Below are 57,671 nucleotides of genomic sequence, written 5' to 3'. Positions count from 1 at the left end.
AGTTAGAATGGGAGAACGGAAAAACTACACTAAACTATCAGCTTGTTTCACTACAATCAGTAAACTAAAAGGAGAAGGGTAATATGAAGTTTTTTCATACAGCGGATTGGCATTTAGGTAAGCTTGTTCATGGTGTATATATGACTGAAGATCAAAAAATTGTGTTAGATCAGTTTGTACAAGCTGTTGAAGAGGAAAAACCGGATGCTGTAATTATTGCAGGAGATTTATATGACCGAGCAATTCCACCTACAGAAGCAGTAGACTTATTAAATGATGTATTACAAAAGATAGTTATTGATTTACAAACACCAATAATTGCAGTTGCAGGAAACCACGATAGTCCGGACCGCATACATTTTGGTAGTAATTTAATGAAAAAACAAGGATTACATATTGTTGGACAATTCCAGTTTCCATACAATCCTGTTGTTTTAAATGATGAATACGGAGAGGTTCATTTCCATCTCGTTCCGTATGCAGATCCAAGTATTGTTAGACACATATTGAAAAATGAAGATGTTCGTTCTCATGATGATGCGATGCGTATTTTTATGAACGAACTCTCTGAAACGATGGATAAAGAAGCGAGACACATATTTGTAGGACATGCATTTGTAACTTCTTCAGGAGAGGCAGAGGAAAATACGAGTGATGCGGAACGACCACTTTCAATTGGTGGTGCTGAATATGTAAATAGCCATTATTTTGATAAGTTTCATTACACGGCGCTTGGCCATTTACATCAAGCGCATTTTGTACGTAATGAGACAATTCGTTATTCAGGTTCACCACTTGCATATTCTATTTCTGAAGAAAAGCATAAAAAAGGATATTATATTGTGGAACTGGATGAAAAAGGTGAAACAACAATTGAAAAACGTTTACTTACACCACGTCGTAAAATGCGTACAGTAGAAGCGAAAATAGACGATTTATTGCTTCATCCAGTGAGTGAAGATTATGTATTTGTGAAATTATTAGATGAAAATCCTGTCTTGCAGCCAATGGAAAAAATACGTTCTGTATACCCAAATGCAATGCATGTTGAAAGATCTATTCAAAGACGAGAGTTCACAGATGAAAATGAAGTAACTGTTTCAAGACATAAAACGGATGATTTATCTCTTTTAAAAGCATTTTATAAAGAAATGAAAGGGCTAGATTTATCAGAAGAGAAAGAATGTCTATTTTTAGATGTTTTGCAAACAGTGCAAGAACGGGAAGGTGAGCGAGGATGAGACCGATTCAGCTTATAATGACCGCGTTTGGTCCATATAAACAGAAAGAAGTAATCGATTTTAAAGATCTTGGTGAGCATCGTATTTTCGCTATTTCTGGAAATACAGGAGCTGGAAAGACAACGATTTTTGATGCGATTTGTTATGTATTATATGGAGAGGCTAGTGGAGAAGAGCGCAGTGATACAAACATGCTTCGTAGCCAATTTGCTGATGATGATGTTTATACAAGTGTGGAATTAACTTTTCAATTAAAAGGAAAAAGTTATGAAATTAAACGACAACTGGGCCATAAAAAACAAGGAAATAAAACAATTACAGGACATGCAGTCGAATTATATGAAGTAATTGATGAGGAAAAAGTTCCATGTGTCGATCGTTTTCATGTAACGGATGTAAATAAAAAAGTTGAAGATTTAATTGGATTAAGTAAACATCAATTTAGCCAAATTGTCATGTTACCGCAAGGAGAGTTCCGAAAATTATTAACATCTGAAACGGAAAATAAAGAAGAAATACTACGCCGCATTTTTAAAACAGATCGTTATAAATTAATGCGTGAGATATTAGATCAAAAGCGTAAACAATGGAAAGACGTCTTACAAGAAAAACAAAAAGAACGTGAGTTATATTTCCGTAATGTATTTAAATTACCAATACGTGATGGAGCATTATTAGAGACATTAGTGGAGCAAGAGCATGTAAATACACATCAAGTAGTAGAGGCATTAGAACAAGAAACAATTTGGTACAATGCAGAGGTTGAGCAATTACACTTAGAACAAAATGACAAAACGAAACAATTAAAAGAAGCAGAGGCACGTTTTCATGCAGCAAAAGCTGTAAATGAGAAATTCAAATATTTAGAACAAAAGAATGAGAAGTACAGTATTTTACAAGAAAACCGTGCCGTAATCGAAATGAAAGAAAAATCTTTTAAACATGCGGAACAGGCGAAGCGATTATTACCATTTGAGCAATGGTATGAGGAAGCGATGCAATATGAACAGCAGTCTGAAAGTTTGTTAAAACAGATAATCGCAAAAAAAGAGCATATAATGAACAGTTTTGCACTTGCTCAGGAGAAATATGAAGCATTAAAGAATAAGGCATCCGAGCGAGAAAATGCTAAAAAACAAGTTCAAAGACTAGAAGAGTTACAGCCAATTATTGCATCATTAGCTGAGAAAAAGTTAAATTTGCAAAATGCTGAAATTCAAATAGGAAAATTAAAAGAAGGTATGCAAAAGTTAGATGAACAACTAGAAGCGCATAAAAATGAAAAACAAAGAATGTCTGGCGAATTACAGCAATTAGAAGCAGCGCTTGAACAATATGTAGCTAAAGTAGAAGAACTAACGAATATGCGAGAAGATGCAAAAGTATTAAAGCAGGCATATGATGTATGGCAAGAAAAACAAAAATACGAGCTAGAAAAAGAAAGTGCGTTTCATAAGATGCAACAGGCAGTTAGTACATATGAAAATATTGAACGCCGCTGGTTAAGTGAACAAGCTGGTATATTAGCTCTTCATTTACATGATGGTGAATCTTGTCCAGTATGTGGTAGTATGGACCACCCGAAAAAAGCTACAGAGCAAAGTAATGCAATTGATGAAAAAGAGTTAAATGAGCTAAGAGAAAAGAAAAATATTGCGGAAAAATTACATGTTCAATTAGAAGAAAAGTGGAATTTCTATCGAGTTCAATATGAACAAGTGATAGAAGAAGTGCTAAAGCGAGGCTATCGCTCAGAAGAATTAGTAGAAACATATAGTGCGCTCGTTCAAAAAGGAAAGCAATTAGCAGCAGAAGTTAATGCGTTAAAAGCAAGTGAAGAAACGCGTAAGCAAATTGCTGTGAATATAAAAAGCGTAGAAGAAAAAGTAGAAGAACTCCAGAAACAAAAGCGTGAAGTAGAAACTGTGCAGCACCGTACTGAAATGGAGTGTATGCAGCTTCGTACGTCATATGAACATGATAAGCAAAATATTCCGGAAAGCTTGCAAACGGTACAAGCTTGGAAAGTACAGTTTGACCAAGCTCTGCAAGAACTTAGGTTAATGGAAGATGAATGGGAGAAAGTACAAGAGGCGTATCAACATTGGCAAAATGAAAATATACGTATTCAAGCAGAACATGATAATGCTTCTAATCAATTTAATAGTGCAAAAGAGAAGAAAGAAGAGACGTTTACACGCTTTATGAAAGAGCTAGAACAAAGCGGATTTACAGATCAATTAACATATAAAGAATCCAAATTAAATGATGCTGAGATGGATAAGTTACAACAAGAAATCCAAAGTTATTACTCATCTCTAGAAGTACTTACAAAACAAATTGACGAATTAAAAGCAGACTTAAAAGATAAAGAGTATATGGACATTTCTTCATTAGATGAGCAAGTGAGAGAATTGGAAATTAGCCTTGATATTATTAAAGAAAAACGACAACGTGCTCAAAACGCCGTATCATATATTACGGATTTACATGAAAATATTAAACGAATTGATGAACAAATTCATGAGGAAGAAAAAGCATTCCAAGAACTTGTTGATTTATATGAAGTAATGAAAGGGGATAACGATAGTCGTATATCCTTTGAACGTTACATCTTAATTGAGTATTTAGAACAAATTGTTCAAATTGCGAACGAACGACTACGTAAATTATCAAATGGACAATTTTATTTAAAACGAAGCGAACGAGTTGAAAAGAGGAATCGACAAAGTGGATTAGGATTAGATGTATATGATGCATATACAGGTCAAACCCGAGATGTAAAAACATTATCTGGCGGTGAGAAATTTAACGCATCACTTTGCTTAGCACTTGGAATGGCAGATGTAATTCAAGCGTATGAGGGTGGTATTTCCATCGAAACGATGTTTATCGATGAAGGATTCGGCTCATTAGATGAAGAGTCATTAACGAAAGCAGTTGACGCCCTAATCGACTTGCAAAAATCAGGTCGCTTTATCGGTGTAATTTCACACGTTCAAGAACTGAAAAACGCAATGCCAGCTGTATTAGAAGTAACGAAGCAGAAAGATGGGTGTAGTCAGACGAGGTTTGTGGTGAAATAAGCTTGTCAAATTGAAAGTATCTATCCTTACTTTGAACATTGTATCAAATTGTTATAACGTTTTTTCAATTAAGTTCAAATGAATTTAATAATGTTTTTATATAAAGCCGTCTCTATAGTAGAGGCGGCATCTTTATTATTTAAAGGAATGAATGATGCAATTATGAATCATTTGAAGAAGGTGGCGTATTTGCCAAACGGTTATAACTTTTAAAGGCTGAAATTGCAGATATAACACCACCTGTTAAAAATAAAGCTGAACCACCAACTAAAATAATACGACTGACATACGTTTCACGCGCTTCTTCAACTTGTTCTTGTAACGGTGTTGGCATATAAATTCCCCCTCAATAAGAATGTGTTTTGCAATAGTATATACAAATGCCTAAAATATGTTAAAATCACTGGATAGTATTATGAGGAAGTATATAGTTAGATGTGAATTGTTTGAAAAATCTTCATTATAAATTTATGCTAACTTCACATAGAGCACAAATTGAAATTGTATTATGTATATGTACCAAATAGATGAAATTGTATAGTATTGCTGTTTTTAAATAATCAAAATCCTATTATTTCTATATAAGGGTCTTAATTGTATATTAGAGATAATATTTTATTTAGAAGCAGATTTTAATAAAAAGGAATTCAAATAAAAGGGGAATGTCTTATGACAACATATACGAGCGAGATAAAAAAAAGTTTAGTAACTGAAGAAGATGTGGATATTTTAAAAATAATGGCGCATCCAATACGATTACAAATTGTAAATGAATTAAGTGCACGCAAAACTTGTAATGTAACACAATTAACAGAAATATTGAATATTCCTCAATCGACTGTTTCGCAGCATTTATCAAAAATGAAAGGTAAAGTGCTAAGAGCTGAGAGAAGAGGGTTAGAAATTTATTATTATATTAATAATTTAAAAGCAAGCAAGATTGTTAGTGTTTTAGGATATGTAAATTAATGAATTGTTATTATACAAAATAGCCTCCGCTGTTAAGCAGGGGCTATTTTGTATTGTATTGTTTTATTTATTTGCATTTAAAATTTTATAGTTTTTATGATTTACAATTGTTCGGTCAAATTCAAAAGTACCACCGCTTACATCTGTGACTTCAACTAAGACCGATTCAGTGTATAGTTTTAGTACAGATGCTGTGATCTTTAAGTTATTTCGTTGAAATAGTATAGTATCGCCTACGTTTGCTTTCATAGTACCTCCTTATAAAAGTCAGAAATGTTTGTTTATTATATATATTAAACCACGTATAGATATATTAGTGAATGTTTAGTTTTATTTATCAATAAAATATTTGTTGTTTAATAAAAATTAAAGTGCAAAGTTATGTAAATGAATTATATATTTTCTGTTTTTATGTAGAAAATTGTAAAAAACGTTGTAATTTTGTATGTTTCGTTAGAAAAACAAGATATACGGAAGTGGAAATGGTGGGATTTTTGATTACAAGCATTGTAATGAGAAGCCAGATTACAAGAATATTAAATTATTTGTATTAAGAAATATAGAAGCAACATGTTATAAAGCTGGGGAGTTAAAAAGAATATGGTGTTTTTTTATTTGTATAGGATAATCAAAATTTTGAAGTCCAGCCATGGTGTAACAGGGCGCATAACTTTGTATAAAAGGGGATATGAAAACACACATAAGTCGTATTGATGTAAAACATTATAAAAACTACTACGTATTTAACAAGTAGTTTTTTGTATTTCACCCTTCGTTTTCTGTAACTGATTCCATATTTTTGACGCTCCATCTTGTAAGTGCTTACATAAACGGAAACATCCTATACAATGAAGTTGTTAAATCAAATGAGGTGGCGAAAATAAAAATAAAAAAAGCATATTTAGCGAATAGCATTGAAATAGAAAGAGGAGGAGAGATGGTATGAAAAAATCATCGGTTAATCCATGGCTTGTTGTCCTTGGAACAGTCATAGTACAAATGGGGCTTGGTACGATATATACATGGAGCTTATTCAATCAGCCCTTAGTGAGTAAATACGGTTGGAGTCTTAACGCTGTTGCTATAACATTCTCAATTACTAGCCTGTCTTTAGCGTTTTCAACTTTGTTTGCGAGTAAATTGCAAGAAAAATGGGGACTTCGTAAACTTATTATGATAGCTGGACTAGCATTAGGACTAGGATTAATACTTAGTTCACAAGCTTCCTCATTAATATTGCTTTATGTACTAGCAGGGGTTGTTGTAGGTTATGCAGATGGTACAGCATATATCACTTCATTATCCAATTTAATAAAGTGGTTTCCAAAGCGTAAAGGTTTAATTGCTGGTATTTCTGTCTCTGCATATGGTTCGGGTAGCTTAATTTTTAAATATATTAACGCACAGTTAATTGAATCAGTTGGTGTATCACAAGCGTTTATATACTGGGGTTTAATTGTTACAGCTATGATTGTCCTTGGCGCTTGTTTAATCCATCAAGCTGCAGATCAAGGAGCAGTTCATGAAACAAAAACTCAGGAATATACAACGAAAGAAATGTTAGGCACAAAACAAGTATACTTATTATTTATTATGTTATTTACATCATGTATGAGTGGCTTATACTTAATTGGTATGGTAAAAGACATTGGTGTTCAACTTGTAGGGCTTAGCGCAGCGACAGCAGCTAATGCGGTGGCTATGGTTGCAATCTTCAATACATTAGGTCGTATTATTTTAGGACCGTTATCAGATAAAATCGGCCGTTTAAAAATCGTTACTGGTACATTTGTTGTTATGGCAGCTTCAGTCTTGGTTTTAAGTTTCGTAGATTTAAATTATGGTATCTACTTCGTATGTGTAGCAAGTGTAGCGTTTTGCTTTGGTGGAAATATCACTATTTTCCCAGCTATCGTTGGTGATTTCTACGGTATGAAAAACCATAGTAAGAACTACGGAATTGTGTATCAAGGATTTGGATTTGGAGCGCTCGCTGGTTCCTTTATCGGTGCAGTTCTAGGTGGATTCAAACCAACTTTCATGGTGATCGGCGTATTATGTGTCGTATCATTTATTATCGCACTTTTAATCCAAGTGCCTAAGCAGAAAAAAGAAAAAGAAGAAGAGTATCGCAGTGTAGCGTAAGTATATAAATCTTCTTTAACACTATGTTTACTAAAAAGCACCCTATTTAATAGGGTGCTTTTTTATGAATTACAACATGTGGAATTTTCTAGAGGCAAAAAAATGAGTAAAGTATCCGTTTGGATTATATTGGAATATCATAAATTGATATATTATATTCGAAATACTTATTAAATCTTAAATTATAAACACGACATGTATCGGTAATTGCAAGATATACTTTCTCGATATTTTCAGAAAAATGTTGAGAAAATATATACTTGAGTTTTTGGTAAGGCTTTGTAAATGAAGGTATCTACAGTTTATCTTCTTCAATTTTAAAAAGAGGAGTACGAATTAAATTTTTTTAATGTAAGTACTTATTAATGCTTTTAGATGTAATTGTATTGAGAAGTACTAAAATATTTTATCTGAAAAATAAAAATAGGTTGACAAGTTTATTGAGAAAGATTATCATTTCGATGTAAGAATATTAAATGAAAAACATTATCAATGAATAATATTTTGATGAAAAGTACACTTGACCAATTAGTTTAGTAAGTGTATTATTTTTTACATTGATAGTGATAATCGTTATCATTATTACTATTTGTTTAATTAGATCAATTTTCAAATGAAAGGATAGAGGAAATGAACTTAGGGGAATTTGATGGAAAAACGGTTTTAGTAACAGGTGCAGCTCAAGGTATAGGCAGTGTTGTTGCCAAAATGTTTTTAGAAAGAGGAGCTACAGTTATTGCGGTTGATCAAAATGAAGAGGGGTTAAACGTACTCTTAAATGAAAATGAATTAAATGAAACACGTATGAAAACATTTCATTTAGATGTGAGTGATAGTACCGCTGTTGAAGATATGGTAAACGGTATTGAAAATGATATAGCACCAATAGATATATTAATAAATGTTGCAGGGGTATTACGTATGGGACCAATTCACTCTTTAAGTGATGAAGATTGGAATAAAACCTTCTCTGTAAATTCTACAGGAGTTTTCTATATGTCTCGAGCAGTAAGTAAACATATGATGCAAAGAAGGTCAGGGGCAATTGTTACAGTTGGTTCAAATGCGGCAAATACTCCGAGAATGGAAATGGCTGCGTACGCTGCATCAAAAGCCGCAACCACAATGTTTATGAAGTGTTTAGGATTAGAGCTTGCAGCATACAATATTCGCTGCAACTTAGTTTCTCCTGGTTCTACTGAAACTGAAATGCAAAGATTACTATGGGCTGATGAGAATGGAGCTGAAAATATAATTGCTGGTTCTCAAAATACATATAGACTCGGTATTCCGTTACAAAAAATTGCACAACCTTCAGAAATTGCTGAAGCAGTATTGTTTTTAGCTTCTGATAAAGCGAGTCATATTACAATGCACAATTTATGTGTCGATGGCGGAGCTACATTAGGAGTTTAATAAAAAATTCAGGAGGTTTTAATATTATGAATGAACTTATAGCCATAAAGGAACTGTCAGAAAAATTATTAGAAGATTATAAAACTGAATCTTCGTTCTTTTTCGCTTCACCAACTCGAACGATATTGACAGAAGGAGAGTTTACTACAGTAAAACATCATGAAATTGAAAGTTTTCCAGAACTTGTACAAGCGGTATTAAGTAATGCAAAACAAGCCGGAAATCCGAATCCTATCGTTGTTGGTGCTTTGCCTTTTGATCGTAGAAAAGAAGTTCAACTTATCGTACCAGAACATAGTAGAATTGCTGAGCGTTTACAGTTAGAGACAACAAATGAGATAAAACGAAATGAGAAACTGACATTTGAAATGACACCGGTTCCAGCTCCTGAAGTTTATATGGATGGTGTGAAGCAAGGAATAGCAAAAATTCAGGACGGAGATTTAAGAAAAATCGTTCTATCCAGATCATTGGATGTTAAGTCTTCCGAGAAAATTGATCAACAAAAACTACTCCGTGAATTAGCGGAACATAATAAGCACGGCTACACATTTGCTGTTAATTTGCCGAAAGATGAAAACGAGTACAGTAAGACGTTAATTGGAGCAAGTCCTGAATTACTTGTTTCACGTCATGGTATGCAAGTAATTTCTAATCCGTTGGCTGGCTCAAGACCACGAAGTGAGGATCCAGTAGAAGATAAAAGAAGGGCAGAAGAATTACTTTCTTCTCCAAAAGATTTACATGAACATGCGGTAGTAGTTGAATCGGTTGCCGCTGCGCTTCGCCCTTACTGTCATATATTACATGTTCCAGAAAAACCCTCAGTTATTCATAGTGAAGCAATGTGGCATTTGTCTACGGAAGTGAAAGGTGAACTAAAGGACCCAAATACGTCTTCTTTAGAATTAGCAATTGCCCTTCATCCAACGCCAGCAGTTTGCGGAACTCCAATGGAAGAAGCGAGAGAGGCTATTCAAAAAATTGAGCCATTTGACCGTGAATTCTTTACAGGAATGTTAGGGTGGAGCGATTTAAATGGAGATGGCGAATGGATTGTTACAATTCGTTGTGCTGAAGTGCAAGAGAATACACTTCGCTTATATGCAGGTGCTGGAGTTGTTGCTGAATCAAAGCCAGAAGATGAGTTAGCAGAAACATCAGCTAAGTTCCAAACAATGTTGAAGGCTTTAGGGTTAAGAGATAATTCGCTGAATGAAAAATAGGGGGAAGAAAGAATGTTAATAGGTTATACGGAATGGCCAAAAGAATTTGCCAATCGCTATCGAGAAGAAGGGTGTTGGCTTGGAGAAACATTTGGTTCGATGTTAAAAGAGCGCGCTGAAAAATATGGGGATCAAATTGCGGTTGTAAGTAGTAATACGCATATAACGTATAGTGAACTTGATAAAAAGGTAGATCGCTTAGCTTCAGGTTTACTGAATTTAGGAATAAAGAAAGAAGATCGAGTTGTAATCCAGTTACCTAATATTATAGAGTTTTTCGAAATATGCTTTGCGCTATTTCGCATTGGAGCATTCCCTGTTTTTGCACTACCTTCTCATCGCAGTAGTGAAATTAGTTATTTTTGCGAGTTTGGTGAAGCGAGTGCTTACGTTATTTCAGATAAGGCTCTCGGCTTTGATTATCGAAAACTAGCAAGAGAAGTGAAAGAGAAAGTTCCCGCTTTACAACATGTAATCGTAGTGGGGGAAGAAGAAGAATTCGTGAACATAACTGATCTTTATATGGATCCGATTCCGTTACCAGAAGTTCAGCCAAGTGATGTTGCGTTTCTCCAATTATCAGGAGGGACGACAGGACTTTCTAAATTAATTCCTAGAACACATGATGACTATATTTATAGTTTACGTGTTAGCGCTGACATTTGTAATTTAAATGCAGAAAGTGTCTATATGGCAGTTCTTCCAGTAGCACACAATTACCCGATGAGTTCTCCAGGGACATTTGGAACTTTCTATGCGGGTGGAAAAGTAGTATTGGCAACTGGAGGTAGTCCAGATGAGGCATTTACTCTTATAGAAAAAGAAAAAGTTACGATTACAGCGCTCGTTCCACCATTAGCAATGATTTGGCTTGATGCGGTATCTTCCCGTAATAACGATTTATCAAGCCTGCAAGTTATTCAAGTAGGCGGTGCGAAATTTAGTGCCGAAGTTGCGAAGCGTATACGCCCTACATTCGGATGTACGTTACAGCAAGTGTTCGGTATGGCGGAAGGGTTAGTAAATTACACAAGACTAGATGATCCAGAAGAAATCATTATTCATACGCAAGGTAGACCGATGTCTACATTCGATGAAGTAAGGGTTGTTGATGAAAATGATAACGATGTAAAACCCGGTGAAGTAGGAAGTTTATTAACAAGAGGGCCATATACAATTCGTGGTTATTATAAAGCGGAAGAGCATAATGCACGATCATTTACAAAGGATGGATTTTATCGTACAGGAGATCTTGTGAAAGTAAATGAACAAGGTTACATCATTGTAGAAGGAAGAGATAAAGATCAAATTAATCGTGGCGGTGAGAAGGTTGCTGCGGAAGAAGTTGAAAATCATCTATTAGCACATGATGCAGTACATGATGTAGCAATTGTATCTATGCCTGACGATTATTTAGGAGAACGCACTTGCGCTTTTGTTATCGCTCGTGGACAAGTCCTAACTGCAAACGAGTTAAAAATGTTCTTAAGAGAACGTGGTATAGCAGCTTATAAGATTCCAGATCGAATTGAATTTATTGAATCCTTCCCACAAACAGGTGTTGGAAAAGTAAGCAAAAAAGAATTACGTAAAGTCATTGCTGAAAAACTTATTACAGTAAAACAATAATAAAAATCGGAAGGAAGTGATTAGATGGCTATCCCATCTATTTCAGTATATAAAATGCCAATTGAATCAGAACTACCAAAAAATAAAGTGAATTGGACGCCAGATCCGAAACGTGCGGTTCTTCTAATCCATGACATGCAAGAATATTTTCTTGATGCATATAGCGATACAGAATCGCCAAAAGTAGAACTAATTTCAAATATTAAGGTGATAAGAGAAAGATGTAAGGAACTTGGTATACCAGTTGTTTATACAGCACAACCTGGTGGACAAACGTTAGAACAACGAGGGTTATTACAAGATTTTTGGGGTGACGGTATTCCTGCTGGACCAGACAAAAAGAAAATTGTGGATGAACTTACTCCAGATGAGGATGATATATTCCTAACAAAATGGAGATATAGTGCATTTAAAAAGACGAATCTATTAGAAATTTTAAATGAACAGGGAAGAGATCAACTTATTATTTGCGGTATTTATGCGCATATTGGTTGCCTTTTAACAGCTTGTGAAGCTTTTATGGATGGTATAGAGCCATTTTTTGTAGCAGATGCAGTTGCTGATTTTTCACTAGAGCATCATAAACAAGCATTGGAGTATGCATCTAATAGATGTGCAGTAACGACGTCAACAAACTTACTATTAAAAGATTTACAAAGTGTAAAAAGCGATGACAGTGAAGGAATCACTTTACAGGAAGTACATGAACTAGTTGCACAACTACTCCGTGAGCCAGTAGAGAGTATTGAAGTTGATGAAGACTTATTAAATAGAGGACTTGATTCGGTCAGAATTATGAGTTTAGTAGAGAAGTGGCGCCGCGAAGGGAAAGAAATCACTTTTGCAGATTTAGCAGAACGTCCAACTGTTGATGATTGGTACCGTTTACTATCTTCACAAGTAGCACAAGTGCTGTAACAAATAGACTACATAATAAAGGGGTAGTAAAGAATGCCTAAAAGTCAAAAGATTCGTCATTCGTTATCATCTGCGCAGTTTGGTATGTGGTTTGCGCAGCAATTAGATCCGCTTAATCCGATTTATAATACTGGGGAATATATAGAAATAAACGGAAATATTAATCAAGAAATTTTCGAGTTAGCTGTATGTAAAGTTATAACAGAAGCAGAAGCACTTCATGTTCGTTTCGAAGAGGATGAAATTGGCCCATGGCAAGTTATTGAGGAATCGTCAAAGTTTCATATGCATTTTATTGACGTTCGTAAAGAGGAAAATCCTGAAGAAGCTGCTAAGGAATGGATGAAAAATGATTTATCTGTACCGATAGATTTAAAAGAAGATAAATTTTTTACTGAAGCACTTATTCAAGTTGAAAATAATCGTTTCTTTTGGTATCAGCGCATCCATCACATTGTGATGGATGGCTATGGATTTTCACTTCTTAGCCAAAAGGTAGCGAATGAGTATACATCACTTATAGAAGAAACAAATAAGAATGAAAAGCCATTTGGTTCTCTTGCAAAAATTGTACAAGAAGATAATGAGTATCGTGAATCTAAACAATTTCAGGAAGATCGTACTTTTTGGTTAGAAAAGTTTGCAGATGAACCGGAAGTTATAAGTTTAGCAGAACGAGCGCCGAGAACATCAAATGGATTTTTACGAGAAACTGCTTATTTATCAAATGCTAGTACGAAAACTTTACTAGAAGATATTAATATTTCGTTAACGAGTTGGCCCGAATTTGTTGTAGCTGTAACAAGTATTTATATGCATAAAGTAACAGGTGCAAATGATATTGTTTTAGGTTTACCGATGATGGGGCGTCTTGGTTCTGTATCTATTCATACACCAAGCATGGTAATGAATTTAGTTCCACTTCGTCTCACTGTAACTCCAAATATAACTCTTGCGGAATTAATACAGCAAGTTTCTAAAGAAATTCGAGACGTACGTCGTCATCATAAATACCGTCATGAGGAGTTAAGAAGAGACTTAAAGCTACTAGGTGAAAATCAAAGGTTGTTTGGGCCGTTAGTGAATGTTATGCCTTTTGATTATGGGCTTAATTTTGCTGGAAATCGTGGCATTACACATAATTTATCAGCAGGACCTGTCGATGATTTATCGATAAATGTATATAAGCGCTTCGATGAAAATGAGCTAATGATTCATTTTGATGCGAATCCGGAAGTATATAACGGTGCGGAACTAGCATTGCATAAAGAAAGATTTATGAATCTATTAGAATTAGTGATAAATAATGATCACAAAGACGAGCCGATTGGAAAAATAAACATTACTCTTCCTGAAGAAAATCATAAAGTTTTATTGGAATGGAATGAAACTAAGAGAGCTGAAGAGCTAATTAATCTACCTATATTATTTGAAAAACAAGTACAAAAAAATCCAAATAATATAGCAGTTACTTGTAACGGGATAAAACTTACGTATAAAGAGCTAAATGAACGAGCAAATGAACTTGCAAACTATTTAGTAGAAGAAGGAATACAAGCAAATCAATTTGTAGCCTTAGTATTTCCAAGATCAATAGAAATGGTAGTTAGTATGTTAGCAGTTCTAAAGGCAGGTGCAGCGTATTTACCGATAGATCCAGTATACCCAGCCGAGCGAATTCATTATATAGTAAATGATGCAAATCCGGTTTGTATCATAACACATTCAGCTGTTTTATCTACTTTAGTTATAGAAAATGATATTAAAAAAATCATATTAGATAACGAAGAAACGAAAATAACGTTAAAAACATATTCTCCTATGAATATATCATTTAAAAATAATGAATCACTTTTAAATCCAGCGTATACAATTTACACTTCAGGATCAACAGGAAATCCAAAAGGTGTAATTGTTTCTATGAAAGGTTTAAGTAACTTCTTATTGGCTATGCAACATACGTTTTCATTAAATGAAAACGATCATTTATTAGCGGTTACAACGTTTGCGTTTGATATTTCTGCTCTAGAAATATATTTACCTCTTATTAGTGGTGCAAGTATAACAATTGCTCAAAAAGAAGTAATCCAAGAGCCTTCTGCATTAACGACACTTTTACAAGAAGAAAGAGTGACAATTATGCAAGCTACACCGACGCTCTGGCAGGCGTTAGTAACTGAATATCCAGAGCGGCTACAAGAGCTAAACGTACTCGTTGGTGGTGAAGCTCTACCAGCACATTTAGCAAATAAATTAAAAGAATTAGGTTGCTCTATAAGTAACTTATATGGACCAACTGAAACGACAATTTGGTCTACTTACATGAACATTGATGAAAGTGAAAGTGGTATACCTCCTATTGGAAAGCCAATTTGGAATACAGAAGTATATGTATTGGATGCAGGGTTACAACCAGTTCCACCTGGAGTTATAGGTGAATTATATATTGCAGGGGAAGGGCTTGCAAACGGATATTTAGGAAAACCTGAGTTAACAGCTGAACGGTTTGTTGCAAATCCTTATGGGAAAGCTGGAGCGCGTATGTATCGCACAGGTGATCTTGTGAAGTGGCGTAACGATGGTGTGTTAGAGTACATTAGTCGCGCAGATCATCAAATTAAAATTCGCGGTTTCCGAATTGAATTAGCTGAAATTGAAACGGTATTACAACGACATGAAAATATTCAACAAGCGGTAGTAATGGTACGAGAAGATCGCCCAAATGATAAACGAATCATCGCGTATATCGTTGCCGAAGAGAAGGAACCAATTAATCTTTCAGAAATTCGTTCTTATGTTTCAGAAAGTTTAGCGAATTATATGGTACCATCGGCATTTGTTGTGCTAGAAGAATTACCATTAACGCCAAATGGTAAGATTGATAGAAAGAAATTACCTGCTCCTGATTTTAATGGAATGAACAATGAGAGAGTTGCTAGAAATCCGAAAGAAGAAATATTATGTGATTTATTTGCTGAGGTACTTGGTGTTTCACGAATTAGTATAGATGATAATTTCTTTGAAATGGGTGGCCATTCGCTTCTTGCATCTCGTTTAATGGCAAGAATTCGTGAAACGTTAAGTGTAGAATTAGGAATCGGAAAGCTATTTGAATTACCAACTGTTGCTGAATTAGCGAAACAATTGGATCATGCAAAAAGCGCAAGACCAGCTATTAAGAAAGTAAGTAGGCCAAATGAAGTTCCACTTTCATTTGCACAGCGCAGGTTATGGTTCTTAAATTGTTTAGAAGGTCCAAGTCCTACTTATAATATTCCGTTAGTCATTCGTATGTCTGGAAAATTGAATGAGGAAGCACTGCAAGGTGCCTTTTATGATGGAGTTGAGAAACATGAAACACTTAGAACGATTTTCCCGAATTCACTTGGCAGTTCATATCAAAGAATTCTAGAAATGGATAAATTGAATTTAAAAATGATTATAACAAATACATGTAAGGATGAATTAGAAAGTACACTGTCTGAAGCTGTAAGATATAGCTTTAATCTTGATATCGAACCAGCAATTCGTTTGCAACTTTTTAAAGTGAGTGAAAACGAACATGTTTTACTAATTCTTTTGCATCATATTGTAGGAGATGGATGGTCATTACAAGCGTTAACGAGAGACTTTACAGCGGCTTATAAAGCACGATGTCAAGGTGATAGTGTTCAACTAGAAACCCTTCCAGTTCAATACGCAGATTATTCACTATGGCAACAACAGCTATTAGGTGATGAAACAAAACCAGACAGTATTATTTCAACACAATTAGATTTTTGGAAAGAAGAGTTAAAAGGTTTACCAGATCAAATAGAGTTACCTACAGATTACCAGCGCCCAATTGAAACTAGTTATCGCGGGGAAACAATTCATTTTCATTTAGATGAAGGTATGCATAGTAGATTAGTGGAGCTCGCTCGTAAAAATGGAGTTAGTTTGTTTATGGTGTTGCAAGCAGGACTAAGTGCCTTATTTACAAGATTAGGTGCTGGAACTGATATACCATTAGGTAGTCCGATTGCTGGAAGAAACGACGATGTACTCACGGATATAGTTGGTTTATTTGTAAATACATTAGTGTTACGCACAAATACATCAGGAGATCCAAGTTTTAAAGAATTATTAAATAGAGTGAAACAGGTAAACCTTGCAGCTTATGAAAATCAAGATGTTCCATTTGAACGACTTGTTGAAGTGTTAAACCCAGTACGAACTCGAAATAGTCATCCGCTGTTTCAAGTTATGTTAGCTTTTCAAAATACGCCAGAAGCAACGTTTAATGTACCGGATTTAGAAGCGAGCCTTGAAATTCAAAGTGTTGGTTCTGCAAAATTTGATTTAACATTTGAAATTAGCGAGAGTAACAGAGTTGATGGTACTCCAAACGGCTTACACGGATTGTTAGAGTTTAGTACCGATTTATATAAACGTGAAACGGTTCAAAAACTAATAGAACGATTCATTCTATTATTAGATGATGCAGAGAAACATCCGGATCAATCAATTGGTAGATTAGAAATATTAACTTTAGCAGAGCGAAATACAGTTTTAGAAAAGTGGAATGGTGGTTTTCAAATTGTACCTGAAATGACATTGCCACAATTATTTGAAAAGCAGGCTCATGTAAATCAAAATTCTATTGCTGTCGTCTTTGAAGATGAAAAGCTAACTTATGAAGAGTTAAATAGAAAAGCGAATAAAATAGCTCGTTTGTTAATAGCGAAAGGAATCGGTCCTGATCAACTTGTTGCTTTAGCGATGCCGAGATCTTTAAATATGGTTGTAAGCTTACTTGCTGTTCTTAAAGCTGGTGCGGGATACCTTCCGTTAGATCCGGATTATCCGTCAGATCGTATCTCATTTATGCTACACGATGCGAAACCATCATGTGTTTTAACAAATTCAGATGTGGAAATTGAATGTGATGAGACACTAAAGATTTTAGTTGATGATGTGAACGTAATAGAAGAAATTGAGAAATATAGTGAAGACAATATAGATGAAATGGAGCGCATGAAGCCGTTATCTCCTTCACATATTGCTTACGTTATTTATACGTCAGGCTCAACAGGTAGACCGAAAGGGGTTATGATACCTCATCAAAATGTAGTAAGACTTTTAGGAGCAACTGATCATTGGTTCCAATTTGACGCAGACGATGTGTGGACGATGTTCCATTCATACGCTTTTGATTTCTCGGTTTGGGAAATTTGGGGACCTTTATTATATGGAGGGCGTTTAGTTGTAGTACCACATACTGTAAGTCGCTCGCCGAAAGAATTTTTACAACTGCTTGTTAAGGAAAAGGTGACTGTTTTAAACCAAACTCCATCAGCGTTCTATCAATTGATGCAAGCCGATCGTGAAAATGAAGAGATTGGTCAAAAATTATCTTTACGATATGTTGTTTTTGGAGGAGAAGCACTTGAACTAAGTCGATTAGAAGATTGGTATAGTCGTCATCCTCATAACTCACCGAAGCTTATTAATATGTACGGTATAACGGAGACGACGGTACATGTTAGTTATATTGAATTAGATGAGAGCATCGTCTCTTTACGAGCAAATAGTTTAATCGGGTGCAGTATACCGGATCTTAAAGTATACGTATTAGATAACTATTTACAACCGATGCCACCTGGAGTAGTTGGAGAAATGTATGTTGTAGGTGCAGGACTGGCTCGTGGATATTTAGGAAGAGCAGGATTAACTGCTGAACGTTTTATCGCAGATCCATTTGGGAAGCCAGGTACAAGAATGTATCGTACAGGGGACCTAGCGCGCTGGCGTCAAGATGGGACGTTAGATTATATAGGACGTGCAGATCATCAAATTAAAATTCGTGGATTCCGAATTGAATTAGGGGAAATAGAAGCGGTAATAATGAAACATCCTAAAGTTGAACAAGTAGCAGTTATTGTACGGGAAGATCAACCAGGGGATAAACGATTAGTTTCTTATATCATCGCATCAAATAATGAAACGATTGATACGAATGAAATGCGTCAGCATGCAGGAGGTAGTTTACCAGATTACATGGTTCCGTACGCTTTTGTAGTAGTAAATGAGTTACCTTTAACTCCAAACGGTAAATTAGATAGAAAGGCATTGCCAGCTCCAGAATTTATTGCATCATCTTCTAGCCGCGGACCGAGAACACCGCAAGAAGAAATGTTATGTGACTTGTTTACAGAAGTTTTAAGTGTGTCTCAAATTGGAATTGATGATGGATTCTTTGATCTTGGTGGTCATTCACTTCTTGCAGTGCAGCTGATGAGTCGCATTAAAGAGGCACTTGGAGTTGAACTAAATATCGGAACTTTATTTGCAGCACCTACTGTTGCAGGGCTTGCTGAAAGACTTGAAATGGGGAATGGTCAAAGTGCACTTGATGTGTTGCTTCCATTACGAGCAAGCGGAGATCAATTACCATTATTTTGTGTACATCCAGCAGGTGGATTAAGTTGGTGCTATGCAGGACTTATGAAATCTTTAGGAACAGATTATCCAATCTATGGTGTACAAGCACGTGGTATCGCTGAAAATGAAGAACTTCCAAAAAGCTTAGAGGAGATGGCGGCGGATTATTTAAAACAGGTTCGTGGAATACAGCCTCACGGACCATATCGTTTACTCGGATGGTCGCTTGGAGGAAATGTTGTTCATGCAATGGCGGCGCAACTTCAAAATGAAGGGGAAGAAGTAGAATTACTCGTTATGCTGGATTCGTATCCTGGTCACTTCTTACCGAATACGGAAGCACCTACTGAAGAAGAAGCGTTAATCGCATTACTTGCTTTAGGTGGATATGATCCAGATAACATGGATGGTAAACCACTTACTATGGAAAGTGCGGTTGCAATACTTCGCAAAGATGGAAGTGCATTAGCAAGTCTTGAGGAAGAGACTATTTTAAACTTGAAAGAAACATATGTAAATTCAGTAGGGCTGTTAGGGAAATACGTGCCAAAAGTTTATAACGGGGATATTTTATTCTTTAGATCTACTGTTATACCAGACTGGTTTGATCCTATTTCTCCAAATACGTGGCTAAATTATTTAGACGGGGAAATCGTGCAGCATGACATTGATTGTAGACATAAAGATTTATGTCAGCCAGGTCCACTTACAGAAATTGGACAAGTGCTAGCGAAATATTTGCAGAATAAGAAAGGGGTAAGTAAAGTATGACGAATCCATTTGAAAATGATAATTACACATATAAAGTATTAATGAATGAGGAGGGCCAGTATTCTCTCTGGCCTGCCTTTCTCGATGTACCAATTGGATGGAATGTCGTACATGAAGAAGCTAGCAGACAAGTTTGCTTAGAATACGTTGAAGTTAACTGGAATGATTTAGAGCCGAAAAAAAATCAAATTAGCGAAAAAATATTAGTAGGAAAACAATAATGAAAGTAAAAATAAATCCAAAAGTAGTTGTAAGCATCGTTTATATAACAGCGATGTTTATGGCTGCGATGGATGCAACGATTGTGAATGTAGCATTGCAAACGATAAGCAAAGAACTGCAAGTGCCCCCATCTGCAATGGGGACTGTAAATGTTGGGTATTTAGTTAGCTTAGCTATTTTCCTTCCGATTTCTGGTTGGTTAGGAGATCGCTTTGGTACGAAAAAAGTATTTTTAACTGCCCTTTTCGTTTTTACAATTGCATCTGCACTATGTGGAATTGCTAATGATATTACTTCATTAAACATTTTTCGTATCATTCAAGGTGCTGGTGGCGGACTTTTAACACCAGTCGGGATGGCGATGTTATTCCGAACATTTTCACCAGAGGAAAGACCAAAAATTTCTCGATTTATTGTACTTCCAATTGCTGTAGCACCAGCGATCGGACCAATTATTGGTGGTTTCTTTGTAGATCAAATGTCTTGGCGCTGGGCATTTTATATTAATCTGCCGTTTGGTATCATTGCGTTGCTATTTGGACTTCTATTTTTAGCAGAGCATATTGAAAAATCGGCGGGTCGTTTTGATTCTCTCGGTTTTGTTCTTTCAGCACCAGGTTTTGCGATGCTCATCTATGCACTCAGTCAAGGCCCGTCAAAAGGTTGGGTTTCTCCAGAAATAATTAGTATTGGGATAGCTGGGATTGTATTACTTACATTGTTTATTATTGTAGAACTTAAAGTAAAGCAACCGATGTTAGATTTACACTTATTAAAAGAACCGGTCTTTAGAAAAATGAGTCTTATTTCGTTGTTTTCATCAGCTGGTTTACTAGGAATGTTATTTATTTTTCCGCTTATGTATCAAAATGTAATAGGAGTTTCCGCGCTGGAATCGGGTCTTACTACATTCCCAGAGGCGATTGGATTAATGATTTCTTCGCAGATTGTACCATGGTCATATAAGAAATTAGGAGCTCGAAAGGTAATCTCTATTGGATTAGTAAGTACGGCGGTTATCTTTATTTTATTAAGTTTTGTAAATCATGATACGAATCCATGGCAAATTCGGGCACTATTGTTTGGCATTGGTATTTTCTTAGGTCAATCTGTCGGTGCGGTTCAATTTTCTGCTTTAAACAATATTGCACCACCTTCTATGGGGAGAGCAACTACTATATTCAATGTGCAAAACCGATTAGGATCTGCAATAGGAGTTGCTGTTTTAGCTAGTATACTATCTGGTTTTGGAAGTAATAACGTACAGAATAATGCACAGTCAGATTTTTCACCATATCAAGCAGCATTAATTGGATCAGCAATATTTTTACTCATAGCATTACTATTTTCTTTACGTATTTCCGATAAAGAGGTAATGTCAAAGAAGAATAAAAAGCCGTTATCTGTATTACAAAAAGAGAAAGAAGTTGTAAATGAATGAGTTGCAGCATGCTAATACTCTTTTAAAATAAAGTAATATTGGCATTTAAAAGGAGAGAGTTTACATGATAGAGAGTAAAGTTGTAGATTCTGTACCAACCCTTAATGAGAATAGTTGTCAAATATGGTGGGCAAGAATTTCAGATTTACAATCATGGCATTACAATTTACTAAATGATGTAGAGCGAGAGAAAGCAAATTCATATCATCATTCGGCAGACCGTGCGCGTTTTATAATAGGTTGTGTAATTAGTAGATTAGTACTTGGAAAGGTACTTTCTATGTCGCCAGTTCAAGTGCCAATTGATCGAATGTGCCCAGTATGTAAATTACAACATGGCAGACCACAGTTACCAGAAGGGATGCCGCAAATATCAGTCTCACATTCGGGTGAGTGGGTTGTTGTGGCATTTACTAAATCTGCACCTGTGGGTGTTGATGTTGAGCAAATGAATCCAAATATAGATGTTATGAAAATGGCAGAGGGCGTATTAACAGACATTGAAATAGCACAAGTTATGAAATTACCTGATGAGCAGCGACTAGAAGGGTTTTTAACATATTGGACTCGAAAAGAAGCAGTGCTGAAAGCGACAGGTGAAGGACTATTGATTCCACCAGTAGAAATTACAGTATCAGCTCCAAATGACCCTCCAAAATTGTTGATTTTTAAAGATAGACAAGAGTTAGCAGAAAATACAATGATGGAAGATGTAAGACCTAGTTTAGATTATATGGCTTCCATTGCAATATTTAGTAAAGAAGTAACTGAAATTACGCAGTTAGACGCGGGATTGCTATTAAATCATCGTTAATTTTTAATAAAATTTCTTATAGAAGAGGTGTTCCTCATGTTAGTAGCGGAAAATAGAAAAACTGAATTAACTTATAATGTACAGGCAATTAAAGATATGTTGTTTTCTAGAAATACGTCATCTATTCTAGCTTTAGAAAAACTTGTAAAAGATACAGTTCAGTTTGATGTACTTGAACAGGAAGCGCTCGATAGACAATACATTCCGAAAGAAGCAAAGAATTTCTTTGATAAAAACGGAACATTTCTTTATCGCGTATCTAATGTTAGTTATAAAGGTAAGGTGTTATCTGAAAATCTAATTTTTGCAGACACTTCGTTTTTACCGGATACAATAAAGAGTGAATTAGAGAGTGGAAATATTCCTGTTGAAAACCTTATAGAAAAGATGGAAGTAAGAAGAAACGTATTATATGAAGGATATCAGCCATCTGGAAATATTATCGAATTGTTTGATGGATGTTCTGTTGCGGCGAATGTTTATCCAACTAGAAAATATCAAATTGTAAGTAACTGCAAATGTGTATTTTATATTTGTGAAGTGTATCATGCAGAGAATATAAAGGAACTGCTTAAATAAGAAATAAACAATAAACAAGAAACCAGCCTATAAAATGGCTGGTTTCTTGTTTATTTAACAGCTTCTTTTAATTCTTTTCCTGCTTTAAATGCTGGAACTTTACCAGCAGCAATCTGAATTTCTTCTCCAGTTTGCGGATTACGCCCTGTACGAGCAGATCTTTCACGCACTTCAAAAGTTCCAAAGCCGATTAGTTGCACTTTATCGCCAGATTGTAATGCATTAGCAATTGTGTCAAATACGGATTGTACAGCTGCAGAAGCATCCTTTTGAGAAATATCAGCTGATTGTGCTACATTTTTAACTAATTCTGTTTTGTTCATGTTTTCACCTCATAAAAAATTTTTTAGAATGAATGTTTTAGTATAATGGTTAGTAAAGATAAAGCTAACTTTGTGATTAGAAAGAATGCTGTATATTTATGTTAATTTCGTTGAAAGAAACTGAATCCCTGCTAATATTTAGGGATTAATTAAGAATTGATGCATACAACAAGCTGTAATATGAGGATGAGGGGGAATATACGGATGATTTTTCGTGAAAAGAATGAGAAAGAAAGTATATTAATTCGTCAACATGATCATGGTTTTTTAGCTGGTGAAATTGCAAGACATATAATAGAAGATTTTTTTGAAGATAAAATATACTTAAAAGAGACAATTGATGCTATATATGAGCATGATAGAGGATGGATAGAGCTTGATAAAGTACCAATTTTGAATGATGCTAAAAATATTCCATATACATTTATGGATTGTCCAAGTTCATTACGCTTTGTTTTTTATACGATTGGTTTGAATGCAGTTGAAGAGTCAAATCCATACGGGGCGCTACTTTGTAGTAAGCACTTTTTATCATTTTCATTAAATGAGGAAGATGAAGAGATGATGTCTTTTTATAAAAATGAATTGGAACGACAAAAAAGAATTTTGAAAACGTTAACAAAAGAACAATATGCGATGTTTGATAAACATTATAGATTATTAAAGTTTTGTGATGAACTTTCTTTATATGTATGTATGAATAAACCTGGTGTAAAAAAGAAAGATGAAATTGATTTATTTAAAGAGGGTTTTGAAGGAACAGAAATGTTTAATAGTAAGGGGGAGAAGCCTATTCAAGCTGAATGGGTGGATGAAGAAACAATTCAAATAACATCGTTTCCATTTAAAACGGAATTTCATACGTATGTAAAATATAAAACTATAAATAAACATGAAGTTAAAGAAAAAGGGATTGTAAAAGCTGATAGAGAATCGGAAATGAAGAAGCAAAACATTCGTTTCATACAATAAGGAGGCGATTTAGATTGAAAGATTACATGTTAAAACAGTTTGATTACCATGCTTGGGCTAATACACGATTATTCAACCGACTAAAAGAGTTACCAAACTATGAGACAATTTTTAATGAACAGATACAGAGTGTATTCCCATCAATTAAGGATACTTTTGTACATATTTATATTACAGATCAAGTGTGGTTACACATATTGCATGGTAAAAGTATGAGTGAAGTAATACAAGACCGAGAAAAATTACGAAAACAAATCGAAACTAAATCGTTACATGAATTAGAAAAAATGTTTGAAAACATGGCAAATCAATATAAAGAATTTTTAAGTAGAATACAAGACGTAAATACTGTATTTGTTATTGAGAACCCATATGCAGGTGCATTAGACACTTCCATTTTAGAGTTAGTGCAACACGTCGTAAATCATGGTACATATCATAGAGGGAATATAACAGCAATGATCCGTCAACTTGGTTATTCATCTACAATGATGGATTTTGTACTTTATTTACATATGGTTCAGGAGGGAAAGGAATTGAAATAGAGAAAAAAGGAATGGCTTATTATAAATGAGCCATTCCTTTTTTAGTGATTAACTTGCCTGTTTTTTATTGCTTTCTTTCAATTTCTCTGCTTGTAAAAAGCGATTCGTTTCAGCGACAACAATACCACTTAATCCGATTAGACCAATTAAGTTTGGAATCGCCATAAGTCCATTTGCAATATCGGCAAATGTCCATACGACACCTAGCTTTAAATTAGCACCTATTGCAATCATAACGATAAAGATTGCTTTATAATATCGTACAGCACCTTGTCCGAATAAATAAGCTACACACTTCTCTCCATAATACGACCAACCTAAAATAGTAGAGTAGGCGAATAATATAATGGCGATACCGAGAATCATACTACCAGCAGTACCGAATACGGATTGGAATGCTAATGTTGTAGCTTCAACACCAGTTTTACCTGATTTCCATGCGCCTGTAGTAATTAATACTAGCCCCGTAATTGTACATACAATAAATGTATCTAGAAAAGTACCAGTCATAGAAACTAAAGCTTGTTTTGCAGGTGAATCTGTTTTGGCAGCAGCCGCAGCAATAGGAGCACTTCCTAAACCAGCCTCGTTAGCAAATACACCACGTGCCATTCCTATTTGAATTGCAGATGCAACTGTTGCTCCGATAAAACCACCAGCGGCTGCAGTACCTTGAAATGCACCAGAAAAAATAAGTGAAAATGCTTCTGGAATTTGATCAAAGTGATAGAAAATAATAATAAGGCCAGCGATTATATAAAAGAATGCTTTAATAGGAACGATATATCCAGTAACTCTACCAATCTTTTTTACACCGCCCAAAATAACGATAGCGATTAAGAATGACATGAGTATACCAGTTAATGCAGGAGGGAAAGAAAAATTGATTCGCATTGCCTCTGCAACGGAATTAGATTGAACCATATTACCGATACCGAAAGAAGCAGCTGTGCCGAATATAGCGAATAAAACAGCCAGCCATTTTTTCCCTAAACCACGTTCTAAATAATACATTGGTCCACCGGAGTATTCACCATTTTCATTACTAACACGGTATTTCACCGCAAGGATTGCTTCGGCATACTTTGTTGCCATTCCAAATAAAGCAGTAATCCACATCCAAAAGATTGCGCCGGGTCCACCGATTGTCACAGCAGTTGCGACACCTGCTATATTTCCCATACCAATCGTTGCAGCCATAGCTGTCATCAGTGCTTGGAAGTGACTAATATCTCCAGAAGATGATGTATCCTCTGATTTTTTAAAAGCTAGTTTGTGAGCGTATATTAGTTTACTAAACTGTAAACCTTTTAAGCGCACTGTGAGAATGATACCAGTTCCAACGAGTAGCAACAAAGTTGGTAACCCCCACACATATTGATTAATTTGTTCTAATACTTTACTTACTGTTTCCATCTGTATTCTCCTTTTTTAGAAAAAATAAAAACCACTTCAAGGAAATGAAATGGTCTCTGGAGAAACAAGGGATAGAAAAATAAACCGATACAAATCGGCATTTTCTTTCGCTTGTCTCTGTCCTTTTACCTGAGAGATTATCCGCTAGATTAGCGGATTTGCTCCTTCGGTGCTCGTTTTCCTCCGCGCTATATTAAGCGAGAGGGAGTCTCTCCAGAGATTCGTCCCCATGCAGTTCTACTTGTAAACAAGACCTGAGAGTTTCAAAGTTGGTTCAGCAACTTTTTGCCCCGTCGGTAGATCAATAGACCTTCTCCTGAATGGTTCATCCGAATTATAAAATTAAAAACTTAAACGCATTGATTCTGTATAGAATCAATAAAAACATTATAGATATACAATTAGTGAAATGCAATCATTTTTTATTTTGAAATAGTAAATGAGTTAATAGTGAGATGTAATCTGTATAGGATTACATTCCTTTTAAATTCCGAATTATTTGAAATAAAATCAATTTGGTGGTTTGATAGATTTAGAGTAACTAAAAATGGTTATTTGTGTATGGAGTATAACAGCAGATATAATTTGTTTGCATAATTTTATTATGTAAACAAATTATTACAAGAGGGAAATGGGTCTTATCATAAGGGGGATTAGAAATGCTATTAAAAACAATATTTTGTAAGGTGGAAGAAGAGAAAAGGGAATTGTTTTCTGATGCACAAGAAAAATGGCGTGATTTACAGTATTTAGACGGATTCTATGGACAATTTGGTGGGTGGAATGAAGCTGAAGCGTGTGTGTATACTTTATGGAAGGATAGAAATGCATATCAATCATTCATGAATGATGCTCATGATACAATTTTTTTAAATAGTAATCAAGAAGGCACATATACTTCCTGTAATATTGAAATGTTTCAAACGTTGTATGATATAACAGAAACTCCTTTGAAAGACGTAACTGCACAAGGGTCATTTGTAAGAGTTGCAATTTGCGATGTGAAAGAAGGAAAAGAAAAGTATTTTTTACATACGCAAGAAACAATTTGGAATAAAGGAATGGAAAATGCAAAAGGAATGTTAGGTGGAGTTGTTGGGAAGTCTTTAAAGACTGAAAATCGTTACATAGTATTAACGTATTGGCAAGATGAAATAGCACATGAACTCTATATGAAAGAAATTTTCCCAGAGTTATATCAGTTAGCAAATGTAAATGAGTATGTTGAAAATATAAATGGGAAGAGAGTTATTCGGAAGGAAGAATGGTCTGTTGCCGCTTCTAAATAAAGTTAGAACTTATTAAAGTAGCTAATTTCGAAAAATTTGATACAGAACATTAGTTCTTGTATAATTACTTTGCACAAGAATAAGAGGGGAGATATTTAAATGAGTAAAGTTTTAAGATTTGAATTGCAAGTCCCAAACCCTGAAGAAGCTATTCAATTTTATACAAATAGTTTTGGATGGAAGTTTGAAAAAATGCCTGGGCCACATGACTATTGGTTCATAATTACAGGTGAGAGTGATAGACCTGGTATCGATGGTGGATTAATGAAATCACCTGATGGTGCTACTAGGACAACTAATTCGATTGAAGTACCTTCAGTAGATGAGTACATAAATAAAGTTATTGAAAATGGTGGACAAGTAGTTGTACCTAAAACTGCTATTCCTAATATGGGTTACTTTGCTTATTGTATAGATAATCAAGGGCTTCTTTTTGGAGTATGTGAAGAAAATAGTGAAGCGTAAAAAATTAGGGGAGTTCGAGATTATTTTGTTTGTTGAACGATGTTTTCTATCAAAGATTATAATTATTGAACACTTTTGTATAAAAACTAGTATTCGTTTAGTTGAAGAAGGATCCATTTTGATTATTTTCAAAAGGGTTCTTTTTTATTTTTCACATATTGTGAGTTATTTAGGCATGATTAATCAAACTTATATCGGTATATTATCTATGAAAAAAGTAAATAAATGATGTTATATTCAAGGGTTGATCTATTGACTGCTAAACAGTTTGAGGTGAAAAGGAAAAGAGGACCAATTATTTTCGTGTAAACATGTAATTAAGTGAAGACGTCATATACCCTTTCATGTTAATATATTTAAGTTATAATAGGAGGCTTACCCTTTTGTATTGTACGGTAGAAGCAGTGTGAGCTTGAAATTTTTTATGAAAAGGATGTGCCTAACTTGCGTATCAATAAATTTATTAGTGAAGCTGGAAAAGCGTCTCGACGTGGAGCAGATAAGTTAATTAACGAGAGAAAAGTAATTATTAACGGTAAGGTTGCAAAAATTGGTGACCAAGTAAATCCAGGTGATGACGTACGAGTAAATGGAGAGCAACTTCGTATTGCTCGAGACCATGTGTATATCGCTTTAAATAAACCAGTAGGTATTACATGTACAAGTGAAAAAGCAGTAAAAGGTAATATTATCGATTTAGTGAATCATCCTTTACGAATTAATCACATCGGACGTCTCGATAAAGACTCAGACGGTTTAATTTTGTTAACGAATGATGGCGATATCGTTAATGAGATTTTACGTGCTGAAAACAAACATGAGAAAGAATATATCGTTTCAGTAGATAAGCCGATTACACCGGAGTTTTTAGAGAAAATGGCAGCAGGTGTTAAAATTTTAGATACAAAAACTCTTCCTTGTGAGATTACACAGTTATCAAAATATGAGTTCCAAATTATTTTAACACAAGGATTGAATCGTCAAATTCGCCGTATGTGTGAAGCTTTAGGTTATCAAGTATACACGTTAAAACGTACGAGAATTATGAATATTGAGTTGAATAATTTACCAGTCGGACAGTGGAGAGATTTATCGAAAAAAGAGAAAAAACGACTATTTTCAGACTTAAATTACGAACCACAAGATTGGTAAAATAGAGAAAAAGAAACCAAAAAATGTTTTTGGTTTCTTTTTTATTCAACCAAAAATATATTTTTAACACTTGTAAAAACGAATTGAATAGGATATATTAAGTAACAATAAATGGATTTATTATAAAAGCAAAGAAAAGGACACGAGTTATTTTAAACGGTTATACAGAGAAGGAAGTAAAGCTGAGAACTTCCTAACGCAGAAAAATAACTTACCACCTTAGAGCTGCACTGGGGAAATCAAGTATCTAGTGCCGTGTAAGCGACGTTACCCGCAAAAGAAGCCATTATGTTTTTTTGTGATGGGAATCTGGGTGGAACCACGAATATAAGCATATTCGTCCCTATTTACTAGGGATGAATATGCTTTTTTATATTTTATTTCATAATAAGCGAAGAAAAGGACACGAGTTATTTTAAACGGTTATACAGAGAAGGAAGAAAAGCTGAGAACTTCCTAACGCAGTAAAATAACTTACCACCTTAGAGCTGCACTGGGGAAATCAAGTATCTAGTGCCGTGTAAACGACGTTACCGTAAAAGAAGCCATTGTATATTTGCGATGGGAATCTGGGTGGAACCACGGGTAAAAGCACACTCGTCCCTATTTTAGGGATGAGTGTGCTTTTTATTATGAAATGGAGAGATGAAAAATGAAAAAACAGATGATCGAAATTAAATTTCCAGATGGTAGCGTTAAAGAATTTGTGAAAGGCATTACTTTAGAAGAAATTGCTGGGGCAATTAGTAGTAGCTTGAAAAAGAAAGCAGTCGCAGGAAAAGTTAATGATAAGTCTTTTGATTTACGAAGAAACATTGAAGAAAGTGCGAAAGTTGAAATCATTACTATGGATTCAGATGAAGGGGTAAAAATTGCAAGACACTCTGCGGCACATATATTAGCGCAAGCTGTAAAAAGAATTTATGGTGATGTAAACCTTGGTGTAGGGCCAGTCATTGAAAATGGATTTTATTATGACATGGATCTTCCGAGTAGTGTAAACGTAGAAGATTTACCGAAAATAGAAAAAGAAATGAAAAATATTATAAATGAAAATGTAAAGATAGAACGAGTTGAAATCTCTCGAGAAGAAGCAAAAAAACTGTTTCAAGAAATGAATGATAGTTTGAAATTAGAGCTTTTAGAAGCAATTCCTAATGGGGAGAGTGTAACACTTTATAAACAAGGTGAATTTGTAGATTTATGTAGAGGACCACATTTGCCATCTACTGGTTATTTGAAAGCATTTCAATTAACTCATGTTTCTGGTGCATATTGGCGAGGCGATAGTAACAATCAAGTGCTTCAGCGTATATATGGTGTTGCTTTCTCTTCTCAACAAAAATTAGAAGAGTATTTACATTTTGTTGAGGAGGCCGCAAAGAGAAATCATCGGAAATTAGGTAGTGAACTTGAATTGTTTATGTTTTCGGAAGAGGCTCCGGGAATGCCCTTTTACTTGCCAAAAGGACAGATTATTCGCAATGAATTAGAAGCATTTTTAAGAGAAATTCAAAATGAGTACAATTATCAAGAAGTGCGTACTCCATTTATGATGAATCAAGAATTATGGGAGAAGTCAGGACACTGGGGACATTACAAAGACAATATGTATTTCTCAGAAGTAGATCATAAAAGTTTTGCGTTAAAACCGATGAATTGCCCAGGCCATATGCTTATGTTTAAAAATAAATTACATTCTTATCGTGAATTACCGATTCGTATGTGTGAGTTCGGTCAAGTGCATCGACATGAATTTAGTGGCGCTTTAAACGGATTATTAAGAGTTCGTACTTTCTGCCAAGATGATGCTCATTTATTTGTAACACCAGAACAAATTGAAGATGAAATCAAATCAGTGTTGGCGCAAATTGACTATGTGTATAAAACTTTTGGTTTCGAGTATGAAGTAGAGCTTTCTACTCGTCCAGAAGATTCAATGGGTGATGATAAATTATGGGAGCAAGCAGAATTGGCATTAGAAAATGTATTACAGTCATTAGATTATAAATATAGATTAAATGAAGGTGACGGTGCATTTTACGGTCCGAAAATTGATTTCCATATTAAAGATGCTTTAAATAGAAGTCATCAGTGCGGAACAGTCCAACTTGATTTCCAAATGCCAGAAAAATTTGATTTAAATTATATAGATGAAAATAATGAAAAAAGAAGACCGGTTGTAATCCACCGCGCTGTATTAGGATCCTTAGATCGCTTTTTAGCGATATTAATTGAACACTTTGGAGGCGCGTTCCCGGCATGGGTGGCACCGGTTCAAGTGAAAGTAATTCCAGTTTCAAATGCAGTGCATGAAAAATATGCAAATAGGATTGCAGATAAATTAGCACAAGCCGGAATTCGTGTCGAACGAGATATACGAGATGAAAAGTTAGGATATAAAATTAGAGAAGCGCAAATGCAAAAAGTTCCGTATGTTCTTGTTATTGGGGATAAGGAAATGGAAAGCGAAGCTGTAAATGTACGGAAATATGGTGAAGAGAAGTCAGAAGTTGTTGAACTAGATGCGTTTGTGGAAAGTATGAAAGAGGAAATTAAAAATAGGAAATAGAGATTGATAATAAAACACACCATTAATATGTAATACTGAATTTAAAGTAATTAAAGATATATTAAATAACAATAACAAACGCAGAGAAGGGATAGCTTAATTGCTATCCCTTCATTTTAATTTCACTATTTAATCCCATTGGTTGAAGAAAGTTGTTGTCTGTATTTATTGAGTGAATTCGTCGCTTTTGTACTCCAAAATATCACCTGGTTGACAATCTAAAGTCTTACATATCGCTTCTAATGTTGAAAAACGAACCGCTTTTGCTTTCCCATTTTTCAGAATGGAAAGATTCGCCATCGTAATCCCAACCCTCTCCGAAAGCTCCGTTACGCTCATTTTTCGTTTTGCTAACATCACATCAATATTAATAATAATTGCCATATTCTCCACCTCAGACCGTTAAATCATTTTCTGATTTTATATTAATAGCTTCTTGTAAAAGCCTTTGGAGAACAGCAGCAAAAACGGCGATCACCATAGAGGCGAAAATGATGGTCAATCCGATTGGTATGAAACTTGGAGGATCAATTTTTTTTGCCATGAGATAGTAGAGTGGCATACCTAGCAAGTACAAGGTACTGATCGTGATGGCACAGTATTTTATATTCTTTAAAGCCTTTACCGATAATTCCGAGAACGCTTGGTTCTTATCAATATAGCTTAAAAGTTTAAAAGCTTGATACAGAGCAAAGTAAAAAGGTATCACTGCCGCGTACATATCGATTAAAACGAGAGATTTCATATAAGCAATATCTGGATACAATTCTCCAGCAAAATTCCCAATCTTAGGCACCAAAAATATGCACAATGCAAGAACTGGGAATCCTATAAAAGTAATAGCTAGCTTTAAAAAGAGTGTCGTAACTTGTTTCATAAAAAGCACCTCACTTATGTAATAACAACATGATTTTATCATGTTATTTATCGTTTAGCAATAAAAATATATTGTTTTTTATTTCATTATTATTGTTATTGAAATATCTTTTAAATTTTGATAACAATAAAAAGCATTTCTCATTCCAAAGAAATGCTCTTATGAAGTGGTTTGTTTTTTTAACCTTACAAAAATGTAAGGTAAATGTAAGGGAAATCGAATGAAGGGATTTTAGAAAAGTGAGAATATTAAGCAGAGAAATCGTTTGTATTTCTTATGTATCTCAATCTGCATTTGGAAAATTTAAAAATTCTTAAGAATTTTTATGAGAAAAATATAAGAAATATATGGGAAATTTATACTATACAAAAGGGATGGAGTGAAAGAGATGTCAACAAATGTAGTTACTGTAGAAAGTGTAGAAAAAACGTATGGGAAAAGAAATGAGAATCAGTCAAAAGCATTAAGGGGTGTTTCATTAAGTATTAAAGAAGGAGAGTTTGTAGGGATTATGGGTCCATCTGGATCTGGTAAAACGACATTACTAAATGTGATCAGTACACTTGATCAAGCGACAGGTGGTAGTGTAACAATAGCTGGCACAAATATTACTTCTATGAAAGGGAATGCATTATCAGATTTTCGTTCTCAAAAATTAGGATTTATTTTTCAAGATTTTAATCTACTAGAAAATTTATCAATTTATGAAAATATCGCTTTACCACTTTCCTTGCAAGGCGTACCGTCAAGTGAGATTACTGGAAAAGTAAATGAAGTAGCAAAGAAATTAGGGATTACTGAAATTTTAACTAAATATCCGACTGCTGTTTCTGGTGGACAAAAACAAAGAACAGCGGCAGCACGAGCTTTAGTACATAATCCGGCAATCGTATTAGCAGATGAACCAACAGGAGCACTTGATAGTAAAAATGCAAAAAGTTTATTAGAAGCGATGCAAGATTTACATGAAAATCACAATGTAAGTATTTTAATGGTTACACACGATGCATTTAGTGCAAGTTACTGTGAGCGTATTTTATTCATTCAAGATGGTCTTCTTTATAAAGAGTTAAAGCGTCAAGGGACTCGAGAAAATTTCTATCAAGACATTTTAGGTGTGCTTGCTCATATGGGCTCAGCTGCTGAGTCGAAGTAGGGGGGCGAGACTATGTTATTCAAATTATCACGTCATAGTATGAAAAAAATGTTAAAGGATTATATGGTTTTACTTATTGGTCTAGTCATTAGTATTAGCATTTTCTACATGTTCCAAACGATGGCGATGAATAGTGAATTTACAAAAGATAATAGTCTCATTAGTAGTATTAGGCTCGTCTTTTGGGTTGGTGCAATATTGCTTTCTTTCATTACAGTTTTTTACATCATATATGCCAATTCTTTTTTACTTACATTAAGAAGAAAAGAACTCGGTATGTACATGATGCTTGGAGCGAAAAAGAAAAAAGTAGCGCAATTATTATTTATTGAGACTTTTGGTATGGGGATTGTCAGTATTATTATCGGTATTTTAGTAGGAATAGTACTTGCTAGTGTAGCAGGAAATTTTTTAATGAATGGAATGGAAATTTCAGCAAAAGGTAATTACGCATCTGTGTACACACCAGCTATATTAGTTACATCTATTTTCTTCTTAATATTATTTTTCATTACTGGTTTAATGAATAGTTTCCGATTATTACGTAAAACAGAATTAGAGTTAATACGTGAAGATGAAACGCAAGATGAGGTGAAGAAAAGTAAGACTCGCACTGTTATTATGACAGTACTAGGTGTATTGCTAGTAAGTACAGGATACTATTTTATGGTGAATATAAAAATGTTTGCTGAACTAGGATTTATAATAGCGACAATTGTTACGACAGTAGGAACGTATTTCATTTTTAGCTCGTTGCTCCCACTTTTTGTAATGAAAATTAAGGGAAATAAAAAACGAAATGAAACGGGATTAAATAGTTTTACTTATGCACAGTTACGTTTTCGAGTAACTAGTTTATCGAGGGTACTAGGCACTGTAGCGATGTTAATTGCATTAGGTGCAGGTGCAATGACAGCAGGTATGGCGTTTCAAAAGAATGTAGGCATTATGACAGACTTCTCACGTGTATATGATGTCGTAATTCATGATCCAAATGAACAAGATAAAGCGGCATTAAAAGAAATGGAAATTGTTGAAGAAAGCAAGTATAAGTATAAAGTAGATGGAGAAGCGGTTTATTATTTACGTAACGACTTAACTGAAAAACCACCACTTATTTCAGATCATTTTGATACAAAGACTTTAAAAGAACCTGCTCGTAAACGTGTGGCTACACCTTTAACTGAACCTGTCTATTCTGCTTTGGAAGCTCCTGAAGTAGCGAATAAGCTTCCTCGTATGCCAAAAGATTGGGAAGATGCGGTTGTAAGAGAGATACAAATTACACATAATCAGTTTAACGGAAAACCGGTAAGAATTGCAGATGAAGAGCATTACAAAGGAATTCAAGGAACAGAGCATACTGTAACATTAGCAAAAGTAGATGATATGAAAAAATATAAACCGTTATTGACAGAAATTGATAAGAGGCAAAAAGAACAAATTGAAAAAACAACAGGTACAAAAGTAGAATTATATACGAAAATGACAATTTATCAGTTCGTGAACAGTTTCATGAGCGGAACAATGTTTATGGGATTTTTCCTTGGAATTGCGTTTTTAGCAATGATGGCGAGTTCTCTTATGTTCAAAATATTAACAGGCGCTTCTCGTGATGTACGCCGTTATGAAATGCTACGAAAAATCGGTGTGAGACGTATTATGTTAACAAAAAGTATATATAAAGAAATCTCATATTTATTTATCTTCCCGGCGATCATTGGCATTTCCCATGTTTTAGTAGGGCTTAATTTATTCAGCTTTATATTAGTTGACCCGTTTGTAAAAGTATGGATGCCAATAGGAATCTTTTTAGTCATTTATTTCATCTATTACTGGATAACTGTTCAATTGTATAAAGGTATGGTAATGCCGAAAGAGGAAGTAGCGAAATAAAATAGTTTAATGGAAAAGTCCTTGTATGAAAACAAGGGCTTTTTCAATAGGATGTTCTTTATAAAGAAGGAAAAGATTGGATAATGGTCGAAAAAAATATAATAAGACTTCCGAGAAATGACTGAAATAATAATATTTTGTCGAGAGAAAGGATATTACGTATGAAAGAAATGCTACAGTTATTTCGAAACAAAGTTTATGCACGCTTTTTTCTAGCGAATATTTTAGAACGCCTTGGTTCTATGATTGCTGGAATTTCTTTAATGTTTTACTTGTTAGATCAATACGGAAAACAACCAGTTTACGCAACGATGACGCAAATTATGATTGCATTACCTGCACTAATCTTTTTTTTATTAGTAGGGACAGTAGTGGATCGATTTGATAGACAACGTATTTGTACGGTAAGTAATATATGTTGTTCAATTTGTAATATCGGAATTCTAATTTCGCTTTATTACGGGATGATCATACTAGTCTTTATATTTTTATTTTTGGAAAATGCATGTATCCAATTTTTCTCTCCATCAGAACAGGCAATGATACAGGGAGTAGTAGAATCAGACCAATACGGTGCAGCGGCAGGTATTAATCAAATGGTAAATAGTTTATATGCTTTATTTGGTGTAGGAATTGCAACGATGGTGTATTGGACTTTTGGAATTTACGGGAGCATTTTAGTAAATACGCTCACCTTTATTGCGAGTGGTATTTTGATACAAACGATCTCGATTCCAGAAAAAGTTCGTTTGCCAAATGGTAGAACAAAATGGAAAGAAGTTAATTTGAAGATGTTAATAACAGAGTTTAAAGGAGGGATTAAGTATATATACCAAAATGAAACTTTAAAAAAATTACTTTTAGGATTTATCGTATTTGGATTATTAAATGGTATTTTAAGCGTATCCACTACTTACATATTAAAATACAAATTAGCGCCAGCAACATATGAAAGCTTAGCAATGGTTGGTGGAGTAGTTGGAGGAATCTCATTACTAATTGGAAGTATAGTAGCAACGAGTATAGGTAAGAAATATGCACCAAAATCTATTATTGTATTTGGGATGGCGGGCTCTGGGGTCTTCTTCGGTATGTGTTACTTTGTAAATCACGTATGGTCTTTTTATCTATGTATCGCTTTTGCGACTTTCTTTTTACCATTTATTAATGTTGCAATATCGGGCTGGATGTATGAAATTGTAGAAGAGTCATTCATGGGACGTGTTCAAAGTTTACTTAGTCCATTAACGACAGGATTCCAGCTGTTATCTCTCGGTGCGATAGCGATGTTATTCCCAAAATGGATTGGTGCAGATACATTGTATATTATTTTATTTGGTTTATTATTTTTAGTTACGTGTTTATATCAAGCTATTTTACCTAGTGGGAAGAAGCAAGTGCAATGTATAGCTGAAGAGATGTAACATATGTAGGTTTTTGGTTTCTGAATATTCTATCGAATGACAAGGGGGATAGAGTAATGTTGATGCGAGTTGCTAAATGGTGTGGGGTTACTTGTTTACAATTATTTGCGGCGCTTATTTGTATTCTATTTTTAGGGGCACTACCGCGTTTATTTAAGGGATTACAAATTGATTTAATCGGTTTTTGGAACACAGTTGTGTTTCTTGGAGAGAAGTTACTTCAACCAGGTGAAATTACGTATGGATTTCGGAATTCAAGAAAGTTATTTCCACAAATATGGATTCATTATGTAGAAACAATGTTTGTATTTATTTCGGCATTTATACTATCTTTACTCATTGCGTATCTTATCGTTGTGTGGGTATTACAGCGCTCTCAATCAAAGCAACGTGTGTGGAATGGTATTTTCGTCGCACTTGAAAGTATTCCGGACATTTTATTAATTTTATTATCTCAACTTCTAGTAGTAATAATCTTTCAAAAGACAGGTTTTATGCCAGTGAAATTTGCAGGACTTGGAGAGGAAAGGGCTCGCCTGTTACCAATAATATGTCTTACTTTACCTACAACATTATTATTTATTAAGTTACTACTATTACGTTTCAGAGAAGAATTAGAGAAAGATTATAGTATATTTGCTAAGAGTAAAGGGCTAAGTTTAAGACATATTTTGACGCACCATATTTCAAGAAATGTCCTGTTAACAACAGTCTATTATGCAAAAACGAATATTTTATTTATGTTATCAAACTTATATATTATTGAATGGCTGTTTAATACGTACGGTATGTTCGTTTTCGTGAAAGAAAATTCGAAATTAGAAATATTTACAGTGAGTTTAGTTTTATTATACGTACCGCTTTTTATACTATTTCGTTTATTACATACGCTTTTACAAAATGTTATAAAGGAGCGTGTGTAACATGTGGCAAGTTGTAAAAAGAGATGTGAGATTTTGGCTAGGTGTTACTTTTTGAGTGTACTAATGATTGTTAGTATTGGAAATACGCTGTTTTTCGATGGGAATATTCGTGAACTAACGATGATGTATAACGAAAAAGGAGAATTAGAGGCTGCTCCGTTTTCACCGTCGAGTAAATTTTGGTTTGGAACTGATGAGAAAGGCCGTGACCTGTTCCAGTTAATAATAGAAGGAGCGAAATGGACAGTTGGTGCAAGTGTCGTTATCGCAGTTTTACGTGTAGTAATTGGAGGAGCTATTGGTTTATTACTTGGTATGTACAGTAAACGCTCATTTCCAGTAATCTCATCTTTTTTTGATCCGTTTAGTATTGTACCAATGATTATGATTTCCTATTTTATGTTAAATGCAGTTTTAATGTTCGAAAGTGGAGAGGCTGCTGCTCCGTTTCATTTACGGGTTGCGTTTCAAATTATAGTTCTTGCGTGCCTTGCTGTACCGACTGTTATGTTGTACGTGGCGCAAGAAGTAAAACGTATTAAGAATGAAGAATTTATGTTGGCGGCCACTGTGCTAGGCGGAAGTAAGTGGCAGAGGTTGAGACGCCATGTATGGCCGCATATGTTACCATCATTTCTTTTATTAGTAGCCCAGCAATTTGTAAGTACTTTATTACTCCTCTTGCATCTTGGTTTGTTGCGATTATTTTTTGGCGGAACAATAATTTTTGGCGGTATAGATGCAGATAGTGTAACAAAAGAGTGGACAGGGTTAATTGGTCAAAACTTCCGTCACTTAACTACTCATACATGGATTGTACTTATACCAATCGCTTTCTATAGTATGACAATTTTGTCAGGAAATCTTATTAGTAATAGTATGCAAGGTGCGATTAAATTAGGAAATGTTAGAAGAGCGAAACAGAAGAAGGAAGAGGTGAAAGTAGAGAAACAAATACAGCCTACCGTGAATGATTTTTCATTTCATAGAGAGGTACAAAAATAAAGAAAGATAGCTGAAGACAAATTGTTTTCAGCTATCTTTTTTGTTTAAAGTGGTGGTAAATCAATCTTACCTTCTTCAAATAATTCCTTTATCATATGTTTCGTATAACCAGCTGCTTGACCAAATGTGATTTTTGCTGGCATTGGTGCTTCATTTACATCTACTACTACATCAATAATACATGGTTTATTTTGTTTTACTGCGTTTTCAAAAGCGGGGAGTAGTTCATCTGAATTTTCAACTCGATATCCAATACCACCGCAAGCCTCTGCGTATTTTGCAAAATCAGGATTCGTTAAGTCTGTACCAAATTCGATATTACCCATAACCTCTTGTTCGAATTTAATCATGGCGATTTTATTATTATTTAATACGACGACAACGATTGGCAGTTTATATTTAACAGCTGTTACGAAGTCATTCATTGTCATTCCAAACCCGCCGTCACCACAAACTGCAAACACTTGTTTATTCGGGAAAGCAATTTGTCCAGCAAGTGCACCAGGTAAACCACAGCCAAGTGTTGCAAGCCAGCTAGAAATGATAAATTTCTGGTTTGTCATACGGAAGTGCCTTGCTGTCCACACTGTTATATTTCCGACATCTACTGAAAGAATTGCATCATCTTCGGCTACTTGTTGCAGTGCGTGCATAACTCGTTGTGGTTTAATTGGAGTAGAAGAATCTTCTTCTTGAGTGTGTAATTTTTCTTCCCACTTTTTCATCATTTCTTGATGATGCTCTAAGAAGGAATGCTCCTCGTGTTTTTCTACATTTTCAATTAACCATTTTAATGTTTTATCAGCATCACCAGCTAAGCCGATATCTGTCGTATAACGCTTCCCGATTTGTGCAGGGTCTGTATCAATATGAAGTGTTTTTGCTTTTTCGGGTAAGAAACCAGTGAACGGATAAGAAGTACCAACCATAATTAAAGTATCTGCATGCTTCATTGCTTCATAAGAAGGTTTCGTCCCGATTAATCCTAATCCACCGATACAAAGAGGGTGTTCATCAGGAACAATCCCTTTAGCTGGTAATGTAAGTACGATTGGAGCACCGATATGTTCTGCAAATGCAAGTAAAGACTCTCTCGCATGTTTAGCTCCTTTCCCGGCTAAAATAACAGGTTTTTTCGCTTCATTAAGTGCGAGTTTCGCTACAGCTAAATCTTCTTCTTGCGGAAATATTTCTGGTAATGTAAAGGAAGAGTTTGTAATGCGCGCACCATTTTTCACTTCAAATTTTGGAACATCATCTGGAATTGTAAGAACAGAGACACCTTTTTTTGTATATGCCATTCGAATCGCTTGATTCACTACAGCAGGTAACTGTTCAGCTGACATTATTCGTTGGTTATAAACCGCAACATCATCAAACATTCTTTCTAAGTTTACTTCTTGGAAAAAATCCGTTCCGAGTAAATCGCTTTCTACTTGTCCTGAAATTGCTAGTACGGGAGCTTGATCGAGTTTTGCATCGTATAAACCATTTAATAAATGAATCGCTCCAGGTCCTGCAATAGCCATACAAACACCAAGTTTTCCTGTTAATTTCGCATAGGCTGCCGCTGCTAACGCACCAGCTTCTTCATGGCGAACTTGAATAAATTTAATTTTATCTTGTTTTTTTCTTAAAGCTTCAATAATAGAATTAATGGAATCTCCAGGCATACCATATATGTGTTCTACACCCCAGTCAATTAAAAGGTCCACTAATGCTTCACCGGCTGTTTTTCCAAACATAATCGTTCCTCCTTATAATAGGTAGATACTATTATGTTTTGGAGAAAAAGGAAAAATATACAAATGATATAACTTATTTGTTTTAATGATGTCCAGTGAAAAGAGTGAAGACTGTTATTAGTAAAAATCCACTAATAGACCACGATAGAAACGGAAGGAGAGATAGCTGTTTTTTTGCTTTCCAAAGCATTTCGTGAATTGTGACATAGCCAAGAGAACCAATTGCGCTTCCCATAATAAGTCCTTGTAAATGGAGAGCTTTCCCGTCCATCATAATGCCAAAAACAGTACCGGTCCCTAGGATAAGAGAAAGTAATAAAGTTGTTAATAAAAATGAAATGTATTTATGTTTTGTAAAAAGAAATGGAATAATTAAAGCTAACCCTTCTGGAATATGGTGAATGACAATCGCAAGTAAGAAAGGAATGGCAGAGTCATTATGATTTATAAACGCTGTTCCTAACGCAAATCCACTCGGCATATTATGAATGAATATAGCGAAAGAAAGAAAAAGGAAGGTTTGCCATGCTTGTTGATCTTTCTTATGTATAATCGGATGATGACAATAGTTATCTAATAAGCTCATAACTAAAATACCGATAGCTATACCGAGCATAGGCCCAATTATTTCATAGCTTGAAAATGTTTCAGGAATAATTTCAAATGATAAAAGCCCAAGCAAAATCCCACCACATAATGCGTATAAGCGATGCATCTTTTCTTCAATTAGTTGGCGTGTTGCTACTCCAACAGCACCTCCTAATAGTAATCCACCGAACGAAAAAAACGTAACGATTATAGGAATCCATAAACGTTCCATATCATCACACTCCAATTCTATCCCCTTATTTTCAGCTTACTAATGGGGGAGGGAGATTAGTCCAAATTATTATGACTAATTATAGAGAAAAAACTGTAAATTTATTTAATGGTATATTCATATTTGATACACGTTTTCCGTCAAAGGAAGAATTAATACAACCATCTACAGAAGAATATTGGACAACTATTACAGATGAACAGGGAAGAAGATGTGATTTATATACTGAGATGAATTATGATTCAATTCAACAAATACAGTACTACATAACAACAAGAAGGTTTTATGAGGATAATGCGCTAGTAGAGGAACTGAAAACAACAATAGATCTTCGGTATACGTATCCACAAGAATTAGAAAGATTACTAGTAGCGAATGGGTTTGAATTGTTACATATATATAATGATTGGGATGGGAATAAGTTGCAGGAGGATTGTTATTCTATGGTGGTAGTTTGCCAGAAGAAAAGATAGGGATGCTGATTGTTATATAGTAAGTTATTAGAAAAAATGATCAAACTGTATTTCACATTAACAATAGACTATGTGTCTTTGTTTTAATTGTAAGGAAGAATAAGAGGAGCTGCAGTGGAGTGCTATGGTGGGGACTGTGTATAAAGAAAATGAGCGGTAAGGTCATAATCAAATGTTGTTTACTGAGCCATTAGAGTTTTATATAATATACAAATAAACAAAACTGGATGGTTGCCAGTTTAGAGGGCCATAAAAAAATGTCCTGGTATTTAGATAATGTTTATGAGTTAAATAAAGAAAAACGAATGTAATAAAAATTTACTATACTAACTTTATGGAGAGTAATGTTATGAAAGCAGAAAAAACACTTGAAACACTAGATAGGTACGCGGAGGAGTTTGATTTTCCAGTACTTGATAACTATAATTTTGACTTAGCACAATCCAGAATATCTGTTTTTCGAGAGGAAGACAAGTGGCTCGTTGTATTTGAGGTTGTGGGCGTTGATGCAAACCTTGAGATATCGAATAACTTCTATGTGTATAGTAATAGTATGAGACAGCAAGGATTCTTTTCATGTTTCGATGAAATCTTAACGCTTGTAAATGAAGAATATTGGTACGATGATGAAGATCATTTCCTTGTAGATCCTTTTCATATGGAGTTACTTTTGAAAGGAGAACGTATCACTTTAACACCAACTGTAGAAGAGTATAAGCGTTTAGGAATTGAAACAGATTTATTTCATCCTACCAAACTTATTCGTTTTTTAACTTCTAAATATAAGGAGAAATTCTGGGTAAATCCCTCGGACATATTAGATGAAACCAATGCAGAATTTAAACCAAAGCTATTTTATCAAACAGAAGAATGGGAACATCCTGATATAAGTGATGATCAAAAACCGAGTGAGAGCATATTCTTTCAAAGTTTAGCTAAAGCGATTGAATTAAATAATGTGAATTTGATAACTGTAGGGAAAGTAAATAATGATTGGACCAATTGGACATGGAGTGATTTTGAAAAACAAGAAGAGAATGACATTTAAATAAGAAACTGTTTTTCCCCACCTATGATACATTGAAGCATTTGTAACATTATTTTATCGGTAAAGCCATGTATGAACTTCGCTTTCACATCTAAATCATTTGAGTTGAACAATCGTATTAGTTATTATTAATATGTGTGTCAAAATATTTTAAAAAAAGATTGATAAATGTTTCTTCGCTTTATTTTTAATGTGAGAAGGAATGTAAAAAATGAACAAAAAAATAATATAGTTAGTGGCAGCGAAGGAAATGTTATAGTGTTTGATGCACACATTAAGCGGTTTTATGTCACAGGAAAGAGAAGCTTTTTGTTTGAATTTCAGGGTATACAAAATGTAAACGTTGACTGGGATTTATTTCTCATGCTAACATATAGATAATTTAATCAAGGCGGTGGAAATGTATTGGACTCAGATGTTGACTCGGATAGGTGGCTAAATGACCTCGATTTTCTCAGAGTACCCCTCATCATTTTGAGAATGTAGATTTTATACAATCTCAAAATGTGTATGAAGTAGGTCTGGAAAGAGAAAATATATCAGGAGGTGAATCCTTTAGTTTCAAGGAAGCTAAGGGAATTAGTTGGACATATTTAATTTAATCATGGTAGTGGTGTTAATCGCATGTACTGCATTTTTCGTAGCAATTGAGTTTGCTATTGTAAAAGTAAGAGGATCAAAGATTGATCAATTTGTATTAGAAGGAAAGAAGGGTGCGCTGGCAGCTAAGAAAGTGACATCAAACTTGGATGAGTATTTGTCAGCTTGTCAATTAGGGATTACAGTTACAGCAATGGGACTCGGGGCACTAGGTGAACCAACGATTGAGAGACTTTTACATCCTTTATTTGATAAGTGGAACATCAATCCTTCCATTGCAGGTGTATTATCTTTAGGAATTGCTTTTACTATTATGACGTACTTACATGTTGTAGTTGGTGAATTAGCACCAAAAACATTCGCGATTCAAAAGGCTGAGAAGGTTACTTTATTACTTTCGGCTCCGCTTATCTGGTTCTACAAAATCATGTATCCGTTTATTCGCTTGTTAAATGGCTCTGCAAGGATGATAACAGGAATGTTCGGCTTAAAACCTGCATCAGAGCATGATGTAGCACATACAGAAGAAGAATTACGATTGATTCTTTCTGAAAGTTATGAACGTGGAGAAATTAATCAAGCTGAATACAAATATGTAAATAATATTTTTGAATTTGATAATCGTATTGCGAAAGAAATCATGGTCCCCCGTACAGAAATTATAGGGTTACATGTAGATAATTCTTTAGCAGACCATATGAAAATAATCCGTGATGAAAAGTATACACGTTACCCAGTATTTGGGGAAGATAAAGATGAAATCATTGGCATGGTGAATGTGAAAGACTTCTTTATTCGTTATATGAATAAGGAAATAAAAGAATTCAATTCTATTCAATCGTATACGCGTCCAGTAATTGAAGTAATTGAGACCATACCAATACATAGTCTTTTACTACAAATGCAAAAGAAACGTATTCCGTTGGCTGTGTTATATGATGAATACGGCGGTACGGCTGGTATTGTAACCATTGAGGATATACTGGAAGAGATTGTAGGAGAAATACGTGATGAATACGATGAAGATGAGCGTCCGCCCATCCAGCAAATGAATGAAGGTCATGTTGTCGTAGAAGGTAAAGTATTAATTAGCGAATTAAATGATTTACTAGGATTACATATGAATGATAGTGATGTTGACACGATTGGTGGTTGGATTCTGATGCAGAATTATGATATCCAAGAAGGGCAAACAGTGAATAGCGAAGGATATGCATTTAAAATTCTTTCTAAAGACCCTCACCAAATCAAACGTGTTGAAATACAAAAAGAAATGTTGGAAGCAGCAACTGTATAGTTGCTGCTTTTATTCAATTGATAACATGGTAGCCCTCCTTATTAAATTCATTGATCAACTTTTTACCTGTTAACACATTACCGAAATAGGGAATGATTGGTTCCTTTGCATTCCAGGTTCAACACTCCTTCGATATTGTAAAATGTATCTCATTTATACAAATTGTAATATAATTTAAATGTAAATTCGTAGCGTAAAATAGATTAAAAGTAACAAATGTTGAGAAAGGATTCCCTTGTCAAAATTAGTATTTGTATTTCACTAGATAATAAAAAATGTAGAATGATTTTATTTCTGACATTGTTATTTAATAGTAATCAAAATACAAAATAAAGAATTTTCTCGGCTGGAAATTTTTACATACTCATAAAATGGAGGCAATAGTTATGCAGCAAATTAAAAAAATAGGAAACGCATTTTGGTACATGACACCTGTTTCCGAGACTGATAGACCTATCTTAGGAATGGTAGTTGGAAAAGAAAAGACTTTGATGATAGATGCAGGTAATTCAGAAGCACATACACAATTGTTTTTAGAAATGCTAAAAGAGCAAAATATCTCAAATCCTGATTTTGTAGCATTAACGCATTGGCACTGGGATCATATTTTTGGATTGCCTGTATTACAAAATGCATTGTCTATCGCACATTTTGAAACAAAAAAAGAGATGAACACACTTGTTTCTTATGAGTGGTCGGATGAGGCATTGGACGCACGAGTGAAAGAAGGTACAGAAATTGAATTTTGTGCGGACTGTATAAAAAAAGAGTTCAGTGAAAAACCAAGAAATATTCAAATTCTTCCGCCGGCCTTAACCTTTCAGAAACAACTTGAATTAGACCTTGGTGATATGACATGTGTGTTAGAGCATGTGGGCGGAGACCATTCACATGACTCTGTTGTTATTTATATTAAAGAAGAAAAGATTTTGTTTTTAGGAGACTGTATATATGCAGATATCTTTTCTGCAAAGCGGAACTATACAACGAAACGAACGTTTAAACTGATACAAGAATTAGAGAAATTTGATGCCGAGACCTATATTCTTTCACATGGGGAAGCTATAGATCGAAATGAATTTTTGCGAGAGATTCGTTTATTAAAAACAGTAGGAACTTATACGGAAACTCATAAAGGCGATGAAGAGAAGATAAAGGCAGCATATAAACAAGAACTAGATAGAGAATTAAATGAAGATGAGCTAGAAACAATAACGTACTTTGTAAATGGTTATGAAATGGTTAATCTGTAAAACCTAACTCAAATCAGATTGAAGCTTATTCTGATTTGAATATAATTAAACTGTACAAAAAGAGTATTGAAAGTTAATTCAATACTCTTTTTAATAATTAAATATCCAGTCCCAACCAATTTCTAAATCTTTTTGCTGGCTCATCATCTGGGTTTACACCACTTTCAAGACTGGTTGCGAACGGTAACCACTGCCAATCCTCGCATCCTACAAAAGCTATTCTTGACCAATTATCAATGAATTCAATGAAATTATTCGCAATCTTATATCCATGTCCTTCTCCATCCTCGTGACTTAGGTAAATTATCGGAGCATCTATATTATCTTGCATATCAAATGCTAAATAATCCCCATTGCCCACTTCACAAAATGCTAATTTATTATGCCACACTATATCATATTCATCTTCAGGATTTGGAAAAACCGTGTCAATCCAGTCTTTTCGTTCTTTTTCAAACTCAGAAAGACTTTCTAAACTCCAGTGGGGTGTTCCGCAAAAAATTTCACGAAATTCATTTGGTAGCTCCATATCGTCAGGTAAAAACCAGCGTAAGCTAAAATTTCCTGAGAACTCTAAAAGTACTTTTTTGAAACTATTTGGTAATTTAACACCAAGTTTTTTTTCCGCTTGGATTATCTTTTCAAGAGAAGATGGTTCATCTATACAAACTTCTTGAACTTCACCGCCTATTTCTTTAATTCTAGAAGTTATTATTTCTATTCTTTCTTTTAGTAACTCGTAATCCATCATATCACCCCATGTTATATTAATTAAAGTATATCATTCTTAATATACTTTTCGTTTGGGTTTCTAACTTTTAGGAGTGATTTCTCAGAATATATGTATTGTAATTTTAAAAGTTATTTTTCGTAAAATTGAGGTTTCAAGTAGCAGCTTTTTTAGCTAATTCAGTAATATATTCAAAGAATGCATCACGTTTTACATCATAAATGACATTTACTGGTCTTCCGTTAGCAGTTTCCACTGTACGTCCTTGGCTGGGTCCGTATGTATGAACGATACTAGCAATCGTTTTTGTTTTTGCAAGATCAGCTTTCCCAACAAACGCAGCAGTTAATACATCCCACAAATAGTAAGTAGAGTTCGTTGAGAAGTGAACGAGAGGGGGAACCATTGCATAGCATTGACCAAGGAAATCAACACCAATATACTTACGCTCTTTTGCCCACTGTTCACGTATGTCTATAGTTAGCGGAACCTGGTTTGTACTTTCTAGAGTTACTAAATCAATGATTATATTAGCATTCCAAACACGAGCTACTGCTTCGGGATCCCAAAATGAATTCCACTCGGCTGTTCCGTCATGTTCTGGCTCATGTACATTGCCTGCAGTACGAAATGTACCGCCCATCCAAACGAGACGTTCAATTTTATCTTCGATTATTGGAGATTCATATAGTGCACGAGCAAGGTCAGTCAGGGGCCCTGTAAATAATAAAGTTGTTTTTCCATCAGTTTGTAGAAGAGTCTCTATTATATGATGATGTGCAGGTTTTTTTGATGCAGGTGTAACAACTTTCCCAAATTCATTTAAAATTGGTAAAGCATCTACATAAAATACATGCATCCGCCATTCTTTTGGAAATGGGTTTTTTCCACGAGAGTTGGACGCTGCTACCTGAATATTATTTTTGCCGAAGCGATCTATAATTTTACGACTGGCAGACATTGCTGGTTCTAAATAGCAATCTGCTGGAATAACTGAAACACCTGTAAGTTCTACATTTTCCATCTGGAGTAGTAAAAATAGTGATATTAAATCATCTACACCACCATCATGATTGAAGTACACTTTTTTCATCATTTTAATCTCCATTCTTTAATATTTAACCAGGAATTAAATTTTAATTGATGAAAAATCATCAATAATTTCCACCACTTCAATTCTCCCATTAATCAGTAACTCAGGAAGTTCATTTCTAACGTTTCCTTTCCAATACTCTCTAGCTTGTTCCATTTTTTGAGCGAAAGGAATACCATCTTCTTTCGGTAAAAGATTTCCGTCACCTTCAAAAGAACTACCGATCACTCGTAGTTTAACAATCTGTAAAACATTTCGATTATAAGAATCAAATAAAGCTTTCCATTTCAAAGCATCCTCATAGCTTTTGGCAGCATATAAGCAAGACAACCTTGAGGGATATTCAGGAAATTCTTGCAGTCTAACCATTTCTACAATCGTTTCTCTAACCGCACTAATTGTTTGATCTATATAATTCAGAACTACTTTAGCATTTTCATTATTTATATGTAATTCCTCATTGATATAATGTCTTTTTAAAATTTGAATGGAGTCTTCATCATTAGAATTTAATTGTTCTCTTTCAAAAAAGAAGTGATAGAGGGTATTAGTTTGATTTTTGTCAAAGTGAATGATTTTTCCGATACTCATTGTTTTCCTTGTAACGATGTGATATGCGTAAAATTCTGCTTTATTCATGGTTATCCTCCTAGTAGTAATTCTCATATAATTCAATATTAAATTTAATAATTCAACATCAAAATATATAAAACCTTTGTAAGTAAAAAGTTATAAAGTGGGAGGATTGGAGTGAAGAGTGGAAGAAATGCACGTAAACGCTTTAAAAATGTTCACTTACGAAGGAGTTTCCAATATCGATATAATGACAAAGACTCAAAGAGAAGGGATGATGAAAATTGCCAACAACAAGAAAGGAAAACCTCCAATTTGGTATGATGATGTGCCTCGGGATGGTTATCGTTATGACGTTTTACAATTTATTAATGAATGGAGCAGGAGGACCAATTCATATTAAGGAAATCGCATTAGAACTAATAATTGGATTTATTATTGCGCTATTAATTGAAATATGTATCGTTGGACCGTGTGCGAAAAAGATTGTATTTGCATTACCATTTGATAAATCAAAAAAAGTAAACATGATTATTGCGATGGCAACAACAATGGTAATCGGAATGGTATTCTTTATGTCATTTTACGGAATGGCTATGATGTATTTACATAATGGGTTACATGGTGACTCATTCGCTTCAATTTATTTCTCGATTTTCATTAAAAATTTCATTATGGCGTACCCACTTCAATTAATAATAATGGGACCTCTTGTACGTTTCTTATTTGGAAAGTTTGTTTTGAAGAATAAAGCTGTTAATGTAGCGTAGTTTTAATTACTAAAATATTATATATGGATTAAATATTTCAAACACATCTCACATATTTTGAGATGTGTTTTTTCGTGTACATTACTAATTATTTTCATATCGATGTGACATTTGTCCTTTTGTCGTTGTAGTATTGTAGCTTTTAATTAAATCATAGATAGAAGATTAGGAGATGATTTTTTTGAAAGGTATTTTACTTTCAGTTTTTGGAGGAGTATTCATTACACTTCAAGGTACGTTTAATGCGAAACTTAGTTCAGATATCGGTATATGGTCGACGAGTATTATGACGCATTTAATTGGGTTTCTTATTGCAACAACTATATTTTTGTTAAAGAAAGAAGAGAAAGTAACGGATTTAAAGGGTGTAAAAAAAGTATATTTAGTAGCTGGCGCACTTGGTGGGTTGATTATTTGTGCGGAAACAATGGCGATATATTCAATGGGAGTTACATTAACAGCTGGAACACTTATGGTTGCTCAATTATTAACAGCTACTGTTATTGAAATGAAAGGATTATTTCATATAAAAAAGATACAAATGGAGAGATACCATATTGTGGGGACAATAGTAATGATTTTAGGTATTTTTGTGTTTAATATGTAAGGAAAGAAGGGACTGTAAGTGGATAATAAATCAGACTTAATTATTCAATATTTGAAAGCTTATAATATACTTGAAATTTTTTCAGGAATAAGTACTGACAATTTTCAAGTAAATCATTTTGAAAAAGGCAAGCTTATTTGCGATAAAGATGATGAAATTCATCGTTTATATTTTGTTATTAAAGGAAAAGTAAAAGTTTACACGATTACACCAGAAGGAAAGAAACTAATCCTTCGCTTTATCAATCCATTAGCAATTGTTGGTGATATTGAATTAATACAAAATAGCAAAGCACATAATGTTGTTGAAGCTTGCTCAGATGTTGTAGCAATCTCCATTTCTAATACAGTTATTAGAAATAAGTTATTACATGATCCTATATTTATGAAGTTCTTGCTTGAAAACATTGCGAACACGTTAAAAATATCGACTCGTTTTACAGCTCTAAATTTACTTTATCCGGTAGAAGTACGTGTAGCTAGTTATTTACTTTCGATTTCAACGGATAGTAATGGGAATATGTATAAAGAGGATTTAGATTCAACTTCTGTATCAAGTATTGCAGATTTTATAGGTGTAAGTTATAGGCATGTAATTCGAGTTTTACAAAAATTTTATAGTGAAAAATTAATTAAAAAGAAAAATGGAGTTATTGTAATTAAAGATTTTTCTAGAATGAAGGAAGTTGCTAAAGATAATATATATGAGTAATGAAAGGGAGAGAAGGGTTATGATTGGATTTAGTTTAGCTATATTAGCTGGAATATTAATTAGCTTACAATCTGTTTTTAATACGAAAGTGAATGAAATTGTAGGACAGTGGTTAACAACTGCATGTGTTCTTGGAATAGGTCTCATAAGTTCTGTTTTATTTCATATCATTACAGAGAAAAGTATAAGCGTTAACTTTTATACTGCAAATTATTTATTTTATATAAGTGGATTGTTTGGTATCGGATTAATTATTTGTATAATGGGTGCAATAAAGAGTTTAGGTCCAGCTTATACGGTGCTCATTAGCCTTATTACTCAATTAGTTGTTGCATTATGTGTTGATACATTTGGATTGTTTGGAATGGAGAGAGTACCTATACAAATAAATAAATTAATTGGTATAGGTCTATTAATTGTGGGGGTAGGAATTTTTAAAAATCTTTTTTCGAATAAGAAAGCTATTACTATAAATGAGGATAGGGTCTAAAGAATTTAAAGGAAAAAGGTGTTAATAATTAGAACATATACATTTAGGTGGTAGTAAATGAGCGATAAGGAGAGAAAATAAGTGATTCAGTACATGTTGGAAGATGGTGTACATTATATTATGAGTGCAGTGACATAACTAGGAGGTTTCCACTATGACAGCTTTATTTAAAGCTATGGAGTTCCAGCTGAAAACTGAACGACTTGATCTGAGTATGTGGGAGGAATCCGATTCAGTCTGGATGAGAAAATTAATTGGCGAACGTGGTGTGGATATGCCAACCCTTGACGCCGTTCGTAGCATGCTTATAGAGATGCGTAAGAGAGCAGGCGAAAATGGCATTTCCCTTCTCACTATTCGCCGACGAGACGAAGGTGATTTCATCGGATACTGTGGCTTGATTATCGGTCGTTCCACACTGGAAGAGCCGGAGATCGCATACGAGTTGTTCCGCAGTGCTCATGGCAAAGGCTATGCGACTGAGGCAGCATCTGTTGTGCTGGACACTGCGATTGCTACGGGGCGCCACAGACTTTGGTCGACTGTAGGCGCTTGGAATGTTGCGTCCTTCCGGGTGTTAGAAAAGATAGGATTTAAGAGGCATCACAGTACGTGGGACGAGCGCGGTGAGATTGTTTGGAACGTACGCGACCTTTAGAAATCCCGGACCTAACTCGAAACTATTGAAAAGGAGAAGAGGTCATTAGTTTGGGCAAGAATCCAGATAAAGATAAAATAACTGATTTATAATTCAAATAGTGACAAACTATAACTGAAGCATGTCCTCCTCCCAAAACCAATCGAACGTTTCAAGTTATATATCTTTATTATACTGATTAAACTAAATATTTATTGTTTACTTATTTCATTCATTATGTAAATAAAAAAGGATAGTTAGCCCTCATAATGGACTAACTATCCTATAGATTATTATATGAATTTAATAAAATCGAGGTCTTCTTTTATATATGATTAATATATTATAGATTTATCATTTTTCAAACCGTATATGAACGAACTTCAACATCTTTATTAAATTTACAATCCGCATCATAATTCGTGTACTTCCATCCCAGTCTTTATTTGTAGGTATATGTTTAAAGAAAGGGGAGCAGCTTAATATTTTTATGTTAGAAGACCACTTTTCTATTGTCTTTGGATTATTTACGTAAAAATACATCATAGCGCCGTTATTACCAGCTTTTTTTACAGTAGCATTCGAAAGTGTCAGTGCGAGCTTTGATTCGGCATCAAAATATAACTCTCCTCCAGGAAAACGTTTTGCCATAGCGACAAATATCTCCTTCAGTTCTTCTTCTTTAAAGTAATAAAACACACCTGCTGATATAAAAAGAATACAGTCTTTTGGATCATATTTTATATCGTTGAACCAAGAAGTGTCAAAAAATGATTTGGCAATGCTTATATTTCGTGGTGTATCTTCAATTAATGTTTTGCGGAAAGCGATCGCATCAGGCAAATCAAGGTTATACCACTGTAGGGTACCGTTATCAATTCTTGAAAAAGTAGTGTCTAGTCCAGAACCGATATTTACTATAGTAGCATTCGGATGTTTTCTAATAAATTGTTTAATAGTATCGTCTATTTTTCTTGCACGGGTAATGTAAGTGATACATCCATATTCGCCAAATGTATCTGCTATTTTAGAGAAATCAAAGTCGCATTCTTTAATAATCCGAATAGCTTCCGTATCATCTAAAATATCCTTGTTTTTCTCACTACCATATGCTCGTCCCCATAGTGGAATAAGCATAGTACTTTGAACTGATTGTAAATCTATTTCTTTAACCATGAAACGTCCTCCATTTAATAATAAAAAAATATCATATATATATGATTAGTCGTTATTTAGCATTTTTGATAGCATTTTATTTGTTTTATACAGTCCGTAAGTTAAATCACGTTGATCTTCTTCACTGAGTTTTTCAAGATTACTAGTGAAATTATTATAAATTTGTTTCCATCTTTCATAATGTACTTTTTCAGCTTTATCTGTTAAGGAAATTAAAACAGCTCGTTTATCTACTGTATCTTGTTTTTTTACAATGTATCCGTTTTGCTCTAAATTACGAACGGTTACACTTAATTGTTGTTTAGGTATGTTTAAATAACTAGCAATCATTTTTAAATTTACAGCGACTTTTTGCTGGGCGATATACTCAACTATGTGTTGCTCTAAATGTGTAAATTCAGTGGATTTCTCTGATAATAATTTGAAAGTACCTGACATATTTAATAATAAATTCATGTATTCGTTTATTAATTCTTTATTAGTCATTATTTTTCGTGTCCTTTATCAATTTAGTAATTATTTTATTGCTATTTTTACTTAAAATCAAATAATAACATTGATATTAGTAATTGTTTATTTACTAATATCAATGTTATTTAAATCGTGAGAGATGCAGTAGAGGAAAAGTTAAAGTTTTTTATGAGCGGTGAGTAGAAAGATTATAAAATATTACTTTATACATAAAAAACTAATGAAGCCAATGTCTTTTTCAGTCATTATACTATTAATAATTTTATGTTAAAATCTTTTACATAATGAAATAAAGGGGTAGTATTCTATGGGTTATTTCTCAAATAGTTTATTAGTTTTGTTTGTTCTTATCGTATGTAGCTGTATGATTTTTGGTTGATAATATAATGATGGATTGATATAAAAGAAGGTATCTCACAAAGATGAGATACCTTCTTTTTCTTATAATTGTAATTTAGATTCAGTATTTGGTGATGGTTGAAATGTATATATTTTATACTCACCATTAATTGATATATTAAACAAATATTAAATAGAGAAATATATATGGTACCAATCTTATTAAGTTCCTTATGTTTTTAAAGAGAAGGAGTTTCATTTTTTTTTATTGAAGTATTGTTCTAGTCAGTTTAACGACGGTCAAAAATTTTATGGAATAAAAACAAAAAGGATGATGAGGAGTATTTACATGAAAACTATTTTAAATTACACGATTGAACCCCCTAAAGATTTCAATGAATTATTAACTATGTATGAATCTTTAGGATGGAATTCTCTTGAATTATCGGTTAATGAGTTAGAGCAAATGTGTAAACAAAGTTGGTATGTGATATATGCTTTTAAAGAGCAACAATTAATTGGGATGGGACGAGTAATATCAGATGGTGTAATAACGGGCATTATTTGCGGTGTATGTGTAATGCCAGAGTATCAGTCCATGGGCGTTGGAAAGGAAATAGTGGAACGATTAATCCGGCACTGTGAACAAAAACGAGTTATTCCACAACTTATGTGTGTTGAAGATTTAAAATCTTACTATGAATCAATTGGATTTGAGGAATTTTCGATTGGTATGACGAAACATATTAAACGATAGCGGGGCTTTGTAATTTAGAATTACTTGTTTATCAGGCCAATTTTTAGACTTCAAAAATTTCGTTATAAAGGAGAATAATGTTATGGAGATTGCTAAAGGGGTAGAGATGTTACATCTTGAATTTCAAGAGTATATTATTCACCCAATTCTTTTATGGGATGATGAAATGGCAGTTTTAATAGATACTGGATTTCCTGGACAAATTGAAGATATACGAATAGAGATGGGGAAGGTTGGAGTATCGTTTGATAAACTAAAAGCCGTGATTTTGACGCATCAAGATATAGATCATATAGGTAGTCTTCCTGAACTATTACAAAACTGTGGAAGTAATATAAAAGTCTATGCTCACGATCTAGATCAGCCGTATATCGAGGGGGAGTTACCTTTGTTGAAGGATGCACAAGTACAGAATCCACCGAAAGGAAAAGTGGATGATACTTTGGTTGACGGCCAAGAACTTCCATATTGCGGTGGTATTCTTATTATTCATACCCCAGGGCACACTCCTGGTCATATTAGTTTATATTTGAGACAAAGTAAAACTCTTATCGCTGGGGATTCAATGTATAGCGTAAACGGAATTTTAGGTGGAATTCATGCCCCAACTACTTTGGATATAAAAGAAGCGCAAAATTCTTTGAAGAAGTATTTAAATCTAGAAATTGATTCTGTAGTTTGTTACCATGGTGGATTAAGTAAGGGGAATATAAATGCACAAATTCAAGAGCTATAGATAAGGATTTTTTGTTAATCAGTGCTAAAGTATAATTTAATTGCTAGTATATAAATAAAACCCTTAAACTAATAAAGAGCATGTTTGAAGGAATTTCAAATGTGCTCTTTATTAAATATAATCAATTTAATTTTGATGACTTAATCCATTCCAATAAAACGAAACGATTTGTTTTGCTAATTCATCTATATTTGCAAGAGTAGGATTGTGATTCTCATCTTTAAAATTCCCGATTGATAATAAAGCGACGAAAGCATGGGCAGCAAATTTAGGATTTCCTTTAGGAATTTCTCCAAGGAGAATTGCGTTATCTAGCGCTTTTTCCAACACTTCATACATGTTATCCTCGGCATTTTTTAATTCCTTTAATTGCTCTTCAGATAAAGAAAGTTTTGCATCTTTCATAAAATTATTCATATCAATATCCATCGTTGCGTGTAAGTATACTGTAGCAAAGTTCAATAATCTTTCTTCCAAAGTTTTATTCGTAGAGAGTATTTGATCCATATTTTCTCTTATGCGCACCATCATTTGAATCATAGTAGCGGTAAATAGATCAGCTTTTGTTGAATAGTAATAGTAGACAGTTGCTTTTGTAACTCCACATTCTTTCGCGACCTCATCCATTGAAACAACTTGATAATTTTGGGTGAGAAATAACCTAGTTGCAACTTCTAAAATGATCTCTTTTGTAGACTTTGTATTTTTATTTTGACGAGGCCTTCCGAGAGGACGTTGTTTTTGATCCAAATACATTCGCTCCTGACATTTATTATTGAGATAATTATAACATAATTTTTTAATCATTCTTGATTAATTAACCGACCAGTATATATAATTAATATTGGAGGAAAAAAGGAAGGTGGGGTTTTATGAAAAAGCACCCGTTACATATGTTAGGGAGGCTTGTAGCAGGGAAGAATACGCAATGGATAACTTTATCGGTATGGATTCTTATTACATTAGTACTTTCATTTACGTTACCACAAGTAAACAGTACGAAAGAACCGAATCCGAAAAATTTACCTGAAACAGCTATGTCACAGCAAGCTGAAGCACTTATGAAAAAAGAATTTCCTAATAATGCAGGAAACCCGTTGTTAGTTGTATGGCATCGGGATGGTGGATTAGAGTCAAAAGACTACAAATTAATACAGGACGTTTATAAAGAGTTAAAAACGGACCCTTTAAAAGAACAATCATTGTTACCACCATTTGATACAATTCCAGAGCAAGTATTATCAAAAAGTGCATCAAAAGATGGTACATCATTTGTCACACCAATATTTTTTAATAAATCTGCTGGAACGGATATATTAAAAGGTAATTTAGAAGAGTTACGAAAAATAGTGAATAGTAAAGTGGATGAAGATCCGTTCAAACAAAAAATTACCGACTCTGGTTTACATGTTCGATTATCTGGACCTGTAGGTATTCAAACGGATGCGGTAAGTTTATTTAGTCAAGCTGACGTGAAATTATTAGTTGCTACTGTACTACTAGTATTGGTTTTATTAATTTTACTGTACCGTTCACCAATTTTAGCAATTTTACCTTTACTCGTTGTTGGTTTTGCATACGGAATTATCAGTCCGACACTGGGCTTTTTAGCAGACAATGGATGGATTAAAGTAGATGCACAGGCTATATCGATTATGACTGTCTTACTGTTTGGAGCAGGAACGGACTATTGTTTATTTCTTATTTCAAGATATAAAGAGTACTTGCTAGAAGAAGAAAGTAAGTATAAAGCATTGCAACTTGCGATAAAAGCATCAGGTGGAGCAATTATAATGAGTGCACTTACTGTAGTATTAGGGTTAGGAACGTTATTACTTGCTCATTATGGAGCTTTTCATCGATTCGCAGTTCCATTTAGTGTGGCTGTTTTCATTATGGGAATCGCTGCTTTAACGATTCTTCCAGCATTATTATTAATTTTCGGTAGAGTTGCATTTTTCCCGTTCATACCGAGAACAGCTGAAATGAATGAAGAGTTTGCAAGAAAGAAAAAGAAAGTAGTAAAAGTAAAAAATACTAAAGGGTTCTTTAGTAAAAAACTTGGGGATATTGTTGTACGTAAACCGTGGACAATTATTATGCTAACCGTATTTTTATTAGGAGGCTTGGCTTCATTTGTACCGCGTATTCAATACACGTACGACTTATTAGAATCATTCCCGAAAGATATGCCATCACGCGAAGGATTTACATTAATTACGGATCATTTTTCAGCTGGAGAATTAGCGCCAGTAAAGATTGTAGTTGATTCAAAGGGAAAAGATTTACCTATTAAACAAGAAATAGAGAAATTATCTTTTGTTAATAAAGTGAAAGAGCCAATGAAGGGAAAAGAAAATAATCAATTGCAAATATATGAAGTTTCTTTAGTGGAAAACCCATACTCAATTGAAGCATTAGATCAAATCCCTAAATTGAAAAATAGTGTA

The 57,671-nt window shown here is 34.2% G+C and carries 49 protein-coding genes, 3 pseudogenes, 1 riboswitch and 2 other annotated features (2 of these 55 cut by a window edge); of the genes and pseudogenes, 37 read left to right on the top strand and 15 right to left on the bottom strand.

The window, feature by feature from the left end; translation table 11 throughout:
* The 3 genes in view from MHH66_RS14920 to MHH66_RS14910 are tightly spaced (at most 15 nt apart) and all read left to right on the top strand, a layout consistent with a single transcriptional unit that may run on beyond the window.
* Positions 1–68, top strand: the 3' portion of a protein-coding gene (locus tag MHH66_RS14920) for a DUF2584 family protein (RefSeq protein ID WP_002085739.1). The gene continues 172 nt to the left of window position 1, outside the view; the window shows 68 of its 240 coding nt (coding positions 173–240); its start codon lies beyond the left edge, outside the window; the stop codon is at positions 66–68.
* Between the two features lie 15 nt (positions 69–83).
* Entirely contained in the window at positions 84–1,241 is a 1,158-nt protein-coding gene (locus MHH66_RS14915) for an exonuclease SbcCD subunit D (protein WP_078185945.1), read from the top strand.
* On the top strand, positions 1,238–4,327 hold the full coding sequence (locus MHH66_RS14910; RefSeq protein ID WP_078185946.1) for an AAA family ATPase: 3,090 nt from the start codon (positions 1,238–1,240) through the stop codon (positions 4,325–4,327). The genes MHH66_RS14915 and MHH66_RS14910 overlap by 4 nt, the downstream gene beginning before the upstream one ends.
* Before the next feature lie 160 nt (positions 4,328–4,487).
* Here the strand turns inward: MHH66_RS14910 and MHH66_RS14905 are convergent, their stop codons facing one another.
* A complete protein-coding gene (locus MHH66_RS14905) occupies positions 4,488–4,661 on the bottom strand; it encodes a hypothetical protein (RefSeq protein ID WP_002031929.1) in 174 nt (57 codons plus the stop codon).
* Positions 4,662–4,996: 335 nt separating this feature from the next.
* On the opposite strand from MHH66_RS14905, the gene MHH66_RS14900 reads away from it, so the two are divergent.
* Positions 4,997–5,296 carry an ArsR/SmtB family transcription factor gene (locus tag MHH66_RS14900; RefSeq protein ID WP_002012759.1) on the top strand — a complete coding sequence of 100 codons (300 nt, stop codon included), beginning with the start codon at positions 4,997–4,999 and terminating at the stop codon, positions 5,294–5,296.
* A gap of 63 nt (positions 5,297–5,359) precedes the next feature.
* Here MHH66_RS14900 and MHH66_RS14895 read toward each other — a convergent pair whose 3' ends face one another.
* Positions 5,360–5,545: a YkvS family protein gene (locus MHH66_RS14895; protein ID WP_002012762.1), complete on the bottom strand. Its 186-nt coding sequence runs from the start codon at positions 5,543–5,545 to the stop codon at positions 5,360–5,362.
* A gap of 693 nt (positions 5,546–6,238) precedes the next feature.
* On the opposite strand from MHH66_RS14895, the gene MHH66_RS14890 reads away from it, so the two are divergent.
* The 10 genes from MHH66_RS14890 (at position 6,239) to MHH66_RS14845 (ending at position 22,880) form a co-directional block, all read left to right on the top strand.
* Positions 6,239–7,441, top strand: a complete 1,203-nt coding sequence (locus tag MHH66_RS14890) for an L-lactate MFS transporter (RefSeq protein WP_063219575.1) — start codon at positions 6,239–6,241, stop codon at positions 7,439–7,441.
* 630 nt (positions 7,442–8,071) lie between these two features.
* On the top strand, positions 8,072–8,857 hold the full coding sequence (gene dhbA / locus MHH66_RS14885) for a 2,3-dihydro-2,3-dihydroxybenzoate dehydrogenase (RefSeq protein WP_002012767.1): 786 nt from the start codon (positions 8,072–8,074) through the stop codon (positions 8,855–8,857).
* 26 nt (positions 8,858–8,883) lie between these two features.
* A complete protein-coding gene (gene dhbC, locus MHH66_RS14880) occupies positions 8,884–10,083 on the top strand; it encodes an isochorismate synthase DhbC (RefSeq protein WP_078185830.1) in 1,200 nt (399 codons plus the stop codon).
* Between the two features lie 12 nt (positions 10,084–10,095).
* Entirely contained in the window at positions 10,096–11,712 is a 1,617-nt protein-coding gene (locus MHH66_RS14875) for a (2,3-dihydroxybenzoyl)adenylate synthase (RefSeq protein ID WP_078185829.1), read from the top strand.
* Between the two features lie 24 nt (positions 11,713–11,736).
* Entirely contained in the window at positions 11,737–12,630 is an 894-nt protein-coding gene (locus MHH66_RS14870) for an isochorismatase family protein (protein WP_078185828.1), read from the top strand.
* A 33-nt stretch (positions 12,631–12,663) separates the two neighbouring features.
* Positions 12,664–19,824 (top strand): amino acid adenylation domain-containing protein, encoded by a 7,161-nt coding sequence (locus MHH66_RS14865; RefSeq protein ID WP_078185827.1) that lies wholly within the window; start codon positions 12,664–12,666, stop codon positions 19,822–19,824.
* The gene (locus MHH66_RS14860; RefSeq protein ID WP_000184075.1) at positions 19,821–20,045 is read left to right on the top strand and encodes an MbtH family protein; all 225 of its coding nucleotides are present in this window, start codon (positions 19,821–19,823) and stop codon (positions 20,043–20,045) included. Before MHH66_RS14865 ends, MHH66_RS14860 begins: the two co-directional genes overlap by 4 nt.
* A complete protein-coding gene (locus tag MHH66_RS14855) occupies positions 20,045–21,487 on the top strand; it encodes an MDR family MFS transporter (RefSeq protein ID WP_078185826.1) in 1,443 nt (480 codons plus the stop codon). The genes MHH66_RS14860 and MHH66_RS14855 overlap by 1 nt, the downstream gene beginning before the upstream one ends.
* A gap of 64 nt (positions 21,488–21,551) precedes the next feature.
* Positions 21,552–22,301, top strand: a complete 750-nt coding sequence (gene sfp / locus MHH66_RS14850; protein WP_002031914.1) for a 4'-phosphopantetheinyl transferase Sfp — start codon at positions 21,552–21,554, stop codon at positions 22,299–22,301.
* A gap of 36 nt (positions 22,302–22,337) precedes the next feature.
* Positions 22,338–22,880 carry a hypothetical protein gene (locus MHH66_RS14845; protein WP_002012778.1) on the top strand — a complete coding sequence of 181 codons (543 nt, stop codon included), beginning with the start codon at positions 22,338–22,340 and terminating at the stop codon, positions 22,878–22,880.
* 50 nt (positions 22,881–22,930) lie between these two features.
* On the opposite strand, the gene MHH66_RS14840 is transcribed toward MHH66_RS14845, so the two are convergent.
* Complete coding sequence (locus MHH66_RS14840) at positions 22,931–23,203, bottom strand: HU family DNA-binding protein (RefSeq protein ID WP_002012780.1); 273 nt, start codon at positions 23,201–23,203, stop codon at positions 22,931–22,933.
* 204 nt (positions 23,204–23,407) lie between these two features.
* Between MHH66_RS14840 and MHH66_RS14835 the strand changes: the two genes are divergently transcribed.
* Positions 23,408–24,175: a DUF3891 family protein gene (locus MHH66_RS14835; RefSeq protein ID WP_078185825.1), complete on the top strand. Its 768-nt coding sequence runs from the start codon at positions 23,408–23,410 to the stop codon at positions 24,173–24,175.
* Positions 24,176–24,189: 14 nt separating this feature from the next.
* The gene (locus tag MHH66_RS14830; protein WP_002085719.1) at positions 24,190–24,720 is read left to right on the top strand and encodes a DinB family protein; all 531 of its coding nucleotides are present in this window, start codon (positions 24,190–24,192) and stop codon (positions 24,718–24,720) included.
* Between the two features lie 48 nt (positions 24,721–24,768).
* Here the strand turns inward: MHH66_RS14830 and MHH66_RS14825 are convergent, their stop codons facing one another.
* Entirely contained in the window at positions 24,769–26,136 is a 1,368-nt protein-coding gene (locus MHH66_RS14825) for an alanine/glycine:cation symporter family protein (protein WP_002065299.1), read from the bottom strand.
* 107 nt (positions 26,137–26,243) lie between these two features.
* Positions 26,244–26,363: riboswitch (glycine riboswitch) on the bottom strand.
* Positions 26,364–26,795: 432 nt separating this feature from the next.
* Here MHH66_RS14825 and MHH66_RS14820 point away from each other — a divergent pair.
* The 4 genes from MHH66_RS14820 (at position 26,796) to thrS (ending at position 31,614) form a co-directional block, all read left to right on the top strand.
* Positions 26,796–27,425 carry a YdbC family protein gene (locus tag MHH66_RS14820; protein WP_078185824.1) on the top strand — a complete coding sequence of 210 codons (630 nt, stop codon included), beginning with the start codon at positions 26,796–26,798 and terminating at the stop codon, positions 27,423–27,425.
* 99 nt (positions 27,426–27,524) lie between these two features.
* Complete coding sequence (locus MHH66_RS14815; RefSeq protein WP_078185823.1) at positions 27,525–27,890, top strand: VOC family protein; 366 nt, start codon at positions 27,525–27,527, stop codon at positions 27,888–27,890.
* Between the two features lie 444 nt (positions 27,891–28,334).
* Positions 28,335–29,042 carry a pseudouridine synthase gene (locus tag MHH66_RS14805; RefSeq protein WP_002200551.1) on the top strand — a complete coding sequence of 236 codons (708 nt, stop codon included), beginning with the start codon at positions 28,335–28,337 and terminating at the stop codon, positions 29,040–29,042.
* Positions 29,043–29,164: 122 nt separating this feature from the next.
* Positions 29,165–29,390, top strand: a binding site (T-box leader).
* 37 nt (positions 29,391–29,427) lie between these two features.
* Positions 29,428–29,650: a binding site (T-box leader), on the top strand.
* Positions 29,651–29,694: 44 nt separating this feature from the next.
* On the top strand, positions 29,695–31,614 hold the full coding sequence (gene thrS / locus MHH66_RS14800) for a threonine--tRNA ligase (protein ID WP_078185822.1): 1,920 nt from the start codon (positions 29,695–29,697) through the stop codon (positions 31,612–31,614).
* 165 nt (positions 31,615–31,779) lie between these two features.
* On the opposite strand, the gene MHH66_RS14795 is transcribed toward thrS, so the two are convergent.
* Both MHH66_RS14795 and MHH66_RS14790 read right to left on the bottom strand, forming a co-directional pair.
* Positions 31,780–31,998, bottom strand: a complete 219-nt coding sequence (locus MHH66_RS14795; RefSeq protein ID WP_002141696.1) for a helix-turn-helix domain-containing protein — start codon at positions 31,996–31,998, stop codon at positions 31,780–31,782.
* Positions 31,999–32,008: 10 nt separating this feature from the next.
* Complete coding sequence (locus MHH66_RS14790) at positions 32,009–32,491, bottom strand: DUF2975 domain-containing protein (RefSeq protein ID WP_016102056.1); 483 nt, start codon at positions 32,489–32,491, stop codon at positions 32,009–32,011.
* 388 nt (positions 32,492–32,879) lie between these two features.
* Here MHH66_RS14790 and MHH66_RS14785 point away from each other — a divergent pair, with 388 nt between their 5' ends.
* The 5 genes and pseudogenes from MHH66_RS14785 (at position 32,880) to MHH66_RS14765 (ending at position 38,895) form a co-directional block, all read left to right on the top strand.
* Positions 32,880–33,647 carry an ABC transporter ATP-binding protein gene (locus MHH66_RS14785; RefSeq protein WP_000106429.1) on the top strand — a complete coding sequence of 256 codons (768 nt, stop codon included), beginning with the start codon at positions 32,880–32,882 and terminating at the stop codon, positions 33,645–33,647.
* Positions 33,648–33,659: 12 nt separating this feature from the next.
* Positions 33,660–35,543, top strand: coding sequence for an ABC transporter permease (locus tag MHH66_RS14780; protein WP_078185821.1), 1,884 nt, complete (start codon positions 33,660–33,662; stop codon positions 35,541–35,543).
* A 161-nt stretch (positions 35,544–35,704) separates the two neighbouring features.
* Positions 35,705–36,967 (top strand): MFS transporter, encoded by a 1,263-nt coding sequence (locus MHH66_RS14775; RefSeq protein WP_016102053.1) that lies wholly within the window; start codon positions 35,705–35,707, stop codon positions 36,965–36,967.
* A gap of 56 nt (positions 36,968–37,023) precedes the next feature.
* Positions 37,024–37,890, top strand: coding sequence for an ABC transporter permease subunit (locus MHH66_RS14770; protein WP_078185820.1), 867 nt, complete (start codon positions 37,024–37,026; stop codon positions 37,888–37,890).
* 1 nt (position 37,891) lies between these two features.
* Positions 37,892–38,895: pseudogene (locus MHH66_RS14765) on the top strand (ABC transporter permease).
* A gap of 44 nt (positions 38,896–38,939) precedes the next feature.
* Here the strand turns inward: MHH66_RS14765 and MHH66_RS14760 are convergent.
* Both MHH66_RS14760 and MHH66_RS14755 read right to left on the bottom strand, forming a co-directional pair.
* Entirely contained in the window at positions 38,940–40,640 is a 1,701-nt protein-coding gene (locus MHH66_RS14760; RefSeq protein ID WP_078185819.1) for a pyruvate oxidase, read from the bottom strand.
* 82 nt (positions 40,641–40,722) lie between these two features.
* Complete coding sequence (locus tag MHH66_RS14755; protein ID WP_078185832.1) at positions 40,723–41,460, bottom strand: ZIP family metal transporter; 738 nt, start codon at positions 41,458–41,460, stop codon at positions 40,723–40,725.
* A gap of 107 nt (positions 41,461–41,567) precedes the next feature.
* On the opposite strand from MHH66_RS14755, the pseudogene MHH66_RS14750 reads away from it, so the two are divergent.
* A pseudogene (locus MHH66_RS14750) lies at positions 41,568–41,933 on the top strand (SAM-dependent methyltransferase); the annotation flags it as partial.
* Positions 41,934–42,282: 349 nt separating this feature from the next.
* Positions 42,283–42,981, top strand: coding sequence for a DUF7003 family protein (locus MHH66_RS14745; RefSeq protein WP_234803755.1), 699 nt, complete (start codon positions 42,283–42,285; stop codon positions 42,979–42,981).
* Between the two features lie 11 nt (positions 42,982–42,992).
* Here MHH66_RS14745 and MHH66_RS14740 read toward each other — a convergent pair.
* A pseudogene (locus MHH66_RS14740) lies at positions 42,993–43,094 on the bottom strand (ArsR/SmtB family transcription factor); the annotation flags it as partial.
* A 470-nt stretch (positions 43,095–43,564) separates the two neighbouring features.
* Between MHH66_RS14740 and MHH66_RS14735 the strand changes: the two are divergent.
* Positions 43,565–44,878, top strand: coding sequence for a hemolysin family protein (locus tag MHH66_RS14735; protein WP_078185816.1), 1,314 nt, complete (start codon positions 43,565–43,567; stop codon positions 44,876–44,878).
* A gap of 386 nt (positions 44,879–45,264) precedes the next feature.
* Complete coding sequence (locus MHH66_RS14730) at positions 45,265–46,131, top strand: MBL fold metallo-hydrolase (protein ID WP_078185815.1); 867 nt, start codon at positions 45,265–45,267, stop codon at positions 46,129–46,131.
* A gap of 97 nt (positions 46,132–46,228) precedes the next feature.
* Here the strand turns inward: MHH66_RS14730 and MHH66_RS14725 are convergent, their stop codons facing one another.
* From MHH66_RS14725 to MHH66_RS14715, 3 genes are all read right to left on the bottom strand, one after another.
* Positions 46,229–46,879 carry an SMI1/KNR4 family protein gene (locus tag MHH66_RS14725; protein ID WP_061688776.1) on the bottom strand — a complete coding sequence of 217 codons (651 nt, stop codon included), beginning with the start codon at positions 46,877–46,879 and terminating at the stop codon, positions 46,229–46,231.
* Positions 46,880–47,015: 136 nt separating this feature from the next.
* A complete protein-coding gene (locus MHH66_RS14720; protein ID WP_078185814.1) occupies positions 47,016–47,957 on the bottom strand; it encodes a nucleoside hydrolase in 942 nt (313 codons plus the stop codon).
* A 33-nt stretch (positions 47,958–47,990) separates the two neighbouring features.
* Positions 47,991–48,593 (bottom strand): DUF2441 domain-containing protein, encoded by a 603-nt coding sequence (locus tag MHH66_RS14715; protein WP_078185813.1) that lies wholly within the window; start codon positions 48,591–48,593, stop codon positions 47,991–47,993.
* 218 nt (positions 48,594–48,811) lie between these two features.
* Between MHH66_RS14715 and MHH66_RS14710 the strand changes: the two genes are divergently transcribed.
* From MHH66_RS14710 to MHH66_RS14690, 5 genes are all read left to right on the top strand, one after another.
* Positions 48,812–49,297: a hypothetical protein gene (locus MHH66_RS14710; protein WP_002185892.1), complete on the top strand. Its 486-nt coding sequence runs from the start codon at positions 48,812–48,814 to the stop codon at positions 49,295–49,297.
* 181 nt (positions 49,298–49,478) lie between these two features.
* The gene (locus MHH66_RS14705) at positions 49,479–49,904 is read left to right on the top strand and encodes a DMT family transporter (protein WP_016102043.1); all 426 of its coding nucleotides are present in this window, start codon (positions 49,479–49,481) and stop codon (positions 49,902–49,904) included.
* An 18-nt stretch (positions 49,905–49,922) separates the two neighbouring features.
* Positions 49,923–50,615, top strand: a complete 693-nt coding sequence (locus tag MHH66_RS14700; RefSeq protein WP_016102042.1) for a Crp/Fnr family transcriptional regulator — start codon at positions 49,923–49,925, stop codon at positions 50,613–50,615.
* Between the two features lie 19 nt (positions 50,616–50,634).
* The gene (locus tag MHH66_RS14695; RefSeq protein ID WP_012260918.1) at positions 50,635–51,105 is read left to right on the top strand and encodes a DMT family transporter; all 471 of its coding nucleotides are present in this window, start codon (positions 50,635–50,637) and stop codon (positions 51,103–51,105) included.
* A 154-nt stretch (positions 51,106–51,259) separates the two neighbouring features.
* Positions 51,260–51,763 (top strand): GNAT family N-acetyltransferase, encoded by a 504-nt coding sequence (locus tag MHH66_RS14690; protein WP_078185812.1) that lies wholly within the window; start codon positions 51,260–51,262, stop codon positions 51,761–51,763.
* A gap of 333 nt (positions 51,764–52,096) precedes the next feature.
* Here the strand turns inward: MHH66_RS14690 and MHH66_RS14685 are convergent, their stop codons facing one another.
* Complete coding sequence (locus MHH66_RS14685) at positions 52,097–52,918, bottom strand: class I SAM-dependent methyltransferase (RefSeq protein WP_078185926.1); 822 nt, start codon at positions 52,916–52,918, stop codon at positions 52,097–52,099.
* A 45-nt stretch (positions 52,919–52,963) separates the two neighbouring features.
* Positions 52,964–53,404 carry a MarR family winged helix-turn-helix transcriptional regulator gene (locus tag MHH66_RS14680; RefSeq protein WP_002127325.1) on the bottom strand — a complete coding sequence of 147 codons (441 nt, stop codon included), beginning with the start codon at positions 53,402–53,404 and terminating at the stop codon, positions 52,964–52,966.
* 673 nt (positions 53,405–54,077) lie between these two features.
* On the opposite strand from MHH66_RS14680, the gene MHH66_RS14675 reads away from it, so the two are divergent.
* Positions 54,078–54,485, top strand: a complete 408-nt coding sequence (locus MHH66_RS14675) for a GNAT family N-acetyltransferase (protein WP_063219548.1) — start codon at positions 54,078–54,080, stop codon at positions 54,483–54,485.
* A gap of 82 nt (positions 54,486–54,567) precedes the next feature.
* Positions 54,568–55,221, top strand: coding sequence for an MBL fold metallo-hydrolase (locus MHH66_RS14670; protein WP_078185925.1), 654 nt, complete (start codon positions 54,568–54,570; stop codon positions 55,219–55,221).
* Between the two features lie 126 nt (positions 55,222–55,347).
* Here MHH66_RS14670 and MHH66_RS14665 read toward each other — a convergent pair whose 3' ends face one another.
* Positions 55,348–55,971: a TetR/AcrR family transcriptional regulator gene (locus MHH66_RS14665; RefSeq protein WP_078185924.1), complete on the bottom strand. Its 624-nt coding sequence runs from the start codon at positions 55,969–55,971 to the stop codon at positions 55,348–55,350.
* Positions 55,972–56,093: 122 nt separating this feature from the next.
* On the opposite strand from MHH66_RS14665, the gene MHH66_RS14660 reads away from it, so the two are divergent.
* Positions 56,094–57,671 carry the 5' portion of an MMPL family transporter gene (locus tag MHH66_RS14660; RefSeq protein ID WP_078185923.1) on the top strand. The gene runs 654 nt beyond the window's last position, so 1,578 of the gene's 2,232 nt are visible here — the first part of the coding sequence; it begins with the start codon at positions 56,094–56,096; its stop codon lies beyond the right edge, outside the window.

It is taken from the genome of Bacillus sp. FSL H8-0492, assembly GCF_038006145.1.
Taxonomy (GTDB): Bacteria; Bacillota; Bacilli; order Bacillales; family Bacillaceae_G; genus Bacillus_A; species Bacillus_A mycoides.
The sequence above is the reverse complement of the archived record's forward strand: the minus strand, read 5'-3'. Positions and strand labels throughout refer to the sequence as shown.

Coding starts and splice junctions, on each gene's coding strand:
- MHH66_RS14915 (WP_078185945.1), top strand. CDS start 84: ATGAAGTTTTTTCATACAGCGGATTGGCATTTAGGTAAGCTTGTTCAT.
- MHH66_RS14910 (WP_078185946.1), top strand. CDS start 1,238: ATGAGACCGATTCAGCTTATAATGACCGCGTTTGGTCCATATAAACAG.
- MHH66_RS14905 (WP_002031929.1), bottom strand. CDS start 4,661: ATGCCAACACCGTTACAAGAACAAGTTGAAGAAGCGCGTGAAACGTAT.
- MHH66_RS14900 (WP_002012759.1), top strand. CDS start 4,997: ATGACAACATATACGAGCGAGATAAAAAAAAGTTTAGTAACTGAAGAA.
- MHH66_RS14895 (WP_002012762.1), bottom strand. CDS start 5,545: ATGAAAGCAAACGTAGGCGATACTATACTATTTCAACGAAATAACTTA.
- MHH66_RS14890 (WP_063219575.1), top strand. CDS start 6,239: ATGAAAAAATCATCGGTTAATCCATGGCTTGTTGTCCTTGGAACAGTC.
- dhbA (WP_002012767.1), top strand. CDS start 8,072: ATGAACTTAGGGGAATTTGATGGAAAAACGGTTTTAGTAACAGGTGCA.
- dhbC (WP_078185830.1), top strand. CDS start 8,884: ATGAATGAACTTATAGCCATAAAGGAACTGTCAGAAAAATTATTAGAA.
- MHH66_RS14875 (WP_078185829.1), top strand. CDS start 10,096: ATGTTAATAGGTTATACGGAATGGCCAAAAGAATTTGCCAATCGCTAT.
- MHH66_RS14870 (WP_078185828.1), top strand. CDS start 11,737: ATGGCTATCCCATCTATTTCAGTATATAAAATGCCAATTGAATCAGAA.
- MHH66_RS14865 (WP_078185827.1), top strand. CDS start 12,664: ATGCCTAAAAGTCAAAAGATTCGTCATTCGTTATCATCTGCGCAGTTT.
- MHH66_RS14860 (WP_000184075.1), top strand. CDS start 19,821: ATGACGAATCCATTTGAAAATGATAATTACACATATAAAGTATTAATG.
- MHH66_RS14855 (WP_078185826.1), top strand. CDS start 20,045: ATGAAAGTAAAAATAAATCCAAAAGTAGTTGTAAGCATCGTTTATATA.
- sfp (WP_002031914.1), top strand. CDS start 21,552: ATGATAGAGAGTAAAGTTGTAGATTCTGTACCAACCCTTAATGAGAAT.
- MHH66_RS14845 (WP_002012778.1), top strand. CDS start 22,338: ATGTTAGTAGCGGAAAATAGAAAAACTGAATTAACTTATAATGTACAG.
- MHH66_RS14840 (WP_002012780.1), bottom strand. CDS start 23,203: ATGAACAAAACAGAATTAGTTAAAAATGTAGCACAATCAGCTGATATT.
- MHH66_RS14835 (WP_078185825.1), top strand. CDS start 23,408: ATGATTTTTCGTGAAAAGAATGAGAAAGAAAGTATATTAATTCGTCAA.
- MHH66_RS14825 (WP_002065299.1), bottom strand. CDS start 26,136: ATGGAAACAGTAAGTAAAGTATTAGAACAAATTAATCAATATGTGTGG.
- MHH66_RS14820 (WP_078185824.1), top strand. CDS start 26,796: ATGCTATTAAAAACAATATTTTGTAAGGTGGAAGAAGAGAAAAGGGAA.
- MHH66_RS14815 (WP_078185823.1), top strand. CDS start 27,525: ATGAGTAAAGTTTTAAGATTTGAATTGCAAGTCCCAAACCCTGAAGAA.
- thrS (WP_078185822.1), top strand. CDS start 29,695: ATGAAAAAACAGATGATCGAAATTAAATTTCCAGATGGTAGCGTTAAA.
- MHH66_RS14795 (WP_002141696.1), bottom strand. CDS start 31,998: ATGGCAATTATTATTAATATTGATGTGATGTTAGCAAAACGAAAAATG.
- MHH66_RS14790 (WP_016102056.1), bottom strand. CDS start 32,491: ATGAAACAAGTTACGACACTCTTTTTAAAGCTAGCTATTACTTTTATA.
- MHH66_RS14785 (WP_000106429.1), top strand. CDS start 32,880: ATGTCAACAAATGTAGTTACTGTAGAAAGTGTAGAAAAAACGTATGGG.
- MHH66_RS14780 (WP_078185821.1), top strand. CDS start 33,660: ATGTTATTCAAATTATCACGTCATAGTATGAAAAAAATGTTAAAGGAT.
- MHH66_RS14775 (WP_016102053.1), top strand. CDS start 35,705: ATGAAAGAAATGCTACAGTTATTTCGAAACAAAGTTTATGCACGCTTT.
- MHH66_RS14770 (WP_078185820.1), top strand. CDS start 37,024: ATGTTGATGCGAGTTGCTAAATGGTGTGGGGTTACTTGTTTACAATTA.
- MHH66_RS14760 (WP_078185819.1), bottom strand. CDS start 40,640: ATGTTTGGAAAAACAGCCGGTGAAGCATTAGTGGACCTTTTAATTGAC.
- MHH66_RS14755 (WP_078185832.1), bottom strand. CDS start 41,460: ATGGAACGTTTATGGATTCCTATAATCGTTACGTTTTTTTCGTTCGGT.
- MHH66_RS14745 (WP_234803755.1), top strand. CDS start 42,283: ATGAAAGCAGAAAAAACACTTGAAACACTAGATAGGTACGCGGAGGAG.
- MHH66_RS14730 (WP_078185815.1), top strand. CDS start 45,265: ATGCAGCAAATTAAAAAAATAGGAAACGCATTTTGGTACATGACACCT.
- MHH66_RS14725 (WP_061688776.1), bottom strand. CDS start 46,879: ATGGATTACGAGTTACTAAAAGAAAGAATAGAAATAATAACTTCTAGA.
- MHH66_RS14720 (WP_078185814.1), bottom strand. CDS start 47,957: ATGATGAAAAAAGTGTACTTCAATCATGATGGTGGTGTAGATGATTTA.
- MHH66_RS14715 (WP_078185813.1), bottom strand. CDS start 48,593: ATGAATAAAGCAGAATTTTACGCATATCACATCGTTACAAGGAAAACA.
- MHH66_RS14695 (WP_012260918.1), top strand. CDS start 50,635: ATGATTGGATTTAGTTTAGCTATATTAGCTGGAATATTAATTAGCTTA.
- MHH66_RS14690 (WP_078185812.1), top strand. CDS start 51,260: ATGACAGCTTTATTTAAAGCTATGGAGTTCCAGCTGAAAACTGAACGA.
- MHH66_RS14685 (WP_078185926.1), bottom strand. CDS start 52,918: ATGGTTAAAGAAATAGATTTACAATCAGTTCAAAGTACTATGCTTATT.
- MHH66_RS14680 (WP_002127325.1), bottom strand. CDS start 53,404: ATGACTAATAAAGAATTAATAAACGAATACATGAATTTATTATTAAAT.
- MHH66_RS14675 (WP_063219548.1), top strand. CDS start 54,078: ATGAAAACTATTTTAAATTACACGATTGAACCCCCTAAAGATTTCAAT.
- MHH66_RS14670 (WP_078185925.1), top strand. CDS start 54,568: ATGGAGATTGCTAAAGGGGTAGAGATGTTACATCTTGAATTTCAAGAG.